Origin of the sequence: Paraburkholderia nodosa (assembly GCF_001718195.1) — a bacterium.
Lineage (GTDB): Bacteria > Pseudomonadota > Gammaproteobacteria > Burkholderiales > Burkholderiaceae > Paraburkholderia > Paraburkholderia nodosa_A.
Map to the genome: position 1 here is coordinate 57,672 of NZ_MCNV01000026.1, position 49,079 is coordinate 106,750.

The 49,079-nt window shown below is 64.8% G+C and carries 41 protein-coding genes, 2 tRNA genes and 1 riboswitch (1 of these 44 only partly in view); of the genes, 14 read left to right on the top strand and 29 right to left on the bottom strand.

All coding sequences use genetic code 11. The annotated features are described in order from the left end of the window. From BFD71_RS31290 to BFD71_RS31310, 5 genes are all read left to right on the top strand, one after another. A protein-coding gene (locus tag BFD71_RS31290; protein ID WP_069268168.1) for a GreA/GreB family elongation factor crosses the window boundary here: on the top strand, positions 1–21 show its final stretch. Its footprint begins 387 nt before the window's first position; 21 of the gene's 408 nt are visible here — the last part of the coding sequence; its start codon lies beyond the left edge, outside the window; it ends in the stop codon at positions 19–21. 97 nt (positions 22–118) lie between these two features. Next, a riboswitch (TPP riboswitch) is annotated at positions 119–248 on the top strand. 104 nt (positions 249–352) lie between these two features. Next, positions 353–2,284, top strand: coding sequence for a phosphomethylpyrimidine synthase ThiC (gene thiC / locus BFD71_RS31295; protein ID WP_069268169.1), 1,932 nt, complete (start codon positions 353–355; stop codon positions 2,282–2,284). 212 nt (positions 2,285–2,496) lie between these two features. Next, positions 2,497–2,718, top strand: coding sequence for a glycine zipper 2TM domain-containing protein (locus BFD71_RS31300; protein WP_069268170.1), 222 nt, complete (start codon positions 2,497–2,499; stop codon positions 2,716–2,718). A gap of 328 nt (positions 2,719–3,046) precedes the next feature. Next, a complete protein-coding gene (locus BFD71_RS31305) occupies positions 3,047–3,436 on the top strand; it encodes a hypothetical protein (RefSeq protein WP_069268205.1) in 390 nt (129 codons plus the stop codon). A 231-nt stretch (positions 3,437–3,667) separates the two neighbouring features. After that, positions 3,668–5,266 carry an L-lactate permease gene (locus BFD71_RS31310; RefSeq protein WP_069268171.1) on the top strand — a complete coding sequence of 533 codons (1,599 nt, stop codon included), beginning with the start codon at positions 3,668–3,670 and terminating at the stop codon, positions 5,264–5,266. 110 nt (positions 5,267–5,376) lie between these two features. Here the strand turns inward: BFD71_RS31310 and bamC are convergent, their stop codons facing one another. Then, positions 5,377–6,615 (bottom strand): outer membrane protein assembly factor BamC, encoded by a 1,239-nt coding sequence (gene bamC, locus BFD71_RS31315; RefSeq protein ID WP_069268172.1) that lies wholly within the window; start codon positions 6,613–6,615, stop codon positions 5,377–5,379. Positions 6,616–7,001: 386 nt separating this feature from the next. Between bamC and BFD71_RS31320 the strand changes: the two genes are divergently transcribed. Continuing rightward, on the top strand, positions 7,002–7,475 hold the full coding sequence (locus tag BFD71_RS31320; RefSeq protein ID WP_069268173.1) for a DUF2844 domain-containing protein: 474 nt from the start codon (positions 7,002–7,004) through the stop codon (positions 7,473–7,475). Further along, entirely contained in the window at positions 7,472–8,752 is a 1,281-nt protein-coding gene (locus tag BFD71_RS31325) for a DUF3443 domain-containing protein (protein ID WP_069268174.1), read from the top strand. Before BFD71_RS31320 ends, BFD71_RS31325 begins: the two co-directional genes overlap by 4 nt. Before the next feature lie 130 nt (positions 8,753–8,882). Here BFD71_RS31325 and BFD71_RS31330 read toward each other — a convergent pair whose 3' ends face one another. After that, positions 8,883–9,470 (bottom strand): hypothetical protein, encoded by a 588-nt coding sequence (locus BFD71_RS31330; RefSeq protein ID WP_069268175.1) that lies wholly within the window; start codon positions 9,468–9,470, stop codon positions 8,883–8,885. A gap of 120 nt (positions 9,471–9,590) precedes the next feature. Between BFD71_RS31330 and BFD71_RS31335 the strand changes: the two genes are divergently transcribed. Then, entirely contained in the window at positions 9,591–11,342 is a 1,752-nt protein-coding gene (locus BFD71_RS31335) for a VRR-NUC domain-containing protein (RefSeq protein WP_069268176.1), read from the top strand. Then, positions 11,339–13,630, top strand: coding sequence for an ATP-dependent DNA helicase (locus BFD71_RS31340; RefSeq protein WP_069268177.1), 2,292 nt, complete (start codon positions 11,339–11,341; stop codon positions 13,628–13,630). The genes BFD71_RS31335 and BFD71_RS31340 overlap by 4 nt, the downstream gene beginning before the upstream one ends. A gap of 72 nt (positions 13,631–13,702) precedes the next feature. Here BFD71_RS31340 and BFD71_RS31345 read toward each other — a convergent pair whose 3' ends face one another. From BFD71_RS31345 to xylA, 6 genes are all read right to left on the bottom strand, one after another. Next, positions 13,703–16,555: an ATP-dependent Clp protease ATP-binding subunit gene (locus BFD71_RS31345; RefSeq protein ID WP_069268178.1), complete on the bottom strand. Its 2,853-nt coding sequence runs from the start codon at positions 16,553–16,555 to the stop codon at positions 13,703–13,705. Between the two features lie 452 nt (positions 16,556–17,007). Then, a complete protein-coding gene (locus tag BFD71_RS31350) occupies positions 17,008–18,207 on the bottom strand; it encodes a sugar ABC transporter permease (RefSeq protein WP_069268179.1) in 1,200 nt (399 codons plus the stop codon). Beyond that, positions 18,204–19,745, bottom strand: coding sequence for a D-xylose ABC transporter ATP-binding protein (xylG, locus tag BFD71_RS31355; protein ID WP_441830679.1), 1,542 nt, complete (start codon positions 19,743–19,745; stop codon positions 18,204–18,206). The genes BFD71_RS31350 and xylG overlap by 4 nt, the downstream gene beginning before the upstream one ends. A 105-nt stretch (positions 19,746–19,850) precedes the next feature. Beyond that, entirely contained in the window at positions 19,851–20,879 is a 1,029-nt protein-coding gene (xylF, locus tag BFD71_RS31360; RefSeq protein ID WP_069268207.1) for a D-xylose ABC transporter substrate-binding protein, read from the bottom strand. Between the two features lie 195 nt (positions 20,880–21,074). Beyond that, positions 21,075–22,565 (bottom strand): xylulokinase, encoded by a 1,491-nt coding sequence (gene xylB / locus BFD71_RS31365; protein WP_069268180.1) that lies wholly within the window; start codon positions 22,563–22,565, stop codon positions 21,075–21,077. Between the two features lie 102 nt (positions 22,566–22,667). Further along, positions 22,668–23,990 (bottom strand): xylose isomerase, encoded by a 1,323-nt coding sequence (gene xylA / locus BFD71_RS31370; RefSeq protein WP_069268208.1) that lies wholly within the window; start codon positions 23,988–23,990, stop codon positions 22,668–22,670. 310 nt (positions 23,991–24,300) lie between these two features. Between xylA and BFD71_RS31375 the strand changes: the two genes are divergently transcribed. Further along, positions 24,301–25,512 (top strand): XylR family transcriptional regulator, encoded by a 1,212-nt coding sequence (locus BFD71_RS31375; protein WP_069268209.1) that lies wholly within the window; start codon positions 24,301–24,303, stop codon positions 25,510–25,512. A gap of 58 nt (positions 25,513–25,570) precedes the next feature. After that, positions 25,571–26,671, top strand: coding sequence for an aldose epimerase family protein (locus BFD71_RS31380; RefSeq protein WP_069268181.1), 1,101 nt, complete (start codon positions 25,571–25,573; stop codon positions 26,669–26,671). A 16-nt stretch (positions 26,672–26,687) separates the two neighbouring features. On the opposite strand, the gene BFD71_RS31385 is transcribed toward BFD71_RS31380, so the two are convergent. The 3 genes from BFD71_RS31385 to BFD71_RS31395 form a co-directional block, all read right to left on the bottom strand. Further along, positions 26,688–27,548 (bottom strand): 3-hydroxybutyryl-CoA dehydrogenase, encoded by an 861-nt coding sequence (locus tag BFD71_RS31385; protein WP_069268182.1) that lies wholly within the window; start codon positions 27,546–27,548, stop codon positions 26,688–26,690. 186 nt (positions 27,549–27,734) lie between these two features. Then, positions 27,735–28,055: a DUF190 domain-containing protein gene (locus BFD71_RS31390; protein WP_069268183.1), complete on the bottom strand. Its 321-nt coding sequence runs from the start codon at positions 28,053–28,055 to the stop codon at positions 27,735–27,737. 108 nt (positions 28,056–28,163) lie between these two features. Then, entirely contained in the window at positions 28,164–28,733 is a 570-nt protein-coding gene (locus BFD71_RS31395) for an acyloxyacyl hydrolase (RefSeq protein ID WP_069268184.1), read from the bottom strand. Positions 28,734–29,370: 637 nt separating this feature from the next. Here BFD71_RS31395 and BFD71_RS31400 point away from each other — a divergent pair. Next, on the top strand, positions 29,371–30,774 hold the full coding sequence (locus BFD71_RS31400; RefSeq protein WP_083245566.1) for an MFS transporter: 1,404 nt from the start codon (positions 29,371–29,373) through the stop codon (positions 30,772–30,774). A gap of 91 nt (positions 30,775–30,865) precedes the next feature. Here BFD71_RS31400 and BFD71_RS31405 read toward each other — a convergent pair whose 3' ends face one another. From BFD71_RS31405 to BFD71_RS31480, 16 genes are all read right to left on the bottom strand, one after another. Next, on the bottom strand, positions 30,866–31,804 hold the full coding sequence (locus tag BFD71_RS31405; protein WP_069268185.1) for a DMT family transporter: 939 nt from the start codon (positions 31,802–31,804) through the stop codon (positions 30,866–30,868). Positions 31,805–32,050: 246 nt separating this feature from the next. Continuing rightward, positions 32,051–32,127, bottom strand: a tRNA-Pro gene (locus BFD71_RS31410). Positions 32,128–32,220: 93 nt separating this feature from the next. After that, a complete protein-coding gene (locus tag BFD71_RS31415) occupies positions 32,221–32,619 on the bottom strand; it encodes a MerR family transcriptional regulator (RefSeq protein WP_069268186.1) in 399 nt (132 codons plus the stop codon). A 127-nt stretch (positions 32,620–32,746) separates the two neighbouring features. Beyond that, positions 32,747–33,157: an integration host factor subunit alpha gene (locus BFD71_RS31420; protein WP_028204248.1), complete on the bottom strand. Its 411-nt coding sequence runs from the start codon at positions 33,155–33,157 to the stop codon at positions 32,747–32,749. Positions 33,158–33,248: 91 nt separating this feature from the next. Beyond that, positions 33,249–35,705, bottom strand: a complete 2,457-nt coding sequence (gene pheT, locus BFD71_RS31425; protein ID WP_069268187.1) for a phenylalanine--tRNA ligase subunit beta — start codon at positions 35,703–35,705, stop codon at positions 33,249–33,251. A gap of 108 nt (positions 35,706–35,813) precedes the next feature. After that, complete coding sequence (pheS, locus tag BFD71_RS31430) at positions 35,814–36,827, bottom strand: phenylalanine--tRNA ligase subunit alpha (RefSeq protein ID WP_069268188.1); 1,014 nt, start codon at positions 36,825–36,827, stop codon at positions 35,814–35,816. 223 nt (positions 36,828–37,050) lie between these two features. Further along, complete coding sequence (gene rplT, locus BFD71_RS31435) at positions 37,051–37,410, bottom strand: 50S ribosomal protein L20 (RefSeq protein WP_004192938.1); 360 nt, start codon at positions 37,408–37,410, stop codon at positions 37,051–37,053. Between the two features lie 30 nt (positions 37,411–37,440). Beyond that, positions 37,441–37,638 (bottom strand): 50S ribosomal protein L35, encoded by a 198-nt coding sequence (gene rpmI / locus BFD71_RS31440; protein WP_004191477.1) that lies wholly within the window; start codon positions 37,636–37,638, stop codon positions 37,441–37,443. Positions 37,639–37,928: 290 nt separating this feature from the next. Then, positions 37,929–38,450: a translation initiation factor IF-3 gene (infC, locus tag BFD71_RS31445; RefSeq protein ID WP_083245567.1), complete on the bottom strand. Its 522-nt coding sequence runs from the start codon at positions 38,448–38,450 to the stop codon at positions 37,929–37,931. 50 nt (positions 38,451–38,500) lie between these two features. Beyond that, positions 38,501–40,408, bottom strand: a complete 1,908-nt coding sequence (gene thrS / locus BFD71_RS31450) for a threonine--tRNA ligase (RefSeq protein WP_069268189.1) — start codon at positions 40,406–40,408, stop codon at positions 38,501–38,503. A 292-nt stretch (positions 40,409–40,700) separates the two neighbouring features. Further along, positions 40,701–40,777 (bottom strand) — tRNA-Val (locus BFD71_RS31455). Between the two features lie 86 nt (positions 40,778–40,863). After that, positions 40,864–43,113: a RelA/SpoT family protein gene (locus BFD71_RS31460; RefSeq protein ID WP_069268190.1), complete on the bottom strand. Its 2,250-nt coding sequence runs from the start codon at positions 43,111–43,113 to the stop codon at positions 40,864–40,866. A gap of 58 nt (positions 43,114–43,171) precedes the next feature. Then, positions 43,172–43,525: a RidA family protein gene (locus BFD71_RS31465; protein WP_069268191.1), complete on the bottom strand. Its 354-nt coding sequence runs from the start codon at positions 43,523–43,525 to the stop codon at positions 43,172–43,174. 96 nt (positions 43,526–43,621) lie between these two features. Then, complete coding sequence (locus BFD71_RS31470; protein WP_069268192.1) at positions 43,622–44,515, bottom strand: alpha/beta fold hydrolase; 894 nt, start codon at positions 44,513–44,515, stop codon at positions 43,622–43,624. Positions 44,516–44,685: 170 nt separating this feature from the next. Next, positions 44,686–45,327, bottom strand: coding sequence for a CoA transferase subunit B (locus BFD71_RS31475; protein ID WP_069268193.1), 642 nt, complete (start codon positions 45,325–45,327; stop codon positions 44,686–44,688). A 15-nt stretch (positions 45,328–45,342) separates the two neighbouring features. Continuing rightward, a complete protein-coding gene (locus BFD71_RS31480; protein ID WP_069268194.1) occupies positions 45,343–46,062 on the bottom strand; it encodes a CoA transferase subunit A in 720 nt (239 codons plus the stop codon). 257 nt (positions 46,063–46,319) lie between these two features. On the opposite strand from BFD71_RS31480, the gene BFD71_RS31485 reads away from it, so the two are divergent. Beyond that, positions 46,320–46,892, top strand: a complete 573-nt coding sequence (locus BFD71_RS31485) for a LuxR C-terminal-related transcriptional regulator (RefSeq protein ID WP_069268195.1) — start codon at positions 46,320–46,322, stop codon at positions 46,890–46,892. Positions 46,893–46,939: 47 nt separating this feature from the next. On the opposite strand, the gene BFD71_RS31490 is transcribed toward BFD71_RS31485, so the two are convergent. Together BFD71_RS31490 and BFD71_RS31495 are read right to left on the bottom strand one after the other, a co-directional pair. After that, the gene (locus BFD71_RS31490; protein WP_069268196.1) at positions 46,940–47,380 is read right to left on the bottom strand and encodes an acyl-CoA thioesterase; all 441 of its coding nucleotides are present in this window, start codon (positions 47,378–47,380) and stop codon (positions 46,940–46,942) included. A 64-nt stretch (positions 47,381–47,444) separates the two neighbouring features. After that, on the bottom strand, positions 47,445–48,224 hold the full coding sequence (locus tag BFD71_RS31495) for an SDR family oxidoreductase (protein ID WP_028204260.1): 780 nt from the start codon (positions 48,222–48,224) through the stop codon (positions 47,445–47,447). 176 nt (positions 48,225–48,400) lie between these two features. On the opposite strand from BFD71_RS31495, the gene BFD71_RS31500 reads away from it, so the two are divergent. Further along, positions 48,401–49,079, top strand: a 679-nt coding sequence (locus BFD71_RS31500; protein WP_141710866.1) for an NAD(P)/FAD-dependent oxidoreductase, incomplete at its 3' end; no start/stop codon positions are given.

Sequence of the window (49,079 nt, forward strand, 5' to 3'; positions counted from 1 at the left end):
TCGAAGGATTTCACGCTGTAAACTCGGCCCATACTACACATCGCGACACCCCGCGCCTGACACATCGCGCGCGAGATGGCACTTGCCAGATCGTCGCAGCGCGGTGTATCGTTTGGCCTTGCTTACGCGGGGGTCCTGCGTCATGCGCCGCATCGAACGAAAGTCGTGCAGCGTATTTCGCGGGTGAGAAATACCCTTTGAACCTGATCTGGATAATGCCAGCGCAGGGAAGCGTCCGGACTTCGCAACATCGCTCAGCGCCTCACCTCATCACAGCGAAGTCCGTCCACGTTCCGTCTCGTCTCCTGCTAAGCCGCTGTTCCCACTTTGCTTTGCATGGAGAGAGAGACGCATGAACGCGAATCCGAAGTTCATTTCCGCCAACGCGCACGTCGACGAAGCCGCGATCGCGCCGCTGCCCAATTCCCGCAAGATCTACGTGACCGGTTCGCAGCCCGATATCCGCGTGCCGATGCGCGAGATCACGCAGGCGGATACGCCCACGGGCTTCGGCGGCGAGAAGAATCCGCCGATCTACGTCTACGACACCTCGGGTCCGTACACCGACCCTGAAGCGAAGATCGACATTCGTGAGGGCCTGCCTGCGCTGCGTCAGGGCTGGATCGAAAAGCGCGGCGACACCGAAGCGCTGCCGGGCCTCTCCTCCGAATACGGCCGCGAGCGCGCCGCCGACCCCGCGACGGCCGAACTGCGCTTCCCCGGCCTGCACCGCACGCCGCGCCGCGCGAAGGCCGGCAAGAACGTCACGCAGATGCACTACGCGCGTCAGGGCATCATCACGCCGGAGATGGAATACATCGCGATTCGCGAGAACCAGCGCCGCGCCGAGTATCTGGAAAGCCTCAAGGCGAGTGGCCCGAACGGCGCGAAGCTCGCGGCGATGATGGGCCGCCAGCATCCGGGCCAGGCGTTCGGCGCAGCCGCCTTCGGCGAGAACGCGCTCAAGGCAATCACGCCCGAGTTCGTGCGCGACGAAATCGCGCGCGGCCGCGCGATCATTCCGGCGAACATCAACCACCCGGAAAGCGAGCCGATGATCATCGGCCGCAACTTCCTCGTGAAGATCAACGCGAACATCGGCAATTCGGCGGTCACTTCGTCGATCGGCGAAGAAGTCGACAAGATGACGTGGGCGATCCGCTGGGGCGGCGACACGGTCATGGACCTCTCGACCGGCAAGCACATCCACGAAACGCGCGAGTGGATCATCCGCAACTCGCCGGTGCCGATCGGCACGGTGCCGATCTACCAGGCGCTCGAAAAGGTCAACGGCAAAGCCGAAGACCTCACGTGGGAAATGTTCCGCGACACGCTCATCGAGCAGGCCGAACAGGGCGTGGACTACTTCACGATTCACGCGGGCGTGCGCCTGCAATACGTGCCGCTCACCGCGAACCGCATGACGGGCATCGTCTCGCGCGGCGGCTCGATCATGGCCAAGTGGTGTCTCGCGCATCACAAGGAGTCCTTCATTTATGAGCATTTCGAAGAGATCTGCGAAATCATGAAGGCATACGACGTGAGCTTCTCGCTCGGCGACGGCCTGCGTCCCGGCTCGATCTACGACGCCAATGACGAAGCGCAACTCGGCGAACTGAAGACGCTTGGCGAGCTCACGCAGATCGCGTGGAAGCACGACGTGCAGGTGATGATCGAAGGCCCGGGCCACGTGCCGATGCAGCTCATCAAGGAGAACATGGATCTCCAGCTCGACTGGTGCAAGGAAGCGCCCTTCTACACGCTCGGGCCGCTCACCACCGACATCGCGCCGGGCTACGACCATATCACCTCGGGCATCGGCGCTGCGATGATTGGCTGGTTCGGCACGGCCATGCTCTGCTATGTCACGCCGAAGGAACACCTGGGCCTGCCCAACAAGGACGACGTGAAGGAAGGCATCATCACGTACAAGCTCGCGGCGCATGCGGCCGATCTCGCGAAGGGTCACCCGGGCGCGCAGGTGCGCGACAACGCACTGTCGAAGGCGCGCTTCGAGTTCCGCTGGGAAGACCAGTTCAACCTCGGCCTCGATCCGGACAAGGCGCGCGAGTTCCACGACGAAACGTTGCCGAAGGACTCGGCCAAGGTCGCGCACTTCTGCTCGATGTGCGGCCCGCACTTCTGCTCGATGAAGATCACCCAGGACGTGCGCGACTTCGCGGCCAGGCAAGGCGTGAGCGACGACGAGGCCCTCAAGAAGGGTATGGAAGTGAAGGCGGTCGAGTTCATCAAGCAAGGCGCCGAAATCTATCAGCGCCAGTAAGCGCTGACTTCGGGCTGACTCAGGGCTCACTACGCCCCGGCGGGCGCTCGCCGCCCGCCGAAACATTTACTAACGATTCCCACAACTCTCTGACAAGCGCACACACCCTGATACGGGTCGCGTGGCTAGCATGAGGGTGTCGAAGGCGCAGCGTGCGTGCCAGCGCACGCCGCACCGCACACTCGAACGCATCATGCGTAGGGAGTCGAAAAATGAATACGCTCAAACGTGCACGCACGCTACTCACGGTGACGACACTCATCGCCGTGCTGGGCAGTCTTGGCGCTTGCGACAACATGTCGAGACGCGACCGCGATACGGTGATCGGCGCGGGCGTGGGTGGCGTGGCCGGCGCGGCGATCGGCGGCAATGCGCTCTCCACCGTGGGCGGCGCAGCGGTGGGTGGCGTGATCGGCAATCAGGTAGGCAAGTAAGTAGCAAACAGGCATAGAGCCAGTACGGATCGACGATGCGGCTGCACGACGGGCTGCACGATCGAAGCGACGGCACAGAACAGAAACGACACGACAGGCAACACGCCATCCACGGCGTGCATCAGGGAAGGATGCGCGGCGCAGACCCTCACGGGCTGCGCCGCGTTTGCTTGGGTCGCTGGCGTCGCGGCCGCAGGACTGCGCGAAATATTCGGTTAACGACGCATCGCGCAAAGCGTGTTCGCACGGCGTAAGCTCGAACGAATCAGACGGCCCGAGCCTGATGGCGATCATCCTGCGCGGCCGTTCGCCACTCGCGGAGCCCGCCATGAAACGTCCGTCTGTGCTTGTGATCGCCGCCGCGAGCGCGCTCCCCGCGCTTTCCGGCTGCTACTACTACGCCCCCTACGGCTACCCGCCCTACTACTACGGCACCGTGCCCGTCGCCGCCATACAGCAGGAAACCGCGGTCGTGCAAACGGCGCCGAACCCCGCGCCTGCCGCCGTGCCCGACGCGCAGTATCCGGGACCGCTCTATCCCTCGCCGCCGGTTGCGATCGCCGTGCCTGCGTGGCCGGCCTATCCAGCATCTCCAGCGGTCTACCCCCCGACCTATCCCGCCTACTACCCTTACCCTGCGTACGGCTGGGGCTGGGGCGCGCCCGCCGTCTCTTTCGGCTTCGGCTACTGGGGCGGCGGCAGGCACTGGCATCACTGATGTTCACGCACCCAGCCACGCCGCGAACTGCGCCACAAAACGGTGCCGGACCGTACTTTCCCTCCTTGACGCTCCCGTGTCGTTATCTATCCTCCAAGTGGGCTAGCGGGGATTGAAGCAGCGCCTTAACTCGGCCGCCTGGCCGGGCCCTGAACTCCACAGCCGACGACGCGCCCCGGCGCATGCTGCCGCACTGCTGCGCCGACAACGAACCAGCATAAAGGAGACGTGATGTTCCACCAGCTGTTGACCCCCATCGGCAATTCGCTGCTGTTTTCGTTTCTGATCGCCGTGCTGCCGATTCTCACCGTGCTCGCCCTGCTCGGCTGGGCGCGGCGGCCTGCATGGCAAGCCTCGCTCGCGGGGCTCGTGGTCGGTCTGATCGTCGCGATCGCCGGCTGGCAGTTTCCGGTCAATCTCGCGATCAACTCGGTGCTCGCGGGCGTGGTGTTCGCACTCTGGCCGGTGATGTGGATCGTCGTCACGGCGATCCTGCTCTACAACATCGCGCTGCGCTCGGGCCGCTTCGCGGCGTTTCGCATGTGGTTGCTCGACAATCTGCCCAACGACCGGCGCATCGTGCTCGTCGTGGTCGGCTTCTCGTTCGGCGCGCTGTTCGAAGGGATTTCCGGCTTCGGCACGCCTATCGCCATCACGAGTTCGCTGCTCATCATGCTCGGCTTCCCGACGCTCGAGGCCCTGACCTTCACGCTCATCTTCAACACGGCGCCTGTTGCGTTCGGTGCGCTCGGCGTGCCGATCACGGTGCTCGGCGCGGTCACGCACCTGCCCGCCGATCTGCTCGGTCAAATGGTCGGCCGCCAGTTGCCGTTCTTCGCCTTGCTGCTGCCGTTCTATGTCATTGCGATCTACGCGGGCATGGGCGGCATGCTGCGCATCTGGCCGGTGCTGCTCGTCTCGGGCGGCAGCTTCGCCCTCACGCAGTTCATCACCGCCAACTTCATCAACTACAGCCTCACCGACGTGCTCTCGTCGCTCGTCTCGCTGATCCTCACCATCCTGTTCCTGCGCGTGTGGAAGCCCGCGCCCGATCCGCGCTTCGCCATCAAGGTCGATCGCGCGAAGGAAGCGCGCGGCGCCGTGACGGGCGCGCAGGGCTGGTATCCGTGGATCATCGTCGCGGCCGTCGTGATCATCTGGACCGTCGCGCGGGTCTTCACGATCGGCGAGGTGAAAGTGCCGTGGCCGGGCCTCGACAAGGCCGTCTACATCACGCTCTACAACACGCCCTATGGCGCGATCTGGGACTTCCAGCCGCTCGCCACCGGCACGGCGATTCTCGTCGCGGCGATCATCACCGCGTTCGTCGTGCGCCTGAAGCCCGCCGATTTCGGCGTCGCGATCGTCGATACCTGGGTGCAGACGCGCATCGCCATCCTCACGGTCGCGACCATCGTCGGGCTCGCGTTCCTCATGAACTACTCGGGCCTCACCTATACGCTGGGTCTCGCGGTGTCTTCGGTCGGCGCGTTCTTCCCGCTCGTTTCGGCCTTCCTCGGCTGGGTCGCGGTGTTCCTTTCGGGCAGCGACACCTCGGGCAATGCGCTGTTCGGCAACCTCCAGGTGGTAGCCGCGAAACAGCTCAATCTCAACCCCATCCTGATGGCGGCGACCAACTCGTCGGGTGGCGTCATGGGCAAGATGATCTCGCCGCAAAACATCGCGACGGGCGTCGCCACCACGGACCTCAAGGGCCAGGAAGGCATTGTGTTCGCGAAGACGTTCAAGCACTCGATCCTGTTGACCGTGTTGCTCGGCATCCTCGTGTGGCTGCAGCAGAACGTGCTCACCTGGATGATTCCGCACTGAGTACGGCTCGCGCGCGGGCATGAAAAAACCCGCCTGCGCGGCGATGCGCAGGCGGGTTTTCTTTTGCGGCCTTGAGCCAGACAACGCTGGCTCGAGCGTGCGCGCAATGTTTAGTGCAGTTCGTCGACCACGAGGCTCATGATCTCCTGCGCCGGACGCGACGAGTCGATCTGGCCACTGTCGTCCACGATCGCGACGCGCGTCTGGTTGTCCGTCACGGCGCGCACGTTGAGCTTGTACTGCTTCGCGGTCTTTTCCTTGCGGCCGTGGAAGATCTGGTTCCAGAAGCCCTGCTCGTCCGAGCTGTGGTCCTTCGGATCGACATAGCGCACGTAGTAGATGCCCTTCGTGCGGTCGCGATCGTCCACCGTGAAGTTGGCGCGGTCGAGCGCGATGCCCACGCGCACCCATGCGCGGTCGTACGGCTCACCGAGCGTGAGCTCCGACGAAGTGTACTGACCCGACGTGCCCTGCGCGTTCGACGAGCCGCTGCCCGATTGCTGGCCCACGGCCGCGACGTTCTGCGCGGCCATGGCGGCCGCAGCGGCGTCCGGAGCCTTCGACTTCGCGTCGGTGCCCTTGCTGTTGGCCTTGGCGTCGGCTTCGGCCGCGACCTGCGCGTCGGGCACGCCCGGCTTCGCGTTCGCGAGCGTCATCATGAGGCGCTTGAGGTACTCGGCTTCGAGCGCGGGATCGTTGGGCTTCGGCACCCACTTGCTGGTGTCGTTGTTGGTGCCCGAGAGCTGTTCGCTCAGACCCTTCTGGCTGATGAACACATAGGTGCCGCCGCTGGGCGACGTTTCGAGGCGCGTGCGGTACTTGTTGCGCTCGGCAGTCACGTACGAGTTGCCCGTGGCCCACGAGAGCGTGTTGCGGATGAGGCCGTCGCTGATCTTCGGATGGGTTTCGTTCCAGTCCGTTTCCATCACGCCCTTGTCGCGCTGGTCGACCACGAGCAGGAAGCCCTGTTCCTGCCAGAAGCGGCGCACTTGCGCCCAGACCTGCTCGGGCGTGCGGCTGTCGATGACGAGCCAGCTTTCCGTGCCGTCACGCTGGATATGCATGCCCGGCACCTGCGGGACCACCTGGGCCTCGTCGGACTGCGGCGCGGCGGCCTGGGTCTGCTTGAGCGAGGACAGCGAGGTTTCGCCGCCCTGCGGCGCGAGCGAGCGCTGGTCGGACGCTTCGTCGAGCATGTTCGGCGGCACAGCGAGCGAGGACTGCTTCGCCTTGGCGTCACTACGGTAATCGATCTTGCCTGGCGTCGGCGAGCTGCAGCCGGCGACCAGCCCGCCCGCCATCAGAAGCGCGAGCGCGCGTGCGGCAAGACGTTGATGAAAATCACTCATGTTCGGGTAATCCCTTCGGCTACGCCACGGCCAGTTTCCGTGGATCAACCAAACATTTTACCGGTCCGGCGGCCCGCTGTGCAAAAACCACGGGGTGGCACGCAATCCAGGCCCGATATCCGCAGCGGCGACGCGCGCCGAACCGCGGTCGCGGCACTCCAGACCGACCGCGCCTTAACATTCATCCACATTCGATCCGGCGCGGCGAACCTACTGAAAAGCCGCCAATTTCCTTTTGGATCAACGCATTAACTCCTCCCCACGCGCAAACGCTGCTTTGCGCTGTGCCGCCCTCCCGGCCTGGGACGCTCGCAAGAACGACCCCGGTGCTAATTTCATCTCGAAATCTCAAAAAAGATTCGTAAAAAGCAGGACCGGAGAGCGTCATGAAAATTTGCAGCCTCACCCAGGCGGGCCGCGCCGCAGCCTTCGCCTGCGCGCTCAATTGCCTCGGCTTCGCCGCCGCGCCGGCCCGGGCCGCGCTCGGCGACACCGCGACCGTACCGGCCGGCGCCGCCCAACGCAGCATCGGTGGCGGCGCCGGCCGCGTCGTCAGCTACGTCGACGACAACGGCACGACCATCAACGCCTATGTGGGCAGCGCGGCCGGGACGGTCTTCGCGTACACGTGGCAGGGGCCGGCTCAGCCCAACGTGGGGGCGCTACTGGGCCGTTACGCAGCCGACTGGCGCAGCGCCGCCGCGGCGCTTCACGCCACCGGCCACAACGGCCTGCACGCTGCGCGCGTGGACGGCGCTCAGGTCGTGGTCGAGACGGCCGGCCACATGCGCGCCTACGTGGGACGCGCGTGGCTGCCCGCCGCACTTCCCGCTGGCGTGAGCGTCGGGGATCTCCAATGAAGGCCCGCTCCCGGCGCCTCGCCCTCGTCGCCCCCCTCGCGCTCTTCTCGCTTTGCGCCGCGCTCACCGCGTGCGGTGGCGGCGATGCCGGAACCGCGTCCGCGAGCACAGGCGCCGCGGAACCCGCCAGCGCCTCAACTCCCTCGAGCGCGCCGTCGACCGCCGGCACGAGCCGCACGATTCCGCAATCGACCACGCCCAATGTCGTGGCCGTCACGGTGGGCCCGACGCCCACCTCGACGCGCAACATGCTGATGACGAGCGTCACGGTCTGCGTGCCGGGCACCGCGGACTGCGCGAGCGTCGACAACGTCCAGGTCGATACCGGCTCCCAAGGCCTGCGCCTGCTCGCTTCGGCGCTGCCGGCAGGCTTCTCGCTGCCCCCCGTGCCAGCCGGTGCGGGGGCCGACGTCGCCGGCGAATGCGCCGCGTTCGGCACGGGCTACACGTGGGGCACGGTGCGCAGCGCCGACGTGAAGCTCGCGGGCGAGACTGCCGCTTCACTGCCGATCCAGTTGATCGCCGACCCGGCCGTGCCCGCGTCAGCGCCGGACGGCTGCGCCGGCAGCGGCCTCGCGATGAACAGCGCCGCCACGCTGCGCTCGAACGGCATTCTCGGAGTCGGGCCGTTCAGCGCCGATTGCGGCGTGTCCTGCGTCAGGGCGGCAGCCACGCCGTGGTACTACGCCTGCCGCGCGAGCGGCTGCACGGCGAGCGCGCAACCGCTTGCGCAACAAGTCAGCAACCCGGTGGCGGGCTTTGCCACCGACAACAACGGCGTGATCATCGACCTGCCGCCCCTGGCTGACAGCGGCGCGTCCGGGGTGAGGGGGGCGATGATCTTCGGCATCGGCACACAGGCGAACAACGCGCTCGGCAGCGCGACGGTGCTGCGCGCGAACTCGGGCACCGGCTATGTGAAGACGACGACATCGGACGGCACGGTCTACTCGCTGAGCTACCTCGACACGGGCTCGAACGCGCTGTACTTCAACAGCCCGACGATGACGCGCTGCGGGTTCTGGTATTGCCCGAGTTCGCCGGTCAGCCTCGGTGCGACGATAGCCGGCATCGACGGTGTGGGCGCTTCCGTGACCTTCGCGGTCGCAAGCTCGACGACGCTGCTCGCCACCGGCAACTGGGCCTTCAGCAATCTCGCTGGCTACAACGGTCGCGCGTTCGGCTGGGGACTGCCGTTCTTCTTCGGGCGCCGCGTGTTCACGGCGATCGCCTTGCAGGACACCCCTGCAGGCAGCGGACCATTCTTCGCGTTTTGAGCGCGCCGGCGATCACCCAAGCCTTGTCAGCCACAAACGACGAAGGCCTCTTGCGAGGCCTTCATGAGCGCAGAATGCGCCAACGACGGGGCTGCCGTAGCAACGCCACGGCGAGCAGCGTGCGTTCGTTTTAATCGTTCGAGGCGTTCGGGTCGGGCGTGGTCTTCGCGAGCTTAGGCGGCGCGAGCCACCGGAACGTCGCGAGGCCCGACTCGTTGAAGGTGCACTCCGCGGCCGCCGGTGTGCCGACGGCCTTCTTGATACCAAGCTTTGCGACCAGCGCGGCGACCGGCGTGGTCGGCTTGCCCTCTGGCGTGCCGCCTTGGGCGACCGGAGCGGTGGGAACCGAAATCGTGCCGGGCAGCGCCGCCGCCTGCACCATCGGCGCCGTGACCGTGGGCGCCTCGTTGGCGCCCTGCGCCGTGGTGGACGCCGCCGCCGATGCGGCCGATGCGGCCGACGCCGCCGACGCCGACGGCGCCGAGGCGACCACGGCGGCCGAAGCCGCGCCGTTCTCGAGCTGCCCTTCGACCACCACACGGGCGCCACGATACGTCGTCGCGCTATGCGTGACCTTGAGGTCGCCGAGCGTCGTCTCGGCAAGGCGGCTACGCATCGCCTCTTCGCAGGCGCTGGTGTTGCGGTACTGCGCCGCGCATCCCGCGAGCAGGGTGACGGCGGCCGCGAGGCCGGCGAAGCATGCGTTACGTGTGTTCATCGCTCATCCGATTTTCAGGCTGCGGCAATTGTAGCGTACGGGGCGGGGAATCCCTGACGGCGCTCGCGCCCACCTGCGACCCTGCTATCATCGCTGCTGTATATCCGTACAGTGCCACGCGTGCTTCCCGACTCTCCCGATCCGTTCTATTACCTCGCGAACTTCGAGCGTGCGCTAGCGTGGCTCGACGCGCGCTGCGCCGACCTGTTCGACGACGCCGAGCGCCGCTTCGCCGACGAATTCATGCAGGTGCCGCAAGCATCTCGCGCGCTCTTCGTGCGCATGCTGATGCGTAAGGGTCCCTATTTTCGCGCCAGCCGGCTCGCGTACGACGAGATCGGCTGCCCGCGCGCGGCTGCGGCACCGCTCGTCGCGGCGGGTTGGCTCGACGACGCGCCCGCACTCGATCTCGGCGCGCTCGCCGCGCTCGTGACGAAAGCCGAACTGCAAGCGCTCGCCGAGCGACTTGGCATCGCGCTCGAAGCTCGCGCCACGCGCGCGGCAACGCTCGAGGCGCTCGATGCACACTATGCCGCCGCGCCCGAACCGCGCGACTGGCGTGCGTGGTTCCCGGCCTCGTCCGACACTGTGCTTTTGTTCGCGAGCGCCCCGCTCTGCGAGCGCCTGCGCCTGATGTTCTTCGGCAACCTGCATCAGGACTGGTCGGAGTTCGTGCTCGCCGACCTCGGCGTCTTTCGCTACGAAAGCGTGCCCTTCGATCACGCCTCGCGTGCGTTCCAGCGACGCGAGGACATCGACGCGTATCTGGCGCTGCGCGATTGCCGCGACGGACTCGAGAGCGCCGCCGAGACCCAGGACTTCAACGCTGCCGGCGCCATCACCGCAACACTCGCAGCACTCGACGCGCTGGCCCCGCGCACGCAAGCGAACGCCTGGCTGCGCGCTCGCCACGACAAGCTGCGTCACGCCGCGGGGCTCGCCGCCGAGCGCGCGGGCGAACCCGAACTCGCGTGGCGCGCTTATCTCGACTGCGCTCACCCTGAATCGCGTTACCGCCGCGTGCGTGTGCTCGAACAACTGAACCGACGCGAGGAAGCGCTGGCGCTCGCGCAGACCATTGCCGATGCGCCCGCAAACGAAGAGGAAGCGCAGCGCGCGGCGCGCGCGCTCGGGCGTCTCGCGCGCACGCGGGCGAAGTCGAAGACGAGCGCCGGGCCGGGGTTCGCGCAGCTCGAACTCGCGCTGCCCGCGGCGCCTGGCGCACTGCGCGTCGAGGAAGCCGCGCGCATCGCGCTCGCCGCGCCGCAAGCGCCCGTGTTCTATGTCGAGAACACGCTGATCAACGCGCTCTTCGGCCTGCTCTGCTGGCCCGCGCTGTTCGCGCCGATGCGAGGCGCGTTCTTCCACCCGTTCCAGCGCGGCCCCGCCGACCTGCACGCCGCCGACTTCGTCGCACGACGTGCTTCGCAGTTCGAAACATGTCTCGCCGAACTCGAAACGCACGCCTACCGCGAGTCGATTGTGCGCCGCTATGCGGAAAAATCCGGCATCCAGTCACCGTTCGTCGCGTGGCCCGCATTGAGCGACGAACTGCTCACGCTCGCCCTCAACTGCTTCCCCGCCGCTCATCTGCGCCTGTGGTTCGAGCGACTGCTGCGCGAACCCGTCGCGAACCGCTCGGGTCTGCCCGATCTCGTGCGCTTCTGGCCGCACGAGCGGCGCTACGAACTGATCGAGGTGAAAGGCCCCGGCGACCGCTTGCAGGACAACCAGCGCCGTTGGCTGGCCTATTGCGTGCAGCACGGCATGCCGGTTTCCGTATTGCAGGTGCGTTGGCCCAACCTGCACGACGCAGCCGAAGAAGCAGAAGAAGCCGTCGAAAACGCCGGCCAGGCGCTGCCCGCGCCATGAGCTACACGGTGGCCGTGCGCACGCTGTGCGAGTTCACCGCGAAGCGCGGCGACCTCGACTTGCGCTTCACGCCCTCGCCCGACGCAAGCGACGGCCGCGCCGGCCACGCCGCCATCGCCGCGCGGCGCCCGCCCGGCTACGAGACCGAGATCGCGCTTTCCGGCACGTTCGAATCGCTGAGCGTGCGCGGCCGCGCCGACGGCTACGATCCCGCGCGCCGCAGGCTCGAAGAATTCAAGACCTATCGAGGCGACCTCGATGCGATGCGCGAGAATCAGCGCGCGCTGCACTGGGCGCAGTTGCGCGTCTACGGCGCACTTCTCTGCGAAAAACTCGGCCTCGATGGGCTCGAACTCGCTTTGGTCTACTACGACATCGGTTCGGGGCGCGAGACGGCGCTCGTCGAGCATGCGAGCGCGCGGGAATTGCGCACCGCGTTCGAAACGCAATGTCGTCGCTTCGTTGCATGGGCCGAGCAGGAAAACGCCCACCGCGCCGCACGCGATACCGCGCTTGGCACACTGTGCCTGCCGCATCCGCAGTTTCGACACGGCCAGCGCGATCTTGCCGAAGCCGTCTGGCGCGCGGCGACACAGGGACGCTGTCTGCTCGCGCAGGCGCCCACCGGCATCGGCAAGACCATCGGCACGCTCTTTCCGCAGTTGAAGGCGTGCCCGCGCGCAGCGATCGACAAAGTCGTATTTCTGAGCGCGAAAAGCTCTGGGCGTCAGTTGGCACTCGACGCGCTCGCTACGCTGACAAGCGCGCAAGACGAAGCAAGCGCCGAAGCGCATCGAACGCCCGTGCCCCTGCGCGTGCTTGAACTCGTCGCGCGCGAAAAGTCGTGCGAGCATCCCGAAGCGGCATGTCATGGCGAATCGTGCCCGCTTGCGCGCGGCTTTTACGACCGTCTGCCGGCCGCGCGCGCGGCGGCGCTCGAGCGCGTGCGGCTCGACCGCGCGGCACTGCGCGAGGTGGCGAGCGAGCATGCCGTCTGCCCCTACTACCTTGGCCAGGAGCTGGCGCGCTGGAGCGACGTGATCGTCGGCGACTACAACTACTGGTTCGACGCGAGCGCCATGCTGTTCATGCTCGCCGCGCACAACCAGTGGCGCGCGAGCGTGCTCGTGGACGAAGCCCACAACCTCCCCGAGCGCGCCCGCGCGATGTATTCGGCGGAACTCGTGCAAACGCGCATCGACGCCGTGCGCCGCGCCGCGAGCGCACCGCTCAAGCGCGCGCTCGCGCGCCTGCAGAAGCACTGGAACGCGCAGAACGCCATGTTGCCCGGCGCCTGGCGCGCGAGCGACACCTTGCCCGAAGGCCTCGTCGCCGCGCTTGGCGACGTGATCGGGGCGATCGGCGACCAGCTCGCCGAACCCGCGCTCGTGCGCGATCCCGAACTCGAGCGCTTCTATTTCGACGCCCTGCACTTCACGCGCATTGCCGAACGCTTCGATACGCATTCACTCTTCGACGTCACGCCATTGGCGCATCAGAACGCGCGCCGCCCGCGTTCCACGATCGCCATCCGCAACATCGTGCCGGCGGATGCCTTGCGCCCGCGCATCGCCACGGCACATAGCATCACGCTCTTCTCGGCGACGCTCTCGCCCACGCATTACTACAGCGACATGCTCGGGCTGCCCGCCAACACGGTGAGCATCGACATCGACACGCCATTTCGCGCCGAGCAGCTCGACGTCCACATCGCCCGCCATATCTCGACGCGCTATAAGGACCGCGGACGTTCGCTCGAAGCGCTGGTCGGGCGCGTGGCCGCGCAATTTGTCGAACGCCCCGGCAACTATCTGTGTTTTTTCAGCAGCTACGACTATCTGCAGCAAGCCGCCGATGCGTTTGCGGCGCGCCATCCGGAGGTGGAAGTCTGGCTCCAGTCGCGCACCATGGACGAAGCGGATCAGCAGGCCTTCGTCGCGCGCTTCGTGGAAGGCGGCTGCGGCATCGGTTTCGCGGTGCTGGGCGGCGCGTTCGGCGAGGGCATCGATCTGCCGGGCACACGTCTCATCGGCACGTTCATCGCGACGCTCGGCATGCCGCAGGTGAACGCCGTGAACGAGGCGATGCGCGCACGCATGGATACGCTCTACGGCGACGGCTTCGACTACACCTACCTGATTCCGGGCCTGCGCAAGGTCGTGCAGGCCGCCGGGCGCGTGATCCGCACCGAGCAGGATCGCGGTGTCGTACACCTGCTGGACGACCGCTTCGCACAGCCCGGCGTGCGCGCGCTGCTGCCCACGTGGTGGCGTATCGCCACGAGTTAATCTGGATTCCAGATCAATCGTAACGTAAAAAACTGGCGCACGTTTCGGTGCGCCAGCCGTTGCTCCACTCAATCAAACAGGCTTCGCCTTGCCCCCGCCCTTGCCGCTCTTCTTCGGAGGCGGGGGCGGTGGATCGCCTTCCATGTCGTCGGCGGCCATCTCGCTCGCGATTTCGTCGACAGGCGGTGCCGCCGTTTTCTTGGCCTTCTTCGCCGGCTTGCTCTCCTTCACGTCGGGTGGCACAGCGATCTTGCTGATCGTGACTTGATCGTTCGTTTTGTCGTAGCCGATCTCGACGGTATCGCCCGACTGCAGCGCGTCGCCGAGTATCTCTTTGGCAAGGCGCGTTTCCACTTCCTGGCGAATCTGCCGCTTGAGTTCGCGCGCACCGAACTCCGGCTGATAGCCGGCCTCCACGAGATGATCGACGAGCGTCTGACCCATCAAGAGCGTGATGCCCTGCGCGGCCGCCGTGCGCGTCACGCGCTCGAGTTGGATCTGCACGATCGCGCGGATGTTCTCGCGCGAGAGCGCATGAAACACGATGATCTCATCGATGCGATTGAGGAACTCGGGCCGGAAGTGCCCCTTGAGCACCTTCATGAGTTCGGCACGGATCGTCTTGTCGTCGAGCCGCGACTTCTCCGGGCGCTCGAGGTTGTCCATGATGATCGACGCGCCCAGGTTGCTCGTGGCGATCAGGATCGTGTTGCTGAAGTCGACTACGCGGCCTTTGCCGTCGGTTAAGCGACCGCCGTCGAACACCTGCAGCAGGACGTTGTAGACGTCGGCGTGCGCCTTCTCGATCTCGTCGAGCAGAATCACGCTGTACGGGCGGCGCCGCACGCGCTCGGTAAGCTGGCCACCCTCGTCGTAGCCCACGTAGCCCGGCGGCGCGCCGATGAGCCGCGCCACCGCATGACGCTCCATGTACTCGCTCATGTCGATGCGGATGATCGCCTGCTCGTCGCCGAACACGGTTTCCGCCAGCGCCTTCGCAAGCTCGGTCTTGCCTACGCCGGTCGGCCCGAGGAACAGGAAGGTCGCGATCGGCCGGTTCGACTGACCGAGTCCGGCGCGCGAAAGACGTACGGCGTCGCTTACGGCGACCACGGCATCTTCCTGGCCTACCACGCGTTCGCGCAGCGTCTGTTCCATCTTGAGCAGCTTCTGGCGCTCTTCCTGGGTGAGATCCGCGACCGGAATGCCAGTGAGCCGCGACACGACCTCGGCAATCGACGCCACCGTGACTTCGAGCGTTTCCGAACCCGTCTTGCGCTGCCACGCCTCGGTCAGCTCTTCGAGCTTTGCCTGCTTCTCGTTGATGCGCTCCTCGAAACCCTTAGCCTCGTCGAAGCGCTTGCGCGACGCCGCGTAGTCCTGCTCGCGTTTGAGTTGCGCGATCTCCGCTTCGAGTTCCTGCATCTCGGCGGGACGCGACGTCGAACCGATGCGCACGCGCGCGGCTGCCTGGTCGATGAGATCGATCGCCTTGTCCGGCAAGAAGCGTGACGTGATGTAGCGATCCGACAATTCGGCCGCGGCCACGAAGGCGTCGTCGGCGAAGGTCACCTGATGGTGGGCTTCGAGCTTGTCGCGCAAACCGCGCAGGATCACGATGGTTTGCTCGACCGTGGGCTCCGGCACGAGCACGGGCTGAAAGCGCCGTTCGAGTGCCGCGTCTTTCTCGATGTACTTTTGATACTCGTTCAGCGTCGTGGCACCAATGAGGCTCAACTCGCCGCGCGCCAGCGCGGGCTTCAGCACGTTGGCAATATCGAGTCCGCCTTCGCCGCCGCCCTGCCCCGCGCCAACGATCGTGTGCAGTTCGTCGATGAAGAGGATCAACTCGTCGTGTTTCGCGGTCACTTCGTCGATCAGCTGCTTCGCGCGCTCCTCGAACTCGCCGCGGTACTTCGCGCCCGCGACCATCGAATTGATGTTCACCTCCACGAGCCGCTTGCCGCGCAGCACCTCCGGCACGTCGCCATTGACGATGCGCTGTGCGAGCCCTTCCACGATGGCGGTCTTGCCCACGCCCGGTTCGCCGATCAGCACCGGGTTGTTCTTCTTGCGCCGCGCGAGCACTTCGATCGTGCTCTCGATTTCCTGCGCGCGGCCCAGCACCGGATCGAGCTTGCCTTTCCGTGCCATGGCTGTCAGGTCCCGGCCGAACTTGTCGAGCGTGGGCGTGCCCGTAGGCGCATCGACGCGGCCATCTTCCGCGCCCTTGCCCACGACCTTCACGACCTTCTGGCGCAGCGCCTCGGGCGTCACGCCGTACTTCTTGAGCAGCGCGCCCGCAATGCTGTCGGGCACCGCGGCGAGTCCGATCAGCAGATGCTCGGGGCCGACGTACGAGTGACCGAGATCGCGCGAGGCCTGAAACGCGAACTGAAACGCTTTTTTCAGGCGCGGCGAAATCGTCATCTTGTCGATGGGCGCGTCGGGTGAAGCCGTGCCCTTTTGCGCGTGCTGATCGATATAGCCTTTGATGTCCTGCGGCGAGAGCTTCAACTCCTTCAGGAGTGCGGCGCAAACATCGGTGTCCGCCAGGACGTACAGCAGGTGTTCCGTGTCGAGTTCATTGCGCTGCAGTTCATGGGCTTTTTCCGCGGCGCGCTGCAGGATCTCGAGCGTCTGCTCGCTGAAGGCATCGGTCGCGTCCACGGATTCACGCGGCACCTCGGCGGCGAGGTCGTGCCCCTCGTCGTCGTGCTCGTCCTCGCCGCCTTGTCCACCGAAAAAGCGTGACAGGCCACTGCCGCCCAGCAGCGAATCGAACGGGTTGAGCATGCTTTGGTGACGCATCAGATGGCGGTAGTCGTAGTCGCAGATCGACATGGACTTGCGCTGCCCGTTTTGCACGACAGTCACGCGCGCGACTGCAGGCCGGGAGTTACAAATTTCGCAAAGAGTGGGCATGGTCGGCTTGTCTCCGAGGGTTCGGAATCGCGCCGCCGAAGTTGGCAAAACGCTGGCACAACCTCGCGGCATGATTCGGTGCAACGCGAGCGCTCATTCAGCGGTTGCACCAGCAAAGCGACAAATCGGCGAGCACGCGCTGGAACACGACGACGCGGTGCTGTGGCTGACGATGACCTTGCGGACGGCATGAATCGCACGTATCGCGTGCGCATGCCGCCATGCACAGGTGCAAACGATTGTGGCAGGAAACGATCGCCGGCGCGTCGAACATGCGCCGCTCGGTGCGAGATGCTTGAGCGCCCACAGCAAAGAAAAAGGGCGGGACATGAGTCCCGCCCTGAGAGCGCGCTCGGCGCGCGCGAGGAGAGCAACTGCGCGTGGCAGTCATCCGCAAAAATTACGCCGCGGTGTCACGCGCGATGGTTTGCAATCGTGCGCGCCACGCTTTCTCAACGGCGGTTCGAGCCCGACACCACGTCGATCCACACGGCAAGCACGAGAATGCCGCCCTTCACAATCATCTGCCAATACGCGTCCACGTCGAGCATCGACATGCCGTTGTCGAGGCTCGCCATCACGAGTGCGCCGATCAGCGCGCCATACACGGTGCCGGAACCGCCGCGCATCGACGTGCCGCCGATAAAGCAGGCCGCAATCGCGTCGAGCTCGCCCATCGTGCCCGCCGAGGGCGAACCCGCCGCGAGACGCGCCGTATTGACGATACCCGCGAAGGCACACATGAGACCCATGAGCGCGAAAATGACAAGCTTCACGCGGTTCGTGTTCACGCCCGAAAGGCGCGTGGCTTCGAGGTTCGAGCCCACCGCGTAGATACGCCGGCCGAACACGGTTTGCGTGGCGATCCATGTGAAGATACCGAGCAGCGCGAGCAGCAGCAGCACGGGCACCGGAATGCCGCCATAGCTGTCGAGCATCAGCACGAAGGCAAGCAGGATCGCACCCGCGCCGACGATCTTCACGCCGTCTTGCCAGAGTGGCACGACGCTCAGCTGATAGCGCCTGCGGTTCGCACGCTGGCGCACCGTAAGCACGGCGAGCAGCACGAAGAGCGCGAGCGCCAGCACGTCGCCCGCCACGCGCGGCAAGTAGCCCTGGCCGAGAAACACGAAGTGATCGGACACCGGCGCGATGGTCGAGCCGCCCGTGATGCCGAGCAGCACGCCGCGAAACGCGAGCATGCCGCCGAGACCCACGATGAACGACGGCACGCGGCGGTACGTCGACCACCAGCCGTTGAAGAGCCCGACGAGCACGCCAAGCACGAGCACCGCCGGCACGGTCACGCCGATCGGCCAGCCGCGATTCACATCGAGAATCGCCGCGACGCCGCCGAGCAGGCCGAGCAGCGAGCCGACCGATAGATCGATCTCGCCCGCGATGATGACGAACACCATGCCGCACGCGAGCATGCCGGTAATCGACATCTGCCGCAGCAGGTTAGACACGTTGCGCGGCGTGACGAACGCGCCGTGCGTGAGCAGCGAAAAGAACAGCCAGATCACCGCTACTGCGAGCAGCAGCGCGAGGATCTTGTAGCGGGCGAAGAGTTGCTGGAAACGCATGGCGAAGCCATTACCGCCTTGCGGCAGGTCTTCGCGTGCGCCCTGGGTCGTGACGTCGGGGGTCATACTGCACTCGCTGTATCGGGTTGGGCGCGCACGCTCTGGATCGCTGCGCCGAGAATGTCTTCCTGGGTGAGGTCGTCATTGACGAAGTCGCCGCGCAACTCGCCCTCGCCGATCACGAGCACGCGGTCGCTGATGCCCAGCACTTCGGGCAATTCGGACGACACCATCACGATCGCCACACCGCGTTTGGCCAACTGGAAGATCAGTTTGTAGATCTCGTACTTCGCGCCGACATCCACGCCGCGCGTCGGCTCGTCGAGGATCAGCACCTTCGGGTCGGTGAGCAGCATCTTGGTGAGCACCGCCTTCTGCTGATTGCCGCCCGAGAGGCTCGCAATCGACAGCATGGGGTTCGCCGCGCGCACCGAAAGGCGCTGCATCTCCGTGCGGATCGTATCGAGTTCCGCGGCCGTGTCGATGCGGCCGTGCCTCGAAAAGCGCTGCAGCACCGAGAGCGTGATGTTGTGGCCCACGCCCAGTTGCGGCACGATGCCGTGACGCTTGCGGTCCTCGGGCACCATGGCGATGCCCGCGTTGATCGCGTCGAGCGGCGAACGGATTTTCAGCGGCTTGCCATCGAGCAAGACCGTCGCGGTGCATGCGCCCGCATACGCACCGAAGATCGCCTGCATGGTTTCCGTGCGGCCCGCGCCGACGAGTCCGGCCACGCCGAGGATTTCGCCGCGACGCACCGAGAACGAGACGTCGTCCACGCGCTTGCGGCGCGGATTCGTCACGTCGTAGCAGGTCACGTTGCGGGCCTCGAACACGACCTCGCCGATGTCATGCGCCTCGCGCGGAAAGAGATTGCGGATCTCACGCCCCACCATCTGCGCGATGATCCGATCGGTCGTGAGCGTCGCCATCGGCTCGGTGGCCACGTGCCGGCCGTCGCGAATCACGCTCACCGTGTCGCACACGGCTTCGACCTCGTCGAGCTTGTGCGAGATGTAGACGCACGCCACGCCGCGGCGCTTCAGGTCGCGCACGATGTCGAGCAGGATCTTCGTTTCCGCCGCCGTGAGCGAAGACGACGGCTCGTCGAGAATCAGCAGCTTCGCGCGCTTGTTCAGCGCCTTCGCGATCTCGATGAGCTGTTGATGGCCGCCGCCATAGTTCATCACCGGCTGCGCCACGTTGATGGCGTCGATGTTCAGCTCGCGCAGCAATTCGTCGGCGCGCTGGTACATCGCCGCGTAATTCATGCGCCCGCCCGGCAGCGTGATTTCGTTGCCGAGAAAGATGTTCTCGGCCACCGACAGCTCGGGCACGAGCATCAGTTCCTGGTGGATGATGACGATGCCCGCGCGTTCGGTGTCGCGCACGCTTTGCGCTTCGAGCGGCGCGCCTTCCCAACGGATCTCGCCGCTCCAGGTGCCGTGCGGGTACACGCCCGAGAGCACTTTCATGAGCGTGGATTTGCCGGCGCCGTTCTCGCCGCACAGCCCCACGCATTCGCCGGGTCGCACGGTGAGGTCGATGCCGTCGAGCGCTTTCACGCCCGCAAAGGACTTGACGATGCCGCGCATCGTCAGCAAGGATTCGGTCATACGCTGGTTACTCGCTGCGATGGCCCGCGCGCGACGCAGTAGCCACATTCGTGGCCACACTCGTGGAGCGCACGGGCCGTCAGGCCATGAGCGTTACTGGCTTGCCAGTTGCGCCTGCGTATAGAAGCCGTCCTTCACGACGACGTCCACGTTGCTCTTCGTGAGCAGCGTCGGCTGCAGCAGCACCGTATCGACCTTCTTCTTGCCGTTGTCGTACTGCGCGTTGTACGCGGGCTTCTGGCCCTTCGCCAGATCGACGGCGAGCTTCGCGGCTTCGCCCGCGATGAGCTTGAGCGGCTTGTAGACCGTCATGGTCTGCGTGCCCGCCACCACCCGCTTGACCGCTGCGAGGTCCGCGTCCTGGCCCGACACGGGCACCTTGCCCGCGAGATGCTGCGCGGCGAGCGCCTGGATCGCGCCGCCCGCCGTGCCGTCGTTCGAGGCGACGACTGCGTCGATCTTGTTGTTGTTCGCGGTGAGCGCGTCTTCCATGATGCGCAGCGCCGTCGACGCGCTCCACTCCGGCACCCACTGCTGGCCGACCAGCTTGATGTCGCCACGGTCGATGGCCGGCTTGAGGACCTTCAGCTGTCCTTCACGCAGCATCTTCGCATTGTTGTCGGTCGGCGCGCCGCCCAGCAGGAAGTAGTTGCCCTTCGGCTGTGCATCGTAGACGCCCTTCGCCTGGAGCTCGCCCACCTTCTCGTTGTCGAACGAGATGTACGCGTCGATGTCGGCGTCGAGGATCAGGCGGTCATACGAAACGACCTTGATGCCCGCCTTCTTCGCTTCGGCAACGACATTGGTGAGCGCCTTCGAGTTGAACGGCACGATCACGATCACATCCACGCCGCGCGAGATGAGGTTTTCGATCTGCGAGACCTGACGCTCTTCGCTCGCGTCCGCCGACTGCACCGACACCTTCGCGCCCATCTTTTCCGCGGCGGCGACGAAGTAGTCGCGGTCGCGCGACCAGCGCTCGACACGCAGGTCGTCGATGCAGAAGCCGATCTCGGGATGATCCTTGCTCGCGTGCGCGAGCGGTGCAGCAAGCGACAGGCTCGCGAGCACGGCCCCGCATACGAGCGAACTCAGAACCGAACGACGTTTGGCGAAATTCATGTCTCCATACTCCTCTTGATGCCGGTGCGCAGGCGCGCGCGAACGCGTCGCCGCCGCGGCGATGGTTATCAGGGTGCTGCCGATGTAAATGCGGAACACACGCGAAACAGCACAGCGTGCGGTATAACCGTAGGACGACTAATCAGCTGCACGACTACACTGGCCGTGCAGTTTTTTCTTCGCCGGCGCCGCTAGTCAGGCGCCGGTGGCGAAAACCGGTTCGAGCGCGCGATACAGCGCGCTAAAGGTTGGACGGCGCGCCTCGCGATACCAGGCGTGGCGTGCGGCGTCAGGTTCGCGAATCGCCAGCACGGGCGGCTGCGGGCACACTTCGTCGAGCGGCGCGCCCGGTTCGAGCGCGAGATGCGCGAGGCGCGCGGCGCCAAGGGCCGGCCCCACCTCGCCGCCTGCGCGCAACGTGAGCGCACGGCCGCTGATATCGGCGAGCATCTGCGTCCACCAGGCGCTGCGCGAGCCGCCGCCAATTACCGTGATCGTGTCCGGCACGAGCCCCGCCGCATGCAACGCATCCATGCCGTCGAGCAGCGCGAAACCCACGCCTTCCAGCGTTGCGTTCGCCAGATCGGCGCGCGAGGTCTGCGGGGTCATACCGTAGAACACGCCCTTCGCGTTGACGTTGTTGTGCGGCGTGCGCTCGCCGCTCAGATACGGCAGGAACCACGGCCGGCGCGCGTCGCGCTCGGCGTTCGAGTTTGCCTCGGCGTCGGCGAGCAACGCGGCGACGCTTTCGTAACCCGTCAGTTGCGCCGTGAAGTCGAGGCAGCTGGCCGCGTTGAGCATCACCGACATCAGGTGCCACGTATGCGGCAACGCATGGCAGAAGCTGTGCACCGCGGAATCGGGATTGGCGAGAAAGCCGTCCGAAACTGCGAAATAGACACCGGAAGTGCCGAGCGAAAGCATCGCGTCGCCGGGCCGCACGATGCCCACGCCCACGGCGCCCGCCGCGTTGTCGCCGCCGCCCGCCACGACCGGAATTTCGCGCAGGCCGAATTGCCGCGCGAGTTCGGGCCGTAGCGTGCCGGTCACCCGGTTGCCTTCGAATACCTCCGGCATTTGGGCGCGCGTGAGGCCGCACGCTTCAAGCAAGGTCTCGCTATAGTCGCGCTTCGCAATATCGAGCCACAGCGTGCCGGCGGCATCGGAGGGATCGGTGGCGAACACGCCCGTGAGCAGCCAGCGCAAATAGTCCTTCGGCAACAGCACGTGCGCGATGCGCGCGAAGATCTCAGGCTCGTGCTTGCGCACCCACAACAGCTTCGGCGCCGTGAAGCCCGGCATCGCGAGATTGCCCGCGATGGCGTGCAACTGCGGTACGGCGCGCTCCAGCTCGAGACATTCGGTATCCGAACGACCGTCGTTCCACAGTATGGCGGGACGCAGTACCTCGCCCTGCGCGTCGAGCAGCGTCGCGCCGTGCATCTGGCCGGTCAGGCCGAGCGCCTCGATGCGTGCGGGGTCGAAGCCGCGCCCGCGCGCCTCGTCGATGAGTGCGCGCAACGCGCTCTGCGTGGCGAGCCACCAGTCTTGCGGCGCCTGTTCGGACCAGCGCGGCTGCGGCCGGCTCACGGTGAGCGGCTCGCTCGCGCTGCCGAGCACATCGCCCGCGCGATCGAGCAGCACGGCCTTCACGCCCGACGTGCCGAGGTCGATACCGATGAACATGTCTCCGTCCTGATTTTTTGCGTCAGTTTGCCTTCAATCGCAAACGGCGCAATTGCGAATTTGACGGCGCGCGCTAATGATTTTTCGCGCGCCGTGGCACGGCTAGCGCTGGCCGTAGATGGCCTGGTTCACGACATTCTCGAGCCGCTCCTGCTGGCCGCTCGCGTGCTGCGGATTCATGCCGTGCGAGATTGCGTCGGCGGCGAGCGACGAGAGCGAATAGCCGCCGGCGAGAATCTTGCGGCCGAACTCGCTGTCCCAGCCCGCGTAGCGCTGGCTGCGGAACTGCTCGAGCCGGTCGTTTTCCACGAGCGCCGCACCGCGCTCGAGCGCCAGCGCGAGCACGTCGATCGCACCCACGTGACCATAGAACATGTCTTCCGGATCGCTGCTCGCGCGGCGCACCTTCGCGTCGAAGTTCATGCCGCCCGTGGTAAAGCCGCCGTGGCGCAGGATCTCGTAGAACGCGAGCGTCAGTTCTTCGACGCTGTTCGGGAACTGGTCCGTATCCCAGCCGTTTTGCGGATCGCCGCGGTTCGCGTCGACGCTGCCGAACACACCCAGCGCGAACGCGGTGGCGATTTCGTGGTGGAACGAGTGGCCTGCGAGCGTCGCGTGATTGGCCTCGATATTCACGCGGATTTCGTTTTGCAGACCGTATTGCGTGAGGAAGCCGTGCACCGTCGCAACGTCGTAGTCGTACTGGTGCTTGGTCGGCTCCTGCGGCTTCGGCTCGATCAGCAGCGTGCCGGTGAAGCCGGTGCGGTGCTTGTGCTCGACCACCATCGAAAGGAAGCGTGCGAACTGCTCGCGCTCGCGCTTGAGGTCGGTATTGAGCAGCGTGTCATAGCCTTCGCGGCCACCCCACAGGACGTAGTTCTCGCCGCCCAGCTTGCGCGTCGCGTCGAGCGCATGACATACCTGCGTGGCCGCGTAGGCGAAGACTTCGGGGTTGGGGTTGGTCGCGGCGCCGCCGGCGTAGCGCGGATTCGAAAACAGGTTGGCGGTGCCCCAGAGCAGTTTCACACCGCTCGCCTGCTGGCGCTCGCCGAGGTAGTCGACCATGCGCTTGAAGTTTTCCGTGTAGTCCTTCAGGTCCTTGCCTTCCGGAGCGACGTCGGTGTCGTGGAACGTGTAATAAGGCGTGCCTAGCTTCGAGAAAAACTCGAACGCCGCGTCGGCCTTCTGGTGCGCGCGTTCCATGGCGTCGCCGGGCTGCTGCCACGGGCGGTGAAACGCGCCCTGCCCGAAGATATCGTTGCCGGGCCAGACGAACGAATGCCAGTAGCACACGGCAATGCGCAGATGCTCCTCGAGCGTCTTGCCGAGCACCTTTTTGCTACGGTCGTAGTGATGGTACGCAAGCGGATTGTCCGACTGCGGGCCTTCGTATCGAATGGCGGGAATATGTTCGAAATACGACATGATGTCTCCAATGTTGTTGCAGCGCAGCGGCGCAGCGTGCATCCCTCTGTGTGACGCCATACTGCCCGCGACGCGCAAAGCGCGGCAATTGCGAAATTGCGTGAGACCTCTAACGTTTCCTGCCGACGGGCGCGACCGGCCTGCCCGCGAACCCGAATCTGGGCCTAAAATAACCGGACGCTTAAAATGACGCGCCGCAGGCGCCAGAGACATCGTAGCGCGGTGCACCTTGGCGCGCACCGCGCCCGAACTGGAGACATGGCGGTTTTCCGCCGGCGATCCGCGCCGGGCGAACAACCGCCGACCCGACATGACCCGTGCCCCCGCTTCCCAGACACCCCACCGGATCGCGCTGCTGTTCAACGCGAATAAGGTGTACGACCGCGAGATCATTGCGGGGATTGGCCACTATCTGCGCTCCACGCGCGTCGCATGGGACCTCTTTCTCGAGGAAGACTTCCGCTGTCGCCTCGCGGGCATCGAACGCTTCGACGGGGACGGCATCATTGCCGACTTCGACGACCCCGACGTGGCCGACGCCCTGCGCGGCTGCCCGCTGCCGGTGGTCGCCGTGGGCTCGTCATTCGAAGACGCCGCCCAGTACCCGGCCGACGTGCCCTATATCGCGACCGACAACCGCAAACTGGTCTCGCTGGCCTGGACGCATCTGATCGGTGCGGGCCTGCCGAACCTCGCGATGTACAGCCTGCCCGTCGCGCAGGAAAACCGCTGGGCGCAGGAGCGCGAACTGGCGTTCCAGGCGCTCGCCCGCGAAGAAGGCGTGCAGGCGCCGATCTACCGCGGCCAGGCCACCAGCGCCAGCGCCTGGAACCAGGCCATCGAGCAGTTGAGCGTCTGGCTGCACAGCCTGCCCAAGCCCGTGGGCGTGATCGCCGTGACCGACGCACGGGCGCGGCATTTGCTCCAGGCGTGTCTGATTCACGGCATTGCCGTGCCCGAGCAGGTGGCGATCATCGGCATCGACAACGATCCGCTCACCCGCACGCTCACGCGCATTCCGCTCTCGTCGGTCATCCAGGGCACGGAGGAAATGGGCAAGACCGCCGCGCACTTGTTGCACCAGATGCTGCGCGGTGCACGTTTTCCGGGCCAACGCATTCTGGTGCCGCCCGTCGGCATCAACGTGCTCGAATCGACCCGCCACGAACCGCTGTCGAGCCCGCATGTCATGCGTGCGCGCCACTTCATCCGCCAGTACGCCTGCCAGGGCATCAAGACCGAGCAGGTGGCCGACTATGTCGGCGTATCGCGCTCGTCGCTGGAAGACTATTTCCGGCGTGAACTGCAATGCACGGTCCACCAGGAAATCCTGCGCCACAAGCTCGACGCCGCCAAGGCGATGCTCGCGAGCCGCGACGCCTCGAGCGCGGAGGTGGCGATCCGCTGCGGATTCACGTCGCTGCAGTACATGTATGCCGTATTCCGGCGCGAACTGGGATGCACGCCGCGCGAATATCAGGACAGTGTCGCGAACGCTTCGGGCCCACGCCTGTCCACTTGATGAAGCGGCTTCGGCCATCCCGGACAAACACGCTTTCTTCATACGTTCCCTTCACCTCATGAACACTCTTGCTGCCCATCTGACTTCCGAACCGTGGGGCGCCCTGCCCGGCGGCGACGCCGTGCGGCTCTACACGCTGCGCAACGCGCAGGGCATGAAGGTGACAGTCAGCGACCTCGGCGCCACGCTCGTCTCATGGCTCGCGCCCGATCGCGCCGGCCGCCTCGCGGATATCCTGCTCGGCCACGACACGCCGGCGGACTATCTCGCCGCCACCACGTACATGGGCGGTCTGGTGGGACGCTGGGCCAACCGCATCGCCGGTGCGCATTTCACGCTGGACGGCATCGACTATCCGCTCGATCGCAACGAGAACGGCAATCTGCTGCACGGCGGCGCGAACGGCTTTCATCGGCAGATGTGGCAGGTGGAAGAGGATCGGGGCTCGCTGGTGCTGCGACTCGACTCACCCGAAGGCGACGGCGGCTTTCCGGGCAACGTGAGCGTGCAGGTGCGCTACACGCTCGACGACGACGGCACGCTGACGCTCGAATACGAGGGCGTGACCGATGCGCCTACGCCGCTCAATCTCACGAGCCACGGCTATTTCAACCTCTCCGGCGAGGCGAGCCCGGACATTCGCGGCCACGTGCTGACGATCGACGCGGACGCCTTCCTCGAAGTCGACCCGCAGTTGATTCCCGCGCGCATCGCCGACGTCTCGGGCAGCGCCTTCGACTTCCGCCATGGCGCGCCGCTCGGCGCGCGGCTCGACTGGCCGAACGCCCAGCTCGAGCGCGCACGCGGTTTCGACCACTGCTACGTGCTGCGCGCACCCGAGAGCACGGCAGGCACGCTGCACGCCGCGCCGGGGCGATGGCCGGTGCGGCCGGTCGCGCGCGTCTACGAGCCGGGCAGCGGACGCGAGCTTGCCGTCTCGACCGACCAGCGCGGCCTGCAGCTTTATACGGGGAATTATCTGGAGGGACAGCCGGGACGCCGGGGCGCGACGTGTGCGCGCTATGCGGGGCTGTGCCTCGAAGCGGGCGGCTTCCCGAACCAGATCAACATGGAAGCGCCCGCCTGTGACGAAGTGGTGCTGCAGCCCGGCAAGACCTATCGGCAGGTCACGCAATACCGCGTAAGCGTGCTCGCCTGAAGCCGGGCGCGAGGCCTTACGACACCTTGTCGTACTGATACACGCCGCGGCCGGTCTTGCGGCCGAGCTGGCCCGCCGCGACCATCTCGCGCAGCAGCGGGCACGCACGATACTTCGAGTCGCCGAAGTCCTTCAGAAACACGTCCATCACCGAAAGACACACGTCGAGGCCGATCAGGTCCGCCAGCGCGAGCGGGCCGATCGGATGATTGGCGCCGAGCTTCATGCCGGCGTCGATTTCCTCGGCGCTCGCAATGCCTTCCGCGAGCACGAAGAACGCTTCGTTGATCATCGGCACGAGAATGCGGTTCACCACGAAGCCCGGCGCGTTTTTCACGGCGATCGGCGTCTTCTCGAGGCGCAGCGCCATTTCGCGCACCGACTCGGCGACCTCCGGGCGCGTCTGCAGGCCGCGGATCACCTCGACGAGCGGCATCATCGGCACCGGGTTGAAGAAGTGCATGCCTATGAAGCGCGACGGGTCGGCAAGCGTGGTCGCGAGGGCCGTGATCGAGATCGACGAGGTGTTCGACGCAACGATCGCGTCGGGGCGGGCCGCGGCTTCGATCTGCTTGAGAATGCGCGTCTTGAGCTCGGCGTTCTCGGTCGCCGCCTCGATCACGAGATCGACGCTCGCGAGGCGCTGATAGTCGGTGGTCGTTTCGATGCGTGCGAGCGCGGCGTCGCGCGCGCCGGCTTCGAGCTTGCCCTTCGAGACGAGCCGCTCGAGGCTATGGGTGAGCGTGGCGACGCCCTTGGCGAGCGCCGCATCGGTGACGTCGATCATCACCGCCTTGAGCCCCGCCACCGCCACGGCCTGGGCGATGCCGTTGCCCATCGTGCCTGCGCCCACGATCCCTACCGATTCGATTGCCATGCCTCGTCCTCACTCCTTGTCTGCGACTCCGGCGTGTCGCTATGGAAAATGCCGGTCGTGCGGCGCAATGCGTGGTGCACCGCACCAATACCCACAGTGTAACGGGTTGCGGGAATCGACTGGCGCCCGCGTGACGGGGAGGACCTGCGGCGAAGCGCCTGCGCGGCGGCGTGAAGACCCTGCCGGTCAAGCGCCGGCGAGGCGGCCGTACTCGATTGGCGTGCGCGTATAGAAGAGTTCGACGCCGCCCGCTTCGAGCGTGACGAGGAGCGCGTCGATAGAGGGCTCGTCGGCGACGATCAGCACCACGGCGGGCTCGTCGGCCAGATCGAAGAAGTGGGCGGCGTGCATCTTTCCGTGGGCGTCGAGGCCTTCGTAGCCTTCCAGCACGGTGATGCCGAAGACGCCCTGCGCACGCGCGGCGTCGATGATCCACGCGACCGCCGACTTGTGGCCCTTCTTGTGCTTGCGGCTCGTATAGAGCGTGAGTTGACTGCCTGCGGGCATGGGACCTCCATGCAGTCGGAAATCCAGTCATTGAGCGCCGCGCGACAGGCGGCATGCAAAAAAATTCTAGCACGCGTCCTGACAGACGCCGGGATGCCCGCTGGCACCCTAGAAGTTGTACTGGAAGTAGATCTGACTGAAGTTCGTACCCGGATTCGGCGCCTTGATATCCGCGTTCGACAAATGCTGGAAGCGGAACCCGGCCTGATAGTTGCCGTGCTCGCCGAACTGCGCACCAACACCGACCATGTCGACGAACTGGAAGGACGTCGACGTCGCGCGATCGGGCGTCTGCCGGACGTGCGAGAGAAAGTGAAAGCCCACGCCCGCCTCGATGAAGGGCTTGAACCAGCCGCTGTCCTTGATGAAGCGAAAAACGGGCGTCACGCCGTATTCCCAGATATGCGAGTAGACGGCGTCCGGCGCATTCAGCTTCCAGTAGGCGACATGCGCTTCACCAACCAGCGTGAAGTGATACCCGCCGATGTGCCACCACTGCAGGCCCGGATCCCACACCAGGCCGAGGTCGAGCTTTTTCACGTCGTGGTCCGCTACGCCCGCTCCAAGCTGCACGCCAAACGTGTTGTCCGCCTGCGCGCCGGCGGCGCCGAGGGCGCACAGCGCGGTGAGCGCCCAACGCACTGCATGAGCGTGCCAGACGAATCTTCTTACTTTCATAGCTTTCCCCGATTCGATCGATTCAGCATGACGCCATGCATCGGGCACAACCACGATTCGCGCAGGTTCGGCACCCGCACAAATCCCATACGAAATGCACTACGCGCTTGTCACCTGGACAGAACAAATAGCATCACGCCCCAATGTTCACTAATGACTGGCGCACATATGAGAGCGAAGTTTAGCGTCGAAAAATCGAACACGCTCGCTGGCGAGCCAACAGATCACCCCACTGCAAGGCCCTGTAGCTTCACAATGACTGACTGCCAGCTTTCAGTTTCGATTATTGAGGCGAATAAATGGTGCTGATCGATTATTGACGGAAGGATTTGCGAAATAGGACTCACCTCGTTAACGAATCCGTCTCAATTACGAGTTTTAGATTTACCGGGCATTCAGATCTCTGAATAACGATTTTCAGACTTGCTGGTCGTCCCGATATCCCCCTGCGTAAAACCGGCATGGCGCCTGGACCCGGGTATTCCCGAACATCGCGGAATGCGCTGCGCAGCTGTACCCAAATTGAGGACAGACAGCGCGCAGGCGCCTCGCATAATCCGCGTGAATTGTGATCCGCGGCAAACAACAACGTCATAACCCTTGCCACGCTCACGTCCCGGTGCTTAGGAGGAGACACATGAGCCCAATCCCGCAAGGGCATGCTTCGCGCGTGCCGCAAACGTCCGCGCAGGCACAGTCAAACTGCGCAGCCGCCACCGAACAAGTCACGCGCAAGGTCTCGCGCCATTTGCTCGGCTTCCTGTTCCTGCTGTTCGTCGTCTCGTTCCTCGACCGCATCAACATCGGGTTCGCAGGCCTGACGATGATGAAGGACCTCGGCCTGTCGAGCACGCAGTTCGGCTTTGCCACCACCCTCTTCTACGTCGCCTATATCGCGTGCGGCATTCCGGGCAATCTGATGCTCGCGCGCGTCGGTGCGCGCCGCTGGATCAGCTTCATCATGATTGCGTGGGGCCTCGCCTCCACCGCGACGATGTTCGCCACCAACGCCACCACGCTCTACTGGCTGCGCATGCTGGTTGGCGTGACCGAGGCAGGCTTTCTGCCCGGCATGCTGCTCTATCTCACCTGCTGGTTCCCGAGCGCGTGGCGCGCCCGCGCCAACGCGCTCTTCATGATCGCGATGCCCGTGACGGCCGCGCTCGGCTCCGCAGTCTCAGGCTTCATCCTCAAACTCGACGGCCATGCGGGACTCGCCGGCTGGCAATGGCTGTTCGTGCTCGAAGGCATGCCGGCCGCACTGCTCGGCTGCGTGGCGTTCTTTTATCTTGACGACACGCCGCGCGCCGCGCGCTGGCTCAGCGAGCAAGAAAAACGCACGCTCGAAGCCGCGCTCGCCGAACCGGCCGACACCCTCGCTGCGCCTAAGGCGCAAGCAGCGAGCGAACGCAGCCTCTGGCAGCAACTGCGCTCGCCCGTGGTCCTGCGCTTCGCGGCGGCGTACTTCTGCCTCGTCAATACGCTCGCGATGGTCGCAGTATGGGCACCGCTGATCGTGAAGGGCTTCAGCGCCGGTGCGAGCAACGTCACCGTGGGCCTCGTCGCGACGATTCCGCAGATCGTCACCATCGTCGCGATGATCGTGTGGGGGCGCCGCTCGGACAGGCGTCAGGAACGCAAATGGCACCTCGCCGCGCCGATGCTGCTTTCCGGGCTTGGCTGCGTGCTGACGGCGCAAGGCGGCGCGCCGCTCGTGCAGTTGCTTGGCGTGTGCCTCGCATCGGCGGGGTCGTACACGGCGATGTCGATCTTCTGGACCACGCCCGATCAGGCGTTCACGCCGCAGGCGCGCGCAGTGGGTATCGCCGTGATCAATGCGATCGGCAATATCAGCTCGGCGGCGAATCCGCTCGTGGTCGGCTGGCTCAAGGACGCGACGCACAGCTATGCCGCGGGGCTCATCTATTCCGCGGTGCTGCTCGTGCTGGGGGCGGTGATCGTCGCGACGTTGCCGATCGGGCGCGCTGGCCGCAGCGATCGGGAGAAGGAAGTGAAAGCCGTGCCTCGCGCGGCGGCTTGAGCGAACTTCAGAATGCAACTCGCGCGACGGTGAGCGTCACGCGATTTCGTTAAACCGGCGCGCAAGGCAGTGCGTTACGCGCCCTACGCTGCTAGCGTTCCGCGCCTGCGCCGCTGCGGCGCGCGGTGAATCCCGGCAAGCGCTTCACGAAGCCGGTGGCAAGCGCGGTGCCCACAAGAATCGCCGCGCATGCCTCGACCATGCCCATCGACACGCGCTCGCCGAGAAAGAGCGCGCCCCACAGAATGCCGAAAATCGGGATCACGAACGTCACCGTGATCGCGCGCGCCGGGCCCACCGCTGCGATCAGGCGGAAGAACAACAGATACGCGATGCCCGTGCACGCCACGCCAAGGCCGAGCACCGCGCCCCATGCATGCAGCGAGATGGGAGTAGCCGGCCAGGTTGCCACGGCGAACGGCGCGAGCACGAGCGTCGCGCCCGTCATCGTCCCGGCGGCGACCGTGAGCGGATCGACGCCCGTGAGATGGCGCTTCGTGTAGCTCGCGGCAACGCCATACAGCGCCGCAGCAACGAGCGCCGCGAAAGCGGCAAGCGCGGCGCTGGTGGATGATGCGCCGTCGCCGGCGTGCGTCACGACCTGATCCCACACCAGTGCGAGCACACCCGCGAAACCGATCGCGAGACCGACCACGCGCAGGCCACTCAAACGATCCTTGAGCCAGACATACGCGACGACGGCGCCCCACAGCGGCGTGGTCGCGTTGATCACGGACGTGACGCCCGCGGAGAGCGTGAGTTCGGCCCACGCGAAGAGACAGAACGGCGCGGCCGAATTGAGGATGCCGACAATGAAAAGCGGCCACGCGCGTTCGCGCAGCGTGCCGAGCGCTTCGCGCGCGGGGCGGCGCGAAAACAGCACGAGCAGCAGGAACAGCGCGCCGATGCCGACGCGCAACGCCATCAGCGGCGCGACGCCGAAGTCGGTCACGCCGACGCGGATGAACAGAAACGACCCGCCCCACAGGGCGGCGAGGAGGACCAGTTGCGCGAGTTCGATCGGGTTCATGTGAAGTGGCGCTGAGTGAGCACGGATTTGCGCGCGGGCGCGCGATTGCACGAATCACCGGCGCGAGGGTATGCGTATCGTAAGGCGAGCGGCACGCGCCGTATAACGAAGGATTCTCACCGATATGTGAGAAAAATTAACAGCCGGATCTTGCGGTCTCGTTCGTGCGCTTCTGTGCTTCTTGTTTTTTCGCGGCGCACAAAAGACAAAGCCCGCGTAATCTTTCGACTACGCGGGCTCTATTTCTGGTCGGGGCGAGAGGATTTGAACCTCCGACCACCTGCACCCCATGCAGGTACGCTACCAGGCTGCGCTACGCCCCGAGAGCTAGAAAGTATAACAGAGAGTTTCCCTAATTAGAACCGCTTCGCACGTAATTCGTGAACGACTCACATGCATGCCTTCAGCGGGGTGTTTCAGCGCCCGAGCAGATCGAGCACATGCAGCAATTCCTTGCGCAACTGATCGACGTCCACGAGGGCGGTCTTGCCTTCGGCGACCGGTGCCCCCACGGTTTCCGACTGCCCGGCTTCGTCGACTGCCGCCCCATGCGAGTCGAGCCGATTGCGCGCGCCGTTGATCGTGAACCCCTGCTCGTAGAGCAGTTCGCGTATGCGACGGATCAGCAATACCTCGTGATGCTGGTAATAGCGACGATTGCCGCGCCGCTTCACCGGCTTCAACTGCGTGAACTCCTGCTCCCAATACCGCAGTACGTGAGGCTTCACGCCGCACAGCTCGCTCACCTCGCCAATGGTGAAGTAGCGCTTGGCGGGTATGGGAGGCAAGACGACCTTTTCGCTTGTCGATGTCATCGCCGGGTTGCCGTCGTGGGGGTTGCGCAATGAGGCGTCGCCGCCTGGGTCCTTGAAGTCCGCTATTTCTACTTATACGTTCACGCCCGCCAGATTGCCACCAGCGCGGGCAAACAACCTCAACGCATCAACGCGGGAAGCTCGCCTCGGCACCGCTCTCCACGAGCGCCTTCAACTTCTGGCTCGCATGGAACGTCACCACGCGACGCGCCGCGATGGGTATCGCCTCGCCCGTCTTCGGGTTACGGCCGGGTCGTTGCGGCTTGTCGCGCAACTGAAAATTGCCGAAGCCGGACAGCTTCACGCTGTCGCCGCTTTCAAGCGCGTCGCGAATCACTTCGAAGAAGGCTTCGACCATGTCTTTCGCTTCGCGCTTGTTGAGACCGACGTTGTCGAACAGCAGCTCAGCGAGTTCGGCTTTCGTCAGCGTGGGCGTGTCGTTCGTGGCGCTTGCCGACGAGGCAGGAATGTCGCGAATCATGGCGCTACGCTGTGCCGCAAGAAGGGCTTCGAAATCACTCGAGTTCATTTCGTTCATCTATCTATGAAATGGCGCGCTGCCGGTTGCGGGGTTGACGTGCTGCCTCGCAAACCGGAAGCCGATGTCGGTACGTGAAGAGCCGAGGAGCTTATCCGCGCAACCGGGCGCCATACACTCGAGCCAGGCGATCCACCAGGGACTTGATGGCCATATCGACCGTTTCGTCCTGAAGGGTTCCGCCAGTATCTTGCAGGGTCACCCGGAAGGCAAGGCTTTTCTCGTCCGCGCCAAGTCCGGAAGTATTTGATTTTGCACGAAATTCATCGAAAAGCGCAACCCTCTGCACAATCCGGCAAGGCTCGTCTTGCATGCCCTTCTGGAACTCGTCGAGCAGTGCTTGCACCTCGATCTTTTGATCGACAACAAGAGCGATGTCACGGCGGACCGGCGGGAATTTCGAGACTTCGCCAGGCGTCGGCAGTTCGCGCGCCATCAGTGCGTCGGCCTCGACCTCGAAGAGCATCGGTGCATGAGGCAGGTCGTACTTCTGCATCCAGCGCGGATGCAGCTCGCCAATCCAGCCCACCGCACGGCCATCGATTTCGATGCGCGCGCTACGGCCCGGGTGCAGCGCGGGGTGTTCTGCCTTCACGAAACGCGGCGTCTTCGCGGCGCCAAGCGCTGCGAACAGCGCTTCGAGATCGCCCTTCACGTCGAAGAAGTCCACGCCGCGCGCTTGCGCGCCCCACTGCTCTTCGAGCGCGGGACCGTAGGCGAGCGCGCCGATCATCTTCGGTTGTGCGAAGCCTTCCACCGTCATCTCGCTCGCCTTGATCGACGGATCGTGCAGGAACACACGGCCCGACTCGAACACGCGCACGCGGTCGGCGCGGCGGTTGAGGTTGTGGCGCAGCACGTTGATGAGGCTGCCGAACAGCGTCGTGCGCATGACCGAGAGCTGGCTCGCGATCGGGTTCAGCAGCTTGACGGGATTCGCGTTGCCCGCGAAGTCCTGTTCCCATTCGGCATCGACGAAGCTGAAATTGATCGTCTCGGCGTAGTCGCGCGCGGCGAGCGCGTGACGAATGGCGTGGATCGAGCGGCGCGTTTCATTGGTCGCGCGCATTTCGCTGCGCGCCACCGGCGGCAACGCCGGAATCTTTTCGAAGCCGTAGATACGCGCGACTTCTTCGATCAGGTCTTCTTCGATCTCGATGTCGAAACGGTACGGCGGCGGCGTGACGCTAAAGCTCTCGTCGCCCGCATTGTCAACGCTACGCGTGAACGTGAGGCCGAGGCGCGTGAAAATCTTCGCGATCTCGTCGGCGCCGATCTTCACGCCGATGATGCGGTTCGCGCGCGCCACACGCATCTTCACCGCTTCGCGCTTGGGCACGTTCACGGTTTGATCGTCGATCGGGCCGGCTGCACCGCCGCAGATATCGAGGATCAGCTGCGTGATGCGCTCGATGTGCTCGACGGTCGTCGACCAGTCCACGCCGCGCTCGAAGCGATGGCCTGCATCGGTCGAGAAGTTGTAGCGGCGCGAGCGGCCCCGAATGCTGTCCGGCCACCAGAATGCGGCTTCGAGATAGATGTTCGCGGTGTCGAGCGTGACGGCCGTGCTGTCGCCGCCCATGATGCCCGCGAGGCTTTCGATCTCGCGGTCGTCGGCGATCACGCCCACGGTTTCGTCGACTTCGACGGTGTTGCCGTTGAGCAGCTTCAGCGTTTCGCCCGGCTTGCCCCAGCGCACGTCCATCGAGCCGTGGATCTTGTCGAGATCGAACACGTGCGACGGGCGGCCCAGTTCGAGCATCACGTAGTTCGAAATATCGACGAGCGCCGAGATGCTGCGCTGGCCCGAACGCTCGAGGCGCTCGACCATCCACATCGGCGTCTTCGCGTGCGCGTTCACGCCGCGGATCACGCGGCCCGAAAAGCGGCCGCACAGGTCCGGCGCCGAGATCTTCACGGGCAGCTTTTCATCGAGCTTCACTTCGACCTTCGGATACACGGGCGCCTGCAGCGGCGCGCCGGTGATCGCGGCCGTTTCGCGCGCGATGCCATACACCGAAAGGCAATCGGCCTTGTTCGGCGTGAGCTTGATTTCGAAGATGGTGTCGTCGAGATTTAGCGCTTCGCGGATGTCCTGGCCGATCGGCGTGTTTTCCGGCAGGATCATCAGGCCGCTGTGGTCTTCCGAGAGCTTCAGTTCACGCGCGGAGCACAGCATGCCCTGGCTTTCCACGCCACGCAGCTTGGAGAGCTTGATCGCGAAAGGCTTGCCGCCTTCTTCGGCGGGCGGCAGCTCGGCGCCCACGAGCGCCACGGGCACCTTGATGCCGGGCGCGACGTTGGGCGCGCCGCATACGATCTGCAGCGTCGCGCCGGTGCCGGCATCGACTTGCGTGACGTTGAGCTTGTCCGCGTCCGGGTGCTTGACGACTTCGAGCACACGGCCCACGACGATTTTCGTGGTGGGGGGCGCCGCCGGGCTCAGGCCTTCGACTTCGAGGCCGGCCATGGTGAGCGCGTGGGCCAGTTCATCGGTCGTGAGCTTCGGATCGACAAAGCTTCTCAGCCAGGATTCGGGGAATAGCATTTGGTTTTACGTTCCAGACAGATTGTGACCGTCGCGTAGGCGGATGCTCGCGCACCTTCTACAGGTGCTGCGTCCGCCTCGCGCACTGCAAGCGAATGCGTCGCCGCTCTACGCGAACTGACGCAAAAAGCGCAGATCGCCTTCGAAGAACAGGCGCAGGTCCTGCACGCCATAGCGCAGCATCGTCAGGCGTTCGAGGCCGCTGCCGAACGCAAAGCCGATGTAGCGCTCCGGGTCGAGGCCCATGTTGCGGATCACGGTCGGATGCACCTGGCCCGAGCCCGAGATCTCGAGCCACTTGCCGGCGTTCTTGCCTTGCTCGAACATCATGTCGATTTCGGCCGACGGCTCCGTGAACGGGAAGTACGACGGACGGAAGCGCACCTGAATGTCGTCACGTTCGAAGAACTTCTTGAGGAAGTCCGTGTAGACACCCTTCAGGTCTGCGAAGCTGATGTTCTCTTCGATCCACAGGCCTTCGACCTGATTGAACATCGGCGAGTGCGTGGCGTCGCTGTCCACGCGATACGTGCGGCCCGGCACGATCACCTTGATGGGCGGCGTGTGCGTGCGCGCGTAGCGCACCTGCATCGGACTCGTGTGCGTGCGCAACAAAAGCTGTCGGCCATCGGCGTCCTTGCCGTCCACGTAGAACGTGTCCTGCATGGAGCGCGCCGGATGGTTCTCCGGGCTGTTGAGCGAGGTGAAGTTGTACCAGTCGGTTTCGATCTCCGGACCGTCGGCCACGTCGAAGCCGATCGAGCCGAAAATGCGCTCGACGCGTTCCCACGTCTGCATCACGGGGTGCAGGCTGCCCGTGCCCGTGCCGCGGCCCGGCAGCGTGACGTCGATCGCCTCGGCGGCGAGACGCTGGTTCAGGAGCGCGTCCGCGAGCGCCTGGCGGCGCGCGGTGAGCGCGGCTTCCACTTGCTGCTTGACGGCGTTGATGCGCGCGCCTTCGGTCTTGCGCGTTTCCGCGTCGAGCTTGCCGAGACCCTTGAGCAGTTCGGTCAGCGCGCCGGACTTGCCGAGAAAGCGGGCCTTTTCGTTTTCAAGCGTGTTGACGTCGGGGGCGGAGGCGAACGCGCTTTGCGCGTCGGCGACAATCTGGTCCAGATCCATTGATCCCATCTTTTCAGCGTCAGAGTTTGAGACTTGGAGCCTCTCCGCGCTCACGGCACGCCATGATGACGCCTGGCAATGACGGCGCGAAGACACTCCATGAAGCGGCGCAAGAAGCGTAATTACCAACAAAAACGGGGCTCGGTGAGGAGCCCCGTTTTTGTTGCAGCATCACCGAGACTACCGGAATGTCTGCTGCAACGAACCTGCGCAATACCTGCTATCAGGCAGCGACGGCGGCCTTCACCTGCTTGACGATCGCAGCAAATGCAGCCTTGTCGAACACAGCCATGTCAGCCAGAACCTTGCGGTCGAGTTCGATCGAAGCCTTCTTCAGGCCGTTGATGAACACGCTGTAGGTCATGTCGTGCTGACGCACCGCCGCGTTGATACGCGTGATCCACAGTGCGCGGAACACACGCTTCTTGTTGCGGCGATCGCGGTAGGCGTACTGGCCTGCGCGCATGACCGCCTGCTTGGCGATGCGATAGACGTTATTGCGACGGCCGCGGTAACCCTTGGCCAGGTTGATGATCTTCTTGTGGCGGGCCCGTGCGGTAACCCCACGTTTGACTCGAGGCATGTTTCGCTCCTATGAGTTATCGGTTGAGGATTACGCGAACGGCAGCATTGCGCGCACGGAGTTCAGATCGGAATCATGAACGGCCGTTGCACCACGCAGATGACGCTTGTTCTTGGTGGTCTTCTTGGTCAGGATGTGACGCTTGAAGGCTTGACCGCGCTTGACGGTACCGCCCGGACGAACCACGAAGCGCTTCGCAGCGCTCTTCTTGGTCTTCATCTTCGGCATGACAGACAACTCCATTATTTGATGGACATGGGTGTGCGGTTGGCGCAGTGTTCACACACCTTGCCGGGACTCCGCCCTTCGAAACCCACTCCACTTGTTTTGGCGACTGGCTGGCTTTTTAAAACAAGCTCGCCGCCGCTTCCAGGAAAAACGCCCGTTTGCCGCACTTCACGTGCAGCGCGCGGGCGCCGTTCCGGAACCTGCTTGCCGCCTCCTGCGCCTGGGCGCCGAAGACGTCATTGAAAACTGCATGTTGACCGCCGCGCAGGTCGAACCGCGCGGCACGCCAGTTACTTCTTCTTCTTGGGCGAGAGCACCATGATCATCTGGCGCCCTTCCATCTTCGGCATTTGCTCGACCTGACCGACTTCTTCGAGGTCGGTGCGCAGGCGCTCGAGCATGCGCATACCGATTTCCTGGTGAGCCATTTCGCGGCCCCGGAAACGCAACGTGATCTTCGTCTTGTCGCCATCGTCGAGGAAGCGGATGAGATTACGCAGCTTGACGTTGTAATCGCCATCGTCTGTACCCGGGCGGAATTTGACTTCCTTGACCTGGATGACCTTCTGCTTGAGCTTGGCCTCGTGCTGCTTCTTCGATTCCTGGTACTTGAACTTGCCGTAGTCCATGAGGCGGCACACGGGAGGCACCGCCTGCGGGGCAATTTCAACCAGATCGACGTCCTGCTGTTCCGACATGCGGAACGCATCGGCCAGTTTTACGATGCCGAGCGGCTCGTTCTCGATTCCGACGAGACGCACCTCGGGTGCAGTGATTTCACCGTTGATGCGATGCGACTTATCCGTAGCGATGTTACGTTTCCTCTAAAAATTAAAAAAACGAGCCGCGCTGCCGCAGTGGCTTACCTGAACGTCTTGATGTCTTCCGCAAGACGCGCTGTAAAGGCATCGACGGGCATGACACCCAGATCGACGCCGCCACGGGCACGCACGGCTACCGTTTGTGCTTCACGCTCCTTGTCGCCGACGACAAGCAGGTATGGGACCTTCTCAAGCGTGTGCTCGCGTATTTTATAGCTAATTTTCTCGTTGCGCAAATCGGCCACCACTCTAAGCCCTTGTTTTTGCAACGATTGGACCAGATTCGCGGCATATTCGGCCTGACTTTCCGCGATATTCATCACAACGGCCTGCACCGGAGCGAGCCACGGCGGCATCGCGCCGGCATGGTGCTCGATCAGAATCCCGAGGAAGCGCTCCATCGAACCGAGGATGGCCCGGTGCAGCATGATCGGGCGGCGGCGGCTGTTGTCCTCGGCCACGTACTCGGCGCCAAGGCGCTCCGGCAGGACCATGTCAAGCTGCAGCGTACCGCACTGCCACGAGCGGCCGAGCGCGTCCTTGATGTGGTACTCGACCTTCGGACCGTAGAACGCGCCCTCGCCCGGCAGTTCTTCCCACTGCAGACCGCAGGCCGTGAGCGCCTCGCGCAGGCCCTGCTCGGCGCGATCCCACGTCTCATCCGTCCCCGCGCGCGAATCCGGGCGCAGCGAGAGCTTGATGTCGATGTGATCGAACCCGAAATCCTTGTAAATGCTCATCGCCAGCGTGTTGAAGGCGATCGACTCGCTGATGATCTGATCTTCCGTACAGAAGATGTGCGCATCGTCCTGGACGAAGCCGCGCACGCGCATGAGGCCGTGCAGCGCGCCCGACGCCTCGTTGCGGTGGCACGAGCCGAACTCCGCGTAGCGCAGGGGCAGATCGCGGTACGAGCGCAAGCCATGGTTGAACACCTGGACGTGGCCCGGGCAGTTCATCGGCTTGATCGCGTAGTCGCGCTTTTCCGACTCCGTCGTGAACATGTTTTCACGATAGTTCTGCCAGTGACCCGACGCTTCCCAGAGCGAACGGTCCATGATCATCGGCGTCTTGATTTCGTCGTAGCCGGCCAGGCGCAGGCGGCCGCGCATGTACTGCTCGACCTGCTGCCAGAGCGTCCAGCCCTTCGGGTGCCAGAACACCATGCCCGGCGACTCGTCCTGCATGTGGAACAGGTCGAGCTGCTTGCCGAGCTTGCGGTGGTCGCGCTTTTCGGCCTCTTCGAGCATGTGGAGGTACTGATCCTGGTCTTCCTTCTTCGTCCAGGCCGTGCCGTAGATGCGCTGCAGCTGCTCGTTCTTCGAGTCGCCGCGCCAGTAGGCGCCCGCGACCTTCATGAGCTTGAAGACCTTCAGTTTGCCCGTGGACGGCACGTGCGGGCCGCGGCACAGGTCCGTGAAGCCGCCGTGCGAGTACAGCTTGATTTCCTGGTCGCCCGGAATCGACTCGATGATCTCGGCCTTGTACTTCTCGCCGATGCTCTTGAAGTAGTCCACGGCTTCGCCGCGCGTGACGACGCGGCGCGACACCGGCTCGTCCTTCTTCGAGAGTTCCTGCATGCGCTTTTCGATCTTCTCGAGATCTTCGGGCGTGAAGGGACGGTTATAGGCAAAGTCGTAGTAGAAACCGTTGTCGATGACCGGTCCGATCGTGACCTGCGCTTCCGGATACAGCTCCTTCACCGCGTAGGCGAGCAAGTGCGCCGTCGAGTGACGGATGATGTCGAGGCCGTCGGCGTCCTTGTCCGTGACGATGGCGAGCGATGCGTCGCGATCGATCAGCGTCGACGTATCGACCAGTTCGCCGTCGAGCTTGCCGCCGAGCGCCGCCTTGGCGAGGCCGGGGCCAATCGAAGCCGCCACTTCGGCGACCGTGACGGGATGATCGTACTGTCGAACCGAACCGTCGGGCAGACGTATCGCAACCATGTTTTTCTCCAGAAGTGCCGCGCAGGCACATCGTATTGTTCGTGGGGAACAGACCGCGGAAAACTTCGCAGCGAAAAAAAATGCGGCCCCGCTTTCGAGGGGCCGCATTCACTTTTCAAACCTGACTGCAGAGGCGAAAGAGGTCCTCGACTAGCGTCGCTCCGAAGTAGTTTCGGTAAACGTTCGCGGTGTCATAACCGTATTCGCCTTATGGCTGCTTCCTTTGCAGGCGCAGCGCGCTGTGTGCATTTACTGCCTTGAGCCCCCAGCAAAGCCAAGGATTCGATTTCGTTGGTAGGCTCGATTGGACTCGAACCAACGACCCCCACCATGTCAAGGTGGTGCTCTAACCAGCTGAGCTACGAGCCTGAAGAAGGAAGATTATATGAAGTAGCCGCAGACTTGGCAAGCATTTTTTGCAGCGCGGCAATCTTTGCCTGCCTCGTCTGGCCGCCTCAGCCCCTGCGCGACGCCCGCTGCACTCCGCCCACCTCGCCGAGCAGCACGCATGCGCGCTGGATCTGCGCCGAACTCGACACTTCCACCGTGAACTGCATGTACGCCGCATTGCGGCGAGACTGCGTCTTCACGCCGATCACGTTCATCTTCTCGCGCGCGAACACTTCGGAGATGTCGCGCAGCAAACCCTGGCGGTCGGTCGCCTCGATCGAGATATCGACCGGGTAGACCGACTGACCGCGCCCGCCCATCACGTCGGCGGACCACGTGGTGTGCAGCACGCGCTCGGGCGCGCGGGCGGCCATGCGCCGGAAGGTCGGGCAGTCGCTGCGATGGATCGACATGCCCTTGCCGCGCGTGACGAAACCGCTGATCGCGTCGGGCGGCGCGGGCCGGCAGCAGCGCGCGAGCTGCGTAAGGAGCGCGTCCACGCCCACCACCAGCACGCCCGACGATCCGCCATGCGCGACGTTCGCGCCGCTCGCGCGCTTGGTGAGCTGCTCGGGCGTCTCCTCTTCGGGCTCGGCCGCGGGCGCGTCGTGCAGCGCGTGCTCGACGTTGCGCAGGCTGAACTCTTCCTTGCCGACCACGCTGAAGAGATCGTCGGGCGACTTGAAGCCCAGCTTGGCCGCGAGCTGATCGAGACTGACCGACGTGCGGCCCTCGCGCTGCAGCGTCTTTTCCACCATCGCGCGGCCGTTGGCGATGTTTTCCTGCGCCTCGATCGCGTTGAACCACGCGCGGACCTTCTGGCGCGCACGCGGGCTCTGGAGATAACCGAGCTGCGGATTGAGCCAGTCCCGCGACGGGCCGCCCTCTTTCACCGAGACGATTTCGACCGTCTGGCCGTTGCGCAGCTGGGTGTTGAGCGGCACCATCGCGCCGTCCACGCGCGCGCCGCGGCAGCGATGGCCCAGTTCGCTGTGCAGGTGATAGGCGAAGTCGAGCGGCGTTGCGCCCTGCGGCAGCGCGATCACGCGCGCCTGGGGCGTGAGGACGTAGATGTGGTCGTCGTCGAGGGTGGCCTGGCGCAACTGCTCCCACGGCTGGCGTCCATCCGACACATCGTCCTTCCACGCGAGCAGCTGGCGCAGCCACGCGATCTTCTCGTCGTAGCTGCTGCTCGCGCTGAACTGGCCGCCGTAGCCCTTCGCACCGGCTTCCTTGTAGCGCCAGTGCGCGGCCACGCCGTATTCGGCGAACTGATGCATCTCGTGCGTGCGGATCTGCACTTCGAACGCGCGGCCGTCGTCGCCGATCACGACCGTATGCAGCGAGCGATAACCGTTGGGCTTGGGCCGCGAGATGTAGTCGTCGAATTCCCTCGGCACCGGCTGCCAGAGGTTGTGCACGATGCCGAGCACCGTGTAGCAATCCTTGATGTCGGGCACGATCACGCGGAACGCGCGCACGTCGTAAAGCTCGGAGAAGTCGATCTCCTTGCCGCGCATCTTCTTCCAGATGCTGTAGATGTGCTTGGGCCGCCCGCTCACCTCGGCCTGGATATGCGCAGCGGCAAGCTCGCTCTGCAGCCGCGCGATCGCCTCGGACACGTAGCTCTCGCGCTCCACGCGCTTTTCGTCGAGCAGCTTTGCGATGCGCTTGTAGGTATCGGGCTCCTGGAAGCGGAACGCGAGGTCTTCGAGTTCCCACTTCAGTTGCCAGATGCCGAGGCGGTTGGCGAGCGGTGCGTAGATTTCGAGCGTCTCGTGCGCGATCTCGGGCGCCGGCTTGATCTTCGCCGCCGCATAAAAGCGCAGCGACTGCAAACGCGACGCGAGTCGGATCAGCACGACGCGAATGTCCTGCGCGAACGCGAGCAGCATCTTGCGCAGCGACTCGACCTGCGCGCGCCGCGCCGCCTGGGCGTCGCGACTTTCGCGACCCGCTTCGGGCACGGCGTGCTGCGCCGCGCGCAGGCTCACGGTGCCGAGCCGCAAGAGCTTGCGCACGTCGAACACGAGCTTCGCGACTTCCGCGCCGAAGCGCGCTTCGAGCGCGCCTTCCGGTTCGTCGAGATGCGGCGCGAGATTGAAGAGCGCCGCGGCAAGCACCGCAGGCGGGTCGACATTGAGCCGGCTCATGATGACTGCCGTGCCCTGCGCATGCTCGATGAGCGGCTCGCCCGTGGAAAGACGTGCGTCGCCGGCGTGCTCGCGCACGAACGCAAGCGCGTCGTCGAGCGAGGGCAGCGCGCCGGGATCGGCGGTAACCGCGGGGGAAGGAGGAACGGTGTCGCTACTCATGAGGCGATGCCCACCGGCTTGCCGGACGGGCGACAACGAAAAGGATCAAACCAGCTGCTCAATCGCGCTGCGCAGCCACCACGACGATCTCGACCAGGCATTCCGGATTCGCGAGCTTCGCTTCGACCGTCGCGCGCGGCGGCGTCGCGCCTTGCGCAACCCACTTGTCCCACTCGGCGTTCATGCCGGGGAAATCCTTCATGTCGGCGATATAGATCTGCACCGAGAGCAGCAGCGACTTGTCGCTGTTCGCCTCACCCAGCAGACGGTCGATGTGGCCGAGCACTTCGCGCATCTGGCCGCCGATGTCCTGCGTCGTGTCTTCGGCGATCTGGCCAGCCAGGTAGACGGTGCCATTGTGGATGGCGGTTTCCGAGAGACGCGGGCCAACGTGGTGACGAATGACTGCCATGAAAATTCCTGTTGAGAAGTGAAAAACGGTCGACTTCCGGGCCGCTACGATCCAGCGCGCATCGGCGCGCGCCGGAATATGCCGGCCAATCTCATATTATGACGCGCGAAGGGCCTCGCCGTCGAAGAAACGGCGCGCGATCGCGATCTGGTCGGGCGCGAGGAAGGCCGGCGCGTGCCCGACGCCCTCGATTTCGACGCTCGATACCTGGCGCCCGGTCGCGACCATCTTCTCGACGGTTTCACGCGAAAGCAGGTCCGAAAGCGCGCCGCGCACGACGAGCACAGGCCCTTCGAACGCAGCGAGCGAGCGCCACAGGAACTTCTCGCCCTCCTCGTTCTGCTCGGGCGTGATCGACTTGAAGGGCTCCGCAATGCGCGGGTCGTACCGGTAGCGCCACGTGCCTTCCACTTCATGCAGCAACGGCGTATTGATCTCGCGCCATTCATGGGCACTCAGCGGACCGAACGAGGCCGCGAGAAGCGCCGCGTTGTCGATGCCTTCCTGGAGCGTAGCGAAAGACCCGCCTTGCCCGACGTACTCGCCGATGCGCGCGAGCGACGCGGGTTCGATATGCGGCCCGACGTCGTTGAGCAGCATGCGGCCGATGGGCGCGCCCGGCAGCCCCGCGAGCGCCATGCCGATCAGGCCGCCCATCGACGTGCCGAACCAGTCCACCTTCTCCACGCCGGTACGTGCGATCAACGTGACCATGTCGGCCACATACTGCGCGACGCCGTAGCCGCGCGGGTCGAGCAGCCACGATGACAGCCCCCGCCCTGCCACGTCGGGGCACACGACACGATACCGGTCGGCCATCGTGGCCGCGAAGCGGTCGAAGTCGCGCCCCGAGCGCGTGAGTCCATGCACGCACACGAGCACGCGCGGGTTGGCGGGGTCGCCCCACTCGGTGTACGCGATGCGGTGCAGGCCCGCGGGACTGAGACACTGGACGTATTGCTGGCGCGGCACTGCGGTCGATTCGGTCATCGCGGAATCCTCGCTCGAAGGCGCATCAAGGCTTTCGGCCGATTGTAAACGGCTTTGCCGCACGGCATCGTCGGTCAAGCCGCACGCGGACCGTGCGCAAGCCATGCGCAAAAACGAAACGGGCGAGACCGAAGTCTCGCCCGCCGCCAATCGTGCTTACGCGACGACGTTCAGCCCACGGCGCTCACGTCGAGCGGCGCGCCGGTCTTCGCCTTGATCTCGTCGATCGTGACACCCGGTGCGAGTTCGGTCACCTTCAGACCCGCATCGCTCACTTCCATCACGCCGAGGTCGGTGATGATGAGATCGACCACGCCCACGCCCGTCAGCGGCAAGGTGCAGGCCTCGAGGATCTTGTGCTGGTCGCCCTTCGCGACGTGCTCCATCAGCACGACCACGCGGCCGACGCCCGCCACGAGGTCCATCGCGCCGCCCATACCCTTGATCATCTTGCCGGGGATCATCCAGTTGGCCAGGTCGCCCTTCTCGCTCACCTGCATCGCACCGAGGATCGCCAGGTTGATGTGGCCGCCGCGAATCATCGCGAACGAGTCCGCGGACGAGAAAATCGACGAACCCGCCAGCGTTGTCACGGTCTGTTTGCCGGCGTTGATCATGTCGGCGTCCACTTCGTCTTCGGTCGGGAACGGGCCGATGCCGAGCAGGCCGTTTTCCGACTGCAGCCACACTTCCATGCCCGCGGGCACATGGTTGGCCACGAGCGTGGGCAGCCCGATGCCGAGGTTCACGTAGAAGCCGTCCTGCAGTTCCTTCGCCGCGCGCGCGGCCATTTCGTCACGATTCCAAGCCATGGTCGGTCTCCTTCCTCAGTTGCCCGCGGGTTTGCCAGCTGCGGCGCGCACGGTGCGTTGTTCGATGCGCTTTTCCGGGTGCGCGTTGAGCACGATGCGCTGCACGAAGATGCCCGGCGTATGAACGGCGTCCGGATCGAGTGCGCCGTTCTCGACGATCTCTTCCACTTCCGCCACGGTGATCTTGCCCGCCATCGCGCACATCGGGTTGAAGTTGCGCGCCGTGCGGCGGAACACCAGGTTGCCCGACTTGTCGGCCTTCCATGCCTTCACGAGCGCGACGTCTGCCGTGAGCGAATGCTCGAGCACATAGTGCTTGTCGCCGAACTGGCGCGTTTCCTTGCCTTCGGCGATCAGCGTGCCGAAGCCGGTATTCGTGAAGAACGCCGGGATGCCGGCGCCGCCCGCGCGCAGCTTTTCAGCCAGCGTGCCTTGCGGCGTGAATTCGAGTTCGAGTTCGCCCGACAGATACTGGCGCTCGAATTCCTTGTTCTCGCCCACGTAGGAGGAGATCATTTTCTTGATCTGGCGCGTCTCCAGCAGCAGGCCGAGGCCGAAGCCGTCCACGCCTGCGTTGTTGCTGATGCAGGTGATGCCCTTCACGCCCGTATCGCGCAGTGCGGCGATCAGGGCTTCGGGAATGCCGCACAGCCCAAAACCGCCAACCGCGAATGTCTGGCCGTCCTTGACGATGCCCTCGAGCGCGGCAGCCGCGCTTTTATAGACCTTGTTCATCAGTGTGTCCCTTCCTCGAATGGAAATCCGCCAATCCGGTTTGTCGCGCGGACGTCTGGCGCGTCCGGATGTTCAATTCTAGTCATGCCCCGGCGGCGCTGCCGTGAAGCCGGCAGCCCGGCCGGGCCGTGCGCACGGGCCCAAACGAGCCGCGCGAGCCTGGAAAACTGCCCCTCCGATGGGTGCAAAGCGTACGCTGGCCCCCTGTTGCGGCACAATACGCAAAACTACATAAAGCAATACCCGCACCGTCCGCCATGGCTGCTCCCACCCAATCCGTCGAACGCTCCGCGCTCGACTACCAGACCGCGTTCCATCTCGCGCCCATCGGCCTCGTACTGGCGCGCGAGCGCACCATCGTCGATTGCAACGACCAGGTCGCCGCAATCTTCTGCTGCGTACGCGAGGCGCTGATCGGCCAGTCGTTCCAGGTGCTCTACCCTTCCGCGGACGAGTTCGAGCGCATTGGCGCACGCATCCCGCCGATCATGACGGCGCAAGGCAGCTATGCCGACGACCGCATCATGAAGCGCGCCAACGGCGAACTCTTCTGGTGCCACGTCACGGGGCGCTCGCTCGATCGCGCCGAGCCGCACGCGGCGGGCGTCTGGACGTTTGAAGACCTGAGCGCGACGCGCCGCGTGGCCATCGAGCTCACGCCGCGCGAGCGCGAGATCGCCGCGCAGCTCGTTACGGGCAAGACCAGCAAGCAGATCGGGCGCGTGCTCGATATCAGCCCGCGCACCGTGGATGTCTATCGCGCGCGCCTCATGCGCAAGTACGACACCGGCAACGCCACCGAGCTGCTGCAGCGGCTGCTCGGCCAGTAAGGACGCCAGGGCCGCGCACTGCGGGGCAGCGCGCGACATCGGGGCGCTCAACCTATCCGGTCGGACTTCACCAGTCCCGCATGCTCGATGGTGGCGCGCAACATATCGGGAATCGGCACCGATTTGCCTGCCGCGTAGTCGATCCACACACAGCGCGCGTTCCCGCGTGCGTAGAGCGTGTCCGGCTCGTCGGCGCGGCGCAACTCGAAACCGGTGTCGAAGCTGCTGCGGCCGGGCTGGCCGACCGTCATCGTGCAGACGATGTCGCCGGGGTAATGCAGTTGCTTGAGAAATTCCATCGAAGCATTGACGATCACGGGGCCCTGTCCGTCGCCGCTCTCCGAGGCCACGCCAAGATGCTCGAACCAGGAAATGCGCACCTGCTCCATGTAGCGAAAATAGACCGTGTTGTTCACATGGCCGAACGCATCCATGTCGCCCCAACGGATCGGCATGGTCATTTCAAATACGGGGTGGTAGTCACTCATTGCACTTCAACTTCGTGTTGTTGCGGAAAACAGAATGCCGGGCGCCGGCCGGACTCGCCTCAGTTCAGGTGAGCCCGAAGCCGTCGTCGGCGGTGATGATCGAACCGTTGATGAACGACGACTCGTCGGCGGCGAGCAGCAGCAGCAGGCCGTCCAGGTCTTCGGGTTTGCCGACGCGGTGGCGCGGCAGCATCGAAACGAGCTTTTGCCCCTGCTCGGTCGACCAGTGGTGGTGGTTGATCTCCGTGTCGATGTAGCCCGGGCAGATCGCGTTCACGTTGATGCCGTGGCGGCCCCACTCGAGCGCCATCGCCTTCGTCATGTGGACGACCGCGGCCTTGCTGATCGCATACAGGCCGATTTGCGGCAGCACACGCAGTCCCGCCACCGAAGCGATATTGATGATGCGGTAGGCCGGCTTCGGGCCGCCGCCGTTGCCGCGCATGATCATCCGTTTGGCCACTTCCTGGGCCACGAAAAAGGCGCCACGCGTGTTGGTATCGAACACGTATTCGAAGTCGGCGGGCGTGACGTCGGCGAGCTTTTGCGTCGTGGAGACGCCCGAGTTGTTGACGAGGATGTCGATGGTCCCCGCCTCGGTTTCCGCGTGCGCGACCGCCGAGCGAATGCTCTGGTAGTCGGTCACGTCGAGCGAGACGACGTGCGCGGCGCCCCCGCTCGCCTCGATTTCGGCGCGCAGCTCCTTGAGCCGCTCCACGCGGCGACTCGCCAGCACGACCTTTGCGCCCGCCTGCGAGAGCACCTGGGCGAAGCGCTTGCCGAGCCCGCTGGAGGCCCCCGTGATCATCGCGACCTTGCCTTCCAGATTGATCGAACGGCCCATTTCCGGTTCCTGTTCAGAGGTAAATAGGCGCCAGAACGCGGCGGGGTCGGCCCGCCAAATCTGACGCCACAGAATAGAACGGTCGTGCTAATGTTAGCCTGTTGGGTTGCGGCACGGGGAACGTTACCCGACAATACGATCCCGAAAAAAGCATTCTAATGGCAAGAGGAGCATTGATGACCCCCGCAAGTCTTTTAGAGCAATACGGCCCACGCGAGTCGATGGAATACGACGTGGTGATCGTCGGTGGCGGTCCTGCCGGGCTGTCTGCCGCGATCCGCCTGAAGCAACTGGCCGCGGAGAAAGGCGCTGAGATCGGCGTCTGCGTGCTGGAGAAAGGCTCGGAAATCGGGGCGCATATCCTCTCGGGCGCGGTCATGGACCCGCGTGCCCTGAACGAGCTGATGCCGGACTGGAAAGAGCAAGGCGCACCGCTGAACGTGCCCGTGACCGAGGACAAGTTCCTTTTTCTTTCCGAAACGGGGGCTACGGCTGTGCCGAACTGGGCGCTGCCCGACAACTTCAAGAACCACGGCAACTACGTCATCAGCCTCGCGAACGTCACGCGCTGGCTGGGCCAGCAGGCCGAAGCCCTGGGCGTGGAAATCTTCCCGGGCTTCCCCGCTGCCGAAGTGCTCTACAACGACGACGGCTCGGTCAAGGGCGTCGCCACCGGCAACGTGGGTGTGGGCAAGGACGGCGAGCCCACCGAAAACTTCCAGCTCGGCATGGAGCTGCACGCCAAGTACACGCTGTTCTGCGAAGGCTGCCGCGGGCACCTGGGCCGTCAACTGAACGAGAAGTTCAAGCTCGGCAAGGATTCGGACCCGCAGGTCTACGGCATCGGCATCAAGG

What these genes read in the sequence shown, in the direction of transcription:
- BFD71_RS31480 (WP_069268194.1), bottom strand. Translation starts at nt 46,062, where the DNA reads ATGAACAAGGTCTATAAAAGCGCGGCTGCCGCGCTCGAGGGCATCGTC.
- BFD71_RS31345 (WP_069268178.1), bottom strand. Translation starts at nt 16,555, where the DNA reads ATGCCCACTCTTTGCGAAATTTGTAACTCCCGGCCTGCAGTCGCGCGC.
- BFD71_RS31375 (WP_069268209.1), top strand. Translation starts at nt 24,301, where the DNA reads ATGACCCGTGCCCCCGCTTCCCAGACACCCCACCGGATCGCGCTGCTG.
- pheT (WP_069268187.1), bottom strand. Translation starts at nt 35,705, where the DNA reads ATGCTATTCCCCGAATCCTGGCTGAGAAGCTTTGTCGATCCGAAGCTC.
- xylA (WP_069268208.1), bottom strand. Translation starts at nt 23,990, where the DNA reads ATGTCGTATTTCGAACATATTCCCGCCATTCGATACGAAGGCCCGCAG.
- BFD71_RS31390 (WP_069268183.1), bottom strand. Translation starts at nt 28,055, where the DNA reads ATGCCCGCAGGCAGTCAACTCACGCTCTATACGAGCCGCAAGCACAAG.
- thrS (WP_069268189.1), bottom strand. Translation starts at nt 40,408, where the DNA reads ATGGTTGCGATACGTCTGCCCGACGGTTCGGTTCGACAGTACGATCAT.
- BFD71_RS31405 (WP_069268185.1), bottom strand. Translation starts at nt 31,804, where the DNA reads ATGAACCCGATCGAACTCGCGCAACTGGTCCTCCTCGCCGCCCTGTGG.
- BFD71_RS31320 (WP_069268173.1), top strand. Translation starts at nt 7,002, where the DNA reads ATGAAAATTTGCAGCCTCACCCAGGCGGGCCGCGCCGCAGCCTTCGCC.
- BFD71_RS31330 (WP_069268175.1), bottom strand. Translation starts at nt 9,470, where the DNA reads ATGAACACACGTAACGCATGCTTCGCCGGCCTCGCGGCCGCCGTCACC.
- rpmI (WP_004191477.1), bottom strand. Translation starts at nt 37,638, where the DNA reads ATGCCGAAGATGAAGACCAAGAAGAGCGCTGCGAAGCGCTTCGTGGTT.
- BFD71_RS31415 (WP_069268186.1), bottom strand. Translation starts at nt 32,619, where the DNA reads ATGACATCGACAAGCGAAAAGGTCGTCTTGCCTCCCATACCCGCCAAG.
- BFD71_RS31475 (WP_069268193.1), bottom strand. Translation starts at nt 45,327, where the DNA reads ATGGCTTGGAATCGTGACGAAATGGCCGCGCGCGCGGCGAAGGAACTG.
- BFD71_RS31470 (WP_069268192.1), bottom strand. Translation starts at nt 44,515, where the DNA reads ATGACCGAATCGACCGCAGTGCCGCGCCAGCAATACGTCCAGTGTCTC.
- BFD71_RS31380 (WP_069268181.1), top strand. Translation starts at nt 25,571, where the DNA reads ATGAACACTCTTGCTGCCCATCTGACTTCCGAACCGTGGGGCGCCCTG.
- BFD71_RS31420 (WP_028204248.1), bottom strand. Translation starts at nt 33,157, where the DNA reads ATGAACGAAATGAACTCGAGTGATTTCGAAGCCCTTCTTGCGGCACAG.
- BFD71_RS31495 (WP_028204260.1), bottom strand. Translation starts at nt 48,224, where the DNA reads ATGGGCCGTTCGATCAATCTGGAAGGCAAGGTCGCGATGATCACGGGG.
- xylF (WP_069268207.1), bottom strand. Translation starts at nt 20,879, where the DNA reads ATGAATTTCGCCAAACGTCGTTCGGTTCTGAGTTCGCTCGTATGCGGG.
- BFD71_RS31400 (WP_083245566.1), top strand. Translation starts at nt 29,371, where the DNA reads ATGAGCCCAATCCCGCAAGGGCATGCTTCGCGCGTGCCGCAAACGTCC.
- thiC (WP_069268169.1), top strand. Translation starts at nt 353, where the DNA reads ATGAACGCGAATCCGAAGTTCATTTCCGCCAACGCGCACGTCGACGAA.
- BFD71_RS31385 (WP_069268182.1), bottom strand. Translation starts at nt 27,548, where the DNA reads ATGGCAATCGAATCGGTAGGGATCGTGGGCGCAGGCACGATGGGCAAC.
- BFD71_RS31460 (WP_069268190.1), bottom strand. Translation starts at nt 43,113, where the DNA reads ATGAGTAGCGACACCGTTCCTCCTTCCCCCGCGGTTACCGCCGATCCC.
- BFD71_RS31490 (WP_069268196.1), bottom strand. Translation starts at nt 47,380, where the DNA reads ATGAGTGACTACCACCCCGTATTTGAAATGACCATGCCGATCCGTTGG.
- BFD71_RS31305 (WP_069268205.1), top strand. Translation starts at nt 3,047, where the DNA reads ATGAAACGTCCGTCTGTGCTTGTGATCGCCGCCGCGAGCGCGCTCCCC.
- BFD71_RS31485 (WP_069268195.1), top strand. Translation starts at nt 46,320, where the DNA reads ATGGCTGCTCCCACCCAATCCGTCGAACGCTCCGCGCTCGACTACCAG.
- BFD71_RS31300 (WP_069268170.1), top strand. Translation starts at nt 2,497, where the DNA reads ATGAATACGCTCAAACGTGCACGCACGCTACTCACGGTGACGACACTC.
- BFD71_RS31325 (WP_069268174.1), top strand. Translation starts at nt 7,472, where the DNA reads ATGAAGGCCCGCTCCCGGCGCCTCGCCCTCGTCGCCCCCCTCGCGCTC.
- BFD71_RS31395 (WP_069268184.1), bottom strand. Translation starts at nt 28,733, where the DNA reads ATGAAAGTAAGAAGATTCGTCTGGCACGCTCATGCAGTGCGTTGGGCG.
- BFD71_RS31350 (WP_069268179.1), bottom strand. Translation starts at nt 18,207, where the DNA reads ATGACCCCCGACGTCACGACCCAGGGCGCACGCGAAGACCTGCCGCAA.
- rplT (WP_004192938.1), bottom strand. Translation starts at nt 37,410, where the DNA reads ATGCCTCGAGTCAAACGTGGGGTTACCGCACGGGCCCGCCACAAGAAG.
- BFD71_RS31465 (WP_069268191.1), bottom strand. Translation starts at nt 43,525, where the DNA reads ATGGCAGTCATTCGTCACCACGTTGGCCCGCGTCTCTCGGAAACCGCC.
- BFD71_RS31340 (WP_069268177.1), top strand. Translation starts at nt 11,339, where the DNA reads ATGAGCTACACGGTGGCCGTGCGCACGCTGTGCGAGTTCACCGCGAAG.
- BFD71_RS31310 (WP_069268171.1), top strand. Translation starts at nt 3,668, where the DNA reads ATGTTCCACCAGCTGTTGACCCCCATCGGCAATTCGCTGCTGTTTTCG.
- bamC (WP_069268172.1), bottom strand. Translation starts at nt 6,615, where the DNA reads ATGAGTGATTTTCATCAACGTCTTGCCGCACGCGCGCTCGCGCTTCTG.
- pheS (WP_069268188.1), bottom strand. Translation starts at nt 36,827, where the DNA reads ATGGATCTGGACCAGATTGTCGCCGACGCGCAAAGCGCGTTCGCCTCC.
- xylB (WP_069268180.1), bottom strand. Translation starts at nt 22,565, where the DNA reads ATGTTCATCGGTATCGACCTCGGCACGTCGGGCGTGAAGGCCGTGCTG.